We start from the raw sequence: 55002 nt of genomic DNA on the forward strand, positions 1-55002 counted from the left end.
CATCTACCACCACTTCGCCAGCAAGCACGACCTCCTCGCCACCGCCGTGCACCGCGGCGTCGAACGGCTGTGGGTCGACCTCGCCGAGGTGCTTGCCTCGGCGAGGGACCACGCGGGGGCGCTGCGGCGCCTGGTGTGGCGCTACACCCGCAACGCGCTGGTCTCCCGCCACCTCGTGACGGTGATCGCCACCGAGGCCGAGCACCTCCAGGAGGCGGACCGGCTGCGCGCCCGGCAGTTCCAGCGCGACTACATCGCCGAGTGGCTGCACCTGCTGGGCGCGGTCCACCCGGCCATGACCCCGGCCGAGGCCCGCGTCCGGGTGCAGAGCGTCCTCACCGTCGTCAACGACGTGGCCCGCACCCCCCGGCTCGCCACCCGGCCGGGGATAGACCGCGCCCTGCACCAACTGGGCTGCGAACTGCTGGAGTTGGACACCGAACCACTGCCGGGGTGACGGCTCCGGGCAGGGGGAAGGGGCGGCGCGCGAGTGCTCGTACGGGCGGACGGGTGGCCGTACGGCCGCAGCCGGCCTACCGAGAACCCGCCGCCACCGGCTGCGGGGCCGCCGCGATGACCGCGTCCAGCAGCCCGCGCGACGCCTGGAGATCGTCGATCGCGCGGCTGATCCGCTCCCGCTCCTGGCGCAGCCCCGCGACCAGCTCCGGACAGACCGGCACCAGCCGCTCACCCTCGTCGCGGACACACGGCAGCACCCTCGCGATGGTGTCCGTGGTGAGCCCGGCGGCGAGCAGGGTGCGGACATGGCGGACCGTCTCGACGTCCTTCTCCTCGTAGACGCGGTACCCGCTGGGCAGGCGCTCCGGTGCCAGCAGGCCCTGCTCCTCGTAGTAGCGCAGCAGCCGCTCGCTGACGCCCGTGCGCCGCACCATCTCACCGATCCGCATCGCGGCCCTCCCCGGCTTGACTCTCACATCGGTGTCAGACTTTAGCGTGAGTCCGACGCGGGACCACGACGGTCACCGCGCGGCCGTAACCCGGCCTAGAAAATGAGGAGTTAATTGCCATGCGCGCTGTCCGGATCGACGCCCACGGCGGGCCCGAGGTGCTCACCGTACGAGAGATCGCCGCACCGGAGCCGGAATCGGGGCTGGAGTCGAAGTCGGAACCGGAGTCGGGGCCGGGTGCCGGTGAGGTGCTGGTGCGGACCGTCGCGAGCAGTCTGAACCCGGTGGACTGGAAGACCCGCGCCTGGGGCGTGGGCCCTGCCCTGCCGGCCACGCTGGGCTGGGACCTGGCGGGCATCGTCGTGGCGAGTTCCGCGCCCCGGTTCGCGGTCGGCGACCGGGTGATCGCGATGTCCGCGCAGCTGGCCACCGGCCTGGGCACCTGGGCCGAACTGGTGCGCCTGCCCGCCCGGTTGCTCGCCCATGCCCCCACGACGCTCACCCTCGCGGAGGCCGCGACGCTGCCGCTCGCCGGGACCACCGCGGTACAGGCCCTCGCGGCGCTGCGCCTGGAGAGCCGCACCCGGCTCCTGGTCACCGGGGCCGCGGGTGCCGTGGGCGGCCTGGCGGTCCAACTGGCCCGGCAGGCGGGCGTGTCGGTCGACGGCCTGGTCTCCCGCCCCGAACACGTGGAGGTGGTGCGGGAGTTCGGCGCCTCGACCGTGACGCGCTCCGCCGCGGAGCTTCCGCCGGGGGCGTACGACGCCGTGCTCGACACGGCGGGCGTCGACGTCTCCCGCGCGCTCGCGGACGGAGGGTCGTACATCTCGGTCGCCGACGCGCCCCTGCCGGACGTGCCGGGCGCCGCGAAGAACTACGTCCAGGAGAGCGCCGAGGACCTCACGGAACTGGCCGGCCTGGTCGACGCGGGGCGGCTGAAGGTACGGGTGGCCGCGCACTACCCCTTCACGGAGGTGCGCGCGGCCCACGAACGTTTCGAGGCGGGCGGCCTGCCGGGCAAGGTCGTACTGCTGTTCTGAGCCCGCCGGTGCCAAAGCCGCTGGCACCCGGATGGCAGAGCCGGCCCGGCGGCGGACGCGGACCTGAAGGCGGCCGACCTGGCCAGCCCGCTGCCCTACGCCGATGACACGCACTACCCGCTCCGAACCGCGCCCCGTCCACCGCCCGTTCGGGCAACCGCTCTGCCCTCGCGTACCTGGCGCCCGCCGCCGCGGGCCTGTATCCAGAGGGCCGGAGCCTAGTGAAGGAGCCCCCTATGCACGCCCGAGACACCGCGGAGGCGGCCGAGCGCACCGGCACCCGCAAGGCGTCGGCTCCGAGCGCCCCGGCGCGGCAGGCTCCGGGCGCGCTGGCGCCGCTCCAGCGCAGCGTCGGCAACGCGGCCGTGGTGCGGATGCTGCGCCGGGACCAAGAGGCGGCCGGACACGGCGCCGAAGAGGAGACGGTCCAACGGTCCGCCGTACACGGGGTGTTGCGCGCCCCGGGACGGCCGCTGGCGGAGCCGGTCCGGCAGGAGATGGAGGCGCGGTTCGGGGCGGACTTCTCCGATGTGCGCGTCCATGACGACGCGGCCGCCCAGTCCTCCGCCGCCGGTCTCGGCGCCCGCGCCTACACCTCCGGCAGCCATGTGGTTCTCGGACCCGGCGGCGCCGACCGGCACACGCTCGCCCACGAGTTGACCCATGTCCTCCAGCAGCGGCAGGGCCCGGTCGCGGGCACACCGACCGGCGACGGACTGCGGGTCAGCGATCCCGCCGACCGCTTCGAGCGGGCCGCCGAGGCCAACGCCCACCGGGTGCTCGCCGGCCCGGTGCCTTCCGCGCGGCAGGGGCGGGAGGAGAGCGCCGACCGGTCGGTCGCCCAGGCCGGAGGGTCCGTGCAGCGCTTCACGGACCAGGACGTGGAGGGCATGGGGGAACTGCGGGTCTCGGCCGGCGGCGCCTTCGCCATCGTCGACGGCGCGCACTACCTGTGGGTACGGGCCGACGCCCTCGGCACGATCTCCCCCGCCCTCCAGTCGGACAACCGGCAGGCCGATTTCCTGGGCGCGACCTACCACCGCTACTCGTTGGGCGGCGATGTGCTGAACCAGTGCCTGCACGTGGCCGAGGAGATCATCAACAACCGCGTCAACCAGCTGCCGCACGGCCAGTACGCCAGCACGATCGATACGTTCAGCAACAAGAAGGGCGCGCGCACCGAGTTCTTCGGCCAGCCCAGCGACGGGACCAACCGCCGCATGGCCAGGGAGTTCACCGGCGCCCGTGACGAGGCCGCGAACCCCCAGGTGGGCCAGGCGTTCGTGATCGTCGCGCTGAAACCCGGAGACAGGGAGATGAGCCAGTTCCACGCGGCCGCGGTGGTGGCCAGGGATGGCAACGACTGCGTCACCCTGGAGGCCTTCGCCGGTGACGAGGAGCAGCTCGAGCCCGCCGCCGCCCGGATGTACACCGTCAACGGGGGAGAGCTGTCGTTCCACGGCTACTGGTCGGGCGAGGAGATGTACTACCACGGCGTCAGCGCCACCACGGTGATCATCAACCCGAACCCGGCTCTCTGACCGCCCGGCAGGTCCGGGGCCGCCGCGCCGGTCTCACACCCGTCCGAACAGCTCCGCCGCGTTGTGGTGGCACACGGCCCGCAGCCACTCCTCCCCGAGGTCCAGCCGCTCCAGGGCGTGCAGTTGGTGGGGGTAGAGGTAGGGGATGTTGGGGAAGTCGGTGCCGAGCAGGACGCGGTCACCGAATTCCGCGAGCCGGGGCAGGGCCCGGCGGGGCAACGGCATGAACGCCTCGGTGAAGCCGGTGAACGCCATCGTCGTGTCCAGCCTTACCTCCCGGTACCGCTCGGCGAGGCCGAGGAACTCCTCGTACTCGGGCATCCCCAGGTGCGCGACGATCAGCCGCAGCTCCGGGTGGCGCGCCAGCACCCGCGCGATCGGTCCGGGGCCGGTGTGTTTGCCGGGCGCGGGCCCGGAGCCGCAGTGGATCACCACGGGGATCCGGGCCTCGGCCAGTACCCCCCAGGCCGGCTGGAGCAGCTCGTCGGCCGGGTCGTACGCCCCCACCTGCACATGCGCCTTGAACACCCGCGCGCCCGCCTCGATCGCCTCGCGGACGTACGTCTCGACGCCCGGCTCGGGAAACAGGGTCGCCGTGTGCAGGCAGTCGGTGGTCCGCCGGGCGAAGTCGGCCGCCCAGCCGTTCAGTCAGCGGGCCATGCCGGGTTTGTGCGGGTAGAGCATGGCGGTGAAGGCACGGACGCCGAACCGCCGCAGCCGCCGCGCGTTCGGCCTCCTGCTGCCGGTGCTGATCGGCCAGGCGAGCCCGCCGGTCAGCGGACCCCGCGCGTCGAAGTACTCCCAGACCTTGTGCAGGACCCGCTCGGGCATGAAGTGCGTGTGCACGTCGATCAGACCGGGCAGCCCGAGCCGGCCCCAGAAGCGCCGCACCTGCCCGGCTTCCTCGTCAGAGCGGCTCGCCGAGGTGGCCGGGAGGGGGTCGCCGGGGCCCGGACGGTGATCATTCATGCCGCCCACGATCGTCCCGCGCCATCGGTCCCGTCAATCACGTCCTTTGGCGGAGCGAGTACGGCCGTCAACCGGCGCGCGGGGTGAGGACCGTACGGTCGAACGGGCCGCCGTGCGCCGCCGCGTACGCGATGGCGTCGTTGACGGAGTCGAGCGGGAACGTCCGGACCCGGTCGGGGGCGAGGTCGAGCGCGCCGGACGCGACGAGCCGGATCATGCCGGTGTTCGCCGGGCGCGGGCCCAGCCACTGCCCCCGCACGGTGACCGAATTGCGCATGAGCCATGGATAGGGGAGGGCGAGGTCCGCGCCGCCGAGCATGCCGACGCCGCCCATGAGGACGACGCGGCCGAACTCGCGGACGCTCATCGCCGCCGCCCGTGTCACCGAGCTGGGCGCGGAGGGCGGGAGCAGGTCGATCACCACGTCGACCGGGCCTTGTGCGGCCGTGGACAGGGCGGCTCGGTCCACGTCCTCCTCACCGGTCAGTACGACCGGCCGCACGCGCCGCCCGAACCGTTCGGCGAGCAGGGCGAGCGCGGCGCGGTTGCGGCCCGGCGCGATCACCCGGCCCGCCCCCATGGCGAGCGCCACGGCGACCGCGGCGCTGCCGAGATTCCCGGTGGACCCGCTGACCAGCACCGTCTCCCCGGCTTCGAGGCCGACCGCGAGCAGGCCGCCGTAGGGGACGAGGTAGACGCCGAGACAGGACCAGCGCGCCGGGTCGTCCCGTGCCTCGGCCGGCAGGGCATGGACGTTCTCCGTCGGCACCCGCATGAACTCCGCGAACGCCCCGTCGGGCAGGTGCCGGGCGAGCCTGGCGCCGCCTTCGCCGCGGGAGCTCAGGCCCTGGAGCATGATGTCGGGGGTCAGCGCGTCGTCGCGCGAACGCACCGTCGGATCGCACCACACCAGGTCGCCGACGCCCAGCCTGGTGGCGTCCGGGCCGATCCGCACGACCCGTCCCACACCGCCGAAGCCCGGTATCACCGGAGGTTCGAGCGGGTAGTTCCGCCGGCCAGCGAAGACCTCCCCGGCGTACGGCAGGACGCACGTGGCCAGGACCTCGACCAGGACTTCACCCCCGTCCACCCGGGGCTCGGGCATGGTTCGCACGGTGAGCGGGGCACCGAACCGGTCCAGAACTGCTGCTCGCATCCGCGGGCCTCCTTGATCGCCTGCTTCGAGGCTAGGGACACCCAGGGCATGCGCCAAGCGACGATCCTGCACAGGTGGTATGCATAGTGCGCATGGACTTCTCCAGCACCGCGCTCCGCGTTCTGCGTCAGGTCGCCGACTCCGGGAGCTTCACCGCGGCCGCCGCCCAGCTCGGCTACACCCAGTCGGCGATCTCCCGCCAGGCGGCGGCCCTCGAACGGAGCGCGGGCGCCGTCCTGTTCGAGCGCCGCTTCGACGGGGTGCGGCTCACCCCGGCCGGACTGACCCTGCTCCGGCACGCGCGGACGATCCTGGACTCCGTCGCGGCGGCCGAGCGGGAACTCACCGGCTCCGCCGCACCGACGGCCCTGGTGCGGCTGGGGCTGTTCCCCAGCGCGGGCGCGGTGATCCTGCCCGATGTGCTCACCCGGCTCGCGGCGACCGGCCCGCACATCACCGTCACCACCCGCGAGGGCACCACGCCCGCCCTGCTCCGGGCCCTGCGCGCGGGCTCCGTCGACCTCGCCGTCCTGACGTCTCGTCCGCCGCACCGGCCGTCGGACGGCGAGTCGCCCCGGCTGCACATCGAAACCGTCGAGGACACCGAACTCCTGCTCGGGGCCCCGACGACCGGCCTGTTCTCCGGCCGGACCGCGGTGCACATCGACGAACTTCTCGACGCTGCCTGGATCGCCGCCCCGTCCACGGGCACCGAACCCCTGCTCGGCGTCTGGCCCGGACTGCCCGGCCGGCCGCGGATCGTCCACACCACACGGGACTGGCTGACGAAACTGCGGCTGGTCGCGGGCGGTTTCGGCGTGACCACGATCCCGTCCCGCATGTCCCCGGTGCTGCCGCCGGGCGTGCGTCTGCTGCGCGTGGACGGAGTGCCCGCCGAGGTCCGCCGGATCCTCACGGCCCGGCTTCCCGGCCGACCGGGACCGGGAGTCACCGAGGCCCTGCGAGCGATCACCTCGGCGGTCTGATCCATCACGGTGGTCCCGGCCGTCCCTGCCGTGGCGGTGGCATCCCGACGACGGTACGAGCCCGGCGCCGGCTCTCAGCGCGGAGCCGTCGCCGGTATCCGCTCCAGCACCCCGCCCGCGAACACGTCGTACAGCGGCAGCGTCTCCAGGTGGACGTAGCCGATGTGGCAGTCGCACACCGCGAGCGGGCAGGCCCGTGGCCGCAGCGCCCGCCGGTACGAGCCGTCGTAGAGGTTTCCCAGCTCCGCGCGGACGAAGTGGCAGCGGCGCACCGTGCCCTCGCCGTCCACCGACACGACCGACTCCCCGGTACGGCAGGGCAGGCCCGCGCTGCGGTGGGGGTGGCGGCTGTAGCCGAACAGCGGATCCAGCGCCGTCCACTCGGCGGCCTCCGCGTCCGTGTAGGTGTGCCCCTCGGCGGCGTTGACCCACAGATACACCTGCTCCGGCAGGTCCGCGCGCAGCCGGCGGGCGTGCTCCAGGTGCTCGGGCAGACCGACCACACCGACACTGTGCCGGATCCCGCGGGCGGCCAGATCACGGCACTTGGTGAGAAAGCGGTCGTACGGCGTCTGCCCCGGATGGTACGTGCACCACAGCGCGAGCGTGTCCGGGTCGGCGGCCGACAGCCAGTCGGTGCGGCAGCTGAGGTTGGTCTGGATCGCCACCCTGCGGATGTGCGGCAGCCGGCTCAGCTCCACGAGCGCCCGCCGGTACCAGGACCGCACCAGGCCCTCGCCCCACGGCGTGAACAGCAGCGAGAGCCGGTCGCCCTCCTGAGCCGCCGCCCACCCGGCGAACCGCTCCAAGGCGGCCCGGTCGGCGACCAGTTGGGCATGGCTGTCGCGCCGCTTGGCGAACGGGCAGTACGGGCAGTCGTAGTCGCACGACGCCAGCGGGCCCCGGTAGAGAATCGTCAGGTCCATGCGGATGCCGTCACTTCACCTCGTACGCGGCCATGCGCGCCCGCACCGCGGCGGAGAACAGCTCCGGGCCCACCGCGTCCGAATGCGCGAGACCCTCGGGGCTCAGCCGCAGCAAGCCGGGGCCCGCCGTCCCGTCCAGCCAGCCCCGCTCGGCGAACCGGTCCAGCTCGGCGGCGAAATCGTCGCCGGGCGCGCTGCCGAACCGGGCCCGGTAGCCCGCCACCGGCATGCCCTCGGCCTGGAGCAGCGACTGGAGCAGATGCCGACGGCGCGCCTCGTCCCCCGTCATCTCCCAGCCGAAGTCCGCGTGCTGGAACCCCTCCACGGAACGAGCGGTGTACGCGTCGATGATCCCCCGTATGCGGTGCATGTCCACCGCGTAGTCGAACGAGTAGTGCAGCCGCGAGGTGTACGACCGCGCGCCGCAGCCGAGACCGACCATGCCGTCCGTCTGGCACGCGTAGTCGCCCGCGCCGGTGTCCGGGGCGTCCGCGCGGCGGAACATGCGCATCGACACCTGCTCGTAGCCCTGCCCGAGCAGGTGGTCCCGGCCGTGCCGGTACAGCCGCAGCCGCTGCTCGTCCCACTCGGCGTCGGCGGAGGCCGCCCGGTCCGCGCTGCCCGACACCGCCCGCTCGCGCTGCCGGCCGAGACCGGTGCGCGGGCGCACATAGAGGGGATACAGATACAGCTCCTCCGGCCGCCAGGCGAGGGCCGCGTCCAGGGACCGGGTGAAGGACGCCTCGGTCTGCCCGTCGATGCCGTAGATCAGATCGATGTTGAGGACGGGGATCTCCACCTCGCGGATCCGGGCGAGGGCCGCCTCCACGTCCGCCCGCCGCTGCGGCCGTACGGCGGTGCGCGCCTCGGCGTCGACGAAGCTCTGCACGCCCAGGCTCAGCCGGGTGGTGCCCCGCTCGGCCAGCACCGCCAGCCGGTCGGCGCTCGCCGTGGCGGGCGAGGCCTCCACCGACAGGGGGATCGCGGTGAGATCGGCGCCCAGCGTGTGCTCGGCCAGGTCGCACAGCCGCTCCAGCTCCGCCGCCTCCAGGTACGTCGGAGTGCCGCCGCCGAAGGCCGCGTTCGCGAACCGCGCCCCCGCGCCCAGCGCCTCGCGCACCGCCGACGCCTGCCGCTCCAGCGCGTCCAGATAGGCGCCGGCCAGGCCGTCCGGTGCGCCGATCCGGGTGAAGAGGTTGCAGAATCCGCAGCGCACCTCGCAGAACGGGATGTGGAAGTAGAGCGACAGGGCACCTTTCGGCTCGTCCGCCCACAGATCGCGCAACGACGCCTGCTCACGGGGCAGCGGGCGGTAGGCGGTCTTGTGCGGATAGGCGTAGACGTACTGCTGGTACGGGCTGACGGCGGTGGCCGTCGCGGTGGTGCTGGTCATCGGGCCTCGTCGAGGAAGAAGTGGGCGTAGGGGACGGTCCAGACGACGTCATGGCCGATGCGGTGGCCCGTGTAGCCGTCCTCGCCGTACGCGGTGCCGTGATCGGAACAGACGATCGCGAGGCACGGGCGGCGGGCGGAGGCCGCGGCCAGCAGCCGGCCCATGTGCCGGTCCACGTACTCCAGGGCCGCCGCGTGCGACTCCCGCGTGTCGCCCGCCTCCTTGGTGGCGCCGGGCAGATGGAACCAGTTGGGCTGGTGCAGCGCCGACACGTTCACGAAGAGGAACAGCCTCTGGTTCTCGGGGAGACCGGCGACGACCTTCTCGGCGCACGCCACCTGGGCCTCGAACGAGGTGGGGGAGGCCACCCCGAACTCCGGCTCCCAGTAACTCTCCTGGAACATCGCCGGCAGCACCGAGCCCAACGGGCCCTGCTTGTTGAAGAAGCCCACACCGCCGATGCACACCGTGCGGTAGCCCACCGCGGCGAGCCCCGAGACCAGATCCGGCGTGTCGTACACGAAGGTGCCCGCCGCGGTGCTCTCACTGCCCGCGAAACGGGCGGCGAACAGCCGCGGATGCGGACCGGGCGCGGCCGGCGTCGGCAGGAAACCCGCGAACATCGCCTGGTGGGAGGCGTAGGTGAAACTGCCCGGCGCGTGCCGCCGTTCCCAGGCGCCGCCCGGCAGATGCCGGGCCAGATTCGGGATGCGCCCGGCCGCCGCCAGCTCCTGCGCGACGTCGTGGCGCAGGGTGTCGAGCGTGACCAGCAGCAGATCGTGGCTGCCCACGATCTCGGTCATGTCAAGCGGGGATGTCATGGTGGTGCTCCTTGTGCTCCGGCCGCCGCAGGACGTGGTCCGGGAGTTCTCCGGCGTGGGCCGGGGGTGGTGCGGCGTGATCCGGGTGTTGCCCGGCGCCCGCCGTGGGCTGTCCGGCGTGCGCTGGGGGTGGTGCGGCCTGACCGGGCCGCCGTGGGATGTCTTCCGCCGGCTGTACGACGGCAGTGGCCGCGGCGACCTGCGCGGCGTAGGTGTCCAGGTGCTCGGCGCCGCTGCCGGGCAGGCCGGTCAGCCGGGGGAGCAGATCCCCGAAGGCGTTCACCTCGCCGACGGCGAAGCGGCGCCATCCGGTGGCCGGGAGGATGTCCACGCCGACGCAGAGCGTGCCCGGAAAACAGGCGGCCGCCCGCTCGGCCACGTCCAGGACCTCCGCGAAGTCACCGCCCGCGGCCCGGATCGCCGCGCGGGCCGCGTCCAGATCGCCGCGGGCGCCACCGAGATGCAGGTTGGTCATGGGGTGCCGGCTGGTCCGTACGACGGCATGCGTGGCGCGGCCCGCGACCACGACCACCCGCAGATCGGCCGCCCGGCCGCCCTGCGTGGCCTTCGGCAGCCAGCGCTCCACATGGATCCCGTCCGGTACCAGCGCGTCGACCAGGGCGGCGACCTCACGCTCCGAGGTGTAGTCGCGCACCCGCAGCGAGTTGTACAGCCGGCCGTCCTCGGTCCGCTCCACGGACGTCGTCGCCTTGACCCGGCCGGGGCCCGCCACCGTCAGTGCCATGACTCCGGAGGCCGACGAGCCATGGGCCGGCTTCACGAACGCCCGCGGGAAACGCGCCTCCTCCAGCTGCCGCCGGAGCCTGTCCCAGCCGTCGAACGGGCCGGTCAGCGCCGGGGGGACCGGGACGCCCGCGGCGGCGAGCCGGGCATGGCAGCGCCGCTTGTCGAACATCACGGCGACCTCCTCGGCATCCGCGCTCGGCACCGCGCCCGCCTCGCGCGCACCTCGCGTCAACTCCCTTAGCACGGAGGTGAAACAGCGGTGCCACAGTGCCGTGCCCTCGACCCTGGTGGGATCGTCGACACCCCGCAGGAGCCGGTCGACCTCGGCGTTCTCACCGGGGGAGTCGATCCGCACCCACTCGCCCGGCGCGAAGCGGTACCGGCCGCGCAGCACGTCCCGCCAGGGGAGCACGCGCGGCGCCGGATGCCCCGCGACGCGTACGGCGTCGGCGAACAGGGTCGTCCGCCGGTTCTCGGGGTTGCCGACGACGGCGAACCGGAGGCCCGCGGCGGGCGCCGCACTACTCGGAGACCGCGACATAACGCCACTCCTCGTCCTGCCACCGGTGCGGCACCTGACGCTCGGACAGGTCCACCTCGGTCCCGGCGGAGCCGAGGGCCGCCTCGATCCGCTCGGCCATGGAATCGCCGAGGAAGTGGTGGTGCAGGTCGAGCCGCTTGAGATGGGTGAGCGGCTGGCCGCGCAGCAGGGCCTCCGCGCCGGCGTCGGTGAGGATGCCCATGGACAGGTTCAGCGACTCCAGCTGGGCCACGACCGGTGCCGAAGCCACGGCGGCCGCGATCTCGTCCTGGATCTCGCTGTCCTGGAGGCCGAGATGGCGCAGCGCCGGAAAGCGGCCCCCGGCCAGGACGGGCGCGAGATCGGCCACCGTCGCGTCGCCGCCGTACGCCGTCACGCCGAGCCAGAGCTCCAGCCGCTCCAGGGCGGGCAGTTCGCAGGCGCCGACCGCCCGCACCACCTGGCCCGGCAGCCCGCCCGACTCGAACCGCAGCACACGCAGCGTCTCGTGCCGCACGGGCCGCAGCGACAGGGCCTCCTCGCCGAGCCCCTGCGAGCCGCCGCGCACGCCCAGCTCCTCCAGCAGCGGGAACGTCTCCAGGACCGGGGTGACATCGGTGAGCTGGATCCAGGAGATCTCGCACTCCTCGCTGGTGACGTCGGCGAGGAACAGGGCGCGCAGCGCGGGGAAGCGCCCGGCGTCGGCCAGCAGCAGCTCCAGCACCGGACGCAGTTCGCTGTACTCGTCCTCCCACCAGGGCCCGACGACGAGCGCCCGGACCTCCGCGCTCGGCACCCGCTCCGTGAAGCTCCGCCACACCTCGGGGAACGGAATCTCCCCGGCCGCGAAGCAGTCCAGCCGCCAGGCCACCTCGCCCGCGGCCGGCAGCGGCTCCTCGCCCGGCTCGGGCAGGGTGAAGACGGGCAGCCCGTGAAGGGTCTCGCAATGATCGGCGAAGGTCATGGAGGCCTCACTCCGCGACCGCGGTGTAGCGGTGCACGACGCCGTCGTGCTCCCAGGTGTCGCCGGGCTCGGACAGGTCGACCTCGACACCGGACGGCTCCAGCGCCGCCCTGATCCGCTCGGCGACCGGCTCGGTGACGTAGTTGTGGTGCAGGTCGAGCCGGGTGAGATGGGTGAGCGGCTGCCCGTCGAGCAGCGCGATCGCGCCCTCGTCGGTGAGCACGCCCATGGACAGGTCGAGCGAGGTCAGCTGGGCGACGACCGGGGCGCCCGCGACGGCGGCGGTGATCTCGTCCTGGACCTCGCTGTTGCGCAGGCCGAGGTGGCGCAGCGCGGGGAAGCCGCCCCCGGCCAGGACGGGCGCGAGGTCGGCCACCGTCGCGTCGCCGCCGTATGCGGAGACGCCGAGCCACATGTCGAGGTGTTCCAGCGCCGGCAGTTCGCTTCCGGCCACACCGCGCACGACCTCGCCGGGCAGCCCGCCGGCCTCGAACCGCAGCGTGCGCAGGTGCTCATGGCGCACCGCCGGGAAGCGCAGCCCGGTGCCGCCGCGGATCCCGAACTCCTCCAGCAGCGGATAGGCGGTGAGGACCGGAGTGACATCGGACTGCTCGATCCAGGAGATCTCCGCCTCCTCCATCTCCAGATCGCCGATGAACACGGCCCGCAGACCGGTCAGCCGCTCCCGGTCCTTCACCAGGCAGTTCACGACGAGCCCGGAGTCGTTGTCGTAGGCCTCGCCCCACGGGCCCACGATGATCGCGCGTATGCCGGCGGGATCGACGGTTTCCAGGAAGCGGTCCCACAGTTCCTCGAAGTCCTCGTCCGAGTCGCCGTAGGGATCGGCGGACACCCGCCACGCCACGGCACCCGCCTCCGGCAGCTCCCGCTTCGGCTCGGTCTCGAACTCGAACGCCAAAAGCCCGTGCAGTTCCTTCAGATGCTCGACGTTCGACATGACGCGCTGGCCTCCCGGGACCGTGATCGTGCGGTGGTGCCAAGAGTTCTACCAAGCCGCACTGACAACGCGGATGACGGGCTGTGGGAAGCACCCAGCTCACCGGGCGTTGTCAGACCCCCCGCGTAGCGTCGTGGTCATCGGTCGGCGAGGCGCCGACGAGGAAAGGGGACACCTGTGTACCGGCAAGGAGACGTCCTGATCGTGCCCGTGGCGGAGGAGGCCGTGCCGCGCGGCACCGAACGGCTGCCGCGTCAGCCGCGGGACGCCCGAGGCAGGCTGGTGCTGGCCCTCGGCGAGGTCACCGGCCATGCGCACGCCGTCGTCGGGCCGGGCACCCTGGTCCGCGAGACCGGCCCGTTCGGCACCGCCTACCTCCATCTCCCGGAGGGCGGACGGGTGGTCCACGAGGAGCACGCGGCGATACCGCTGCCCAGGGGCTGGTACCGCGTGGTGCGCCAGCGCGAGTACGTACCGGGCGCGGTCCGCGTGGTGGCGGACTGAGACGGGGGGCCGGTGACGGCGGGCAGTGAGGGGACCGGGGGAGCGATGGCGGTGCCCGGTCGGGGAGTTGCGGGATCCATGGCGGCGGTTGTCGGGGAAGCAGGGGGATCGATGGTTCTGGTTCGCGAGGGAGACGAGGGATCGATGGGTGAGGCCGGTGCGGGAGCCGGGGAAGTGGTGACGGCGGACAGCGGCGCGGTGACGGAGACGGTCCACGCATGGCGGGCGGTGGCCTCGGCGACCGGATCCGCGGATCGCGCGGCCGCCGAGGAGGGCGTGCGCCTGGCCTACCGGCTGGCGGGCCTGCCCGAGCCCGAGACCGTCGTCTGGGCGGACTCGCCCCGCGCGGGCGCGGCCCTGGCCGTCCGGCTGACGGCGGACGGCACGGCCGGCCGCGCGGTGCGCGACGCGGTACGCACCCGGCCGTGGGCGAACGCCCGCCGGCGCCTCCTCGACCGGCTGGGCCCGGCCGGCTGGGCCGGGCACTGGGCCCTGACCGGGGCCCAACTGTGGGACGGCATGGTGATGCTGACCGAGCGGATACGGACCGGGGTGGTGCCGGACGGGGCCGGTCCCGCTGCTGCCTCGGTAGTGACGACGCATACCCCCGCCGGAGACTCTGCGGGAGCTGCGGAGCCCTCGCCCACCGAGGAGGGCGCCCGCCTGGTGCTCCTCGACGCCGTCCTGGGCCAGCACGACGCCGCGTGGCTGGCGGCGTTCGACGGCCAGGAGGGCGGGGAGGCACTCGCCGGGATCGCCGCGGTGGCCCGCGCCGCGGGCTGGTGGTGGCCTTACGAGAAGGTGGCGGTCGTCTGCGAGCGCCCCGTGGAACTCCACCTGGACGAGGCGGGCCGACTCGACCGCGGCGACGGCCCCGCACTCGCCTACCCCGACGGCTTCGCCCTGTACGCCTGGCGCGGCATGCCGGTCCCCGCCGAATTCCTCGACGAACTGACCGAGTTGACACCCCGGCGCATACGCGAGGAGGAGAACGCCGAACTGCGCCGGGTGATGCTGGAGCACTACGGATACGACCGCTACCTGAAGGAGTCCGGCGCCGCACCGGTCCAGCGGGACGAGACGGGCGTGCTCTGGCGCCTCGAACTGGACGGCGACGAGCCGCAGGTGATGGTCGAGGTCGTCAACTCCACCCCGGAGCCCGACGGCACCCACCGCACCTACTGGCTCCGCGTCCCGCCCCGCACCCGCACCGCACGGGAGGGCGTCGCCTGGACCTTCGGCCTGGAGGAGACGGAGTACGCACCGCTGCGCCAGACCTGAGCCGTCCGCACCACCCCGCGGCCCTGGCCGCTCAGGCCGCGGCGTGCAGCGTGTGTCCCCACGCCTCGACCGTGGTGACCTCGCCGCGCCGGGCGAGGACCGCGTTGACGAGGGTGTCGTGCAGGGCGGGATCGGGGTCGGCGCAGGCGTCGGAGAGAACGGTGACCCGGTAGTCCAGGTCGGCGGCCTGAAGGGCGGTGGACAGGACGATCCCGCCGGTGGCTATGCCGGCCAGGACGAGGTGGTCGATGCCCTGCGCGGCCAGGATCTGCTGGAGGTTGTTCCCGGCGAACGCGCTGACCCGGTTCTTGTACACGACGATCTCGCCGTCCGCCGGGGCCACGTCCGGGTGGATCGCGGCACCGGGATCGTCCGGCGTGAACAGGTGCAGCGGCAGGGCGCCGAAGGTCTTGTTCCGGGGGTGGGCGTCGACATGACCAGGACGCAGCTGAAGCGCCACATGGACGACCGGGACGCCGGCGGCGCGGGCGGTGCGCAGGGCGCGGGCGGCACGCGGGAGGTAGTCGTCGGCCACGTGCGAGAGGTGGCGGTTCTGGAGGTCCATGAGCAGCAGCGCGGTGCGGGGCATGGCGTGCCTTTCGTGCGGTCTTACGGGGGTGCGGCCTTGAGGACGTGCGGGTCGTACGGGAATGCCGTCTTCGATTGAGGGGACTGGCGGGCTACTTCGCCGTCCGGATGTCCGGCGCCGGCGCCCGGCCGAGCGTGCGGTCGAGGACGGTCAGCAGCAGGTAGAGCACGCCCGCGCCGAGCATGATCCAGGCGAGCTGGTGCATGCCGCCGGTGTTGATGTGCTGCCCGAAGGACGCGGCGGCCGCGGAGGAGGCGACCATCGAGCCGATGTAGGCGAAGGTGCGCAGCAGGCCGGCCGAGGACGCGATCCGCTCGGGATCGGCCTGGACGTAGACGGAGTTCTGGAGGGCCAGATTGTTCAGCCCCTGCGGGATGCCGAAGACCAGGGTGACCAGGAACAGCGTCCACAGCGCGCTGCCGCCGCCGAGCGTGAGCATCAGCAGGCACGCGACGATCTGCCCCGCCGCGCCGACCAGCAGCTTCCCGCGCACGCCCGGCCGCCGCCCGGAGACGATCGAGACACCGATCGCCACCAGGAACGTGGGGATCTGCACCAGCCCGGCGTGGAAGGGGGACAGCCCGTAGCCCTCTTCGGTCCACTGGCTGAAGCCGTAGAGGAAGGCGTAGGCGACGACGTACGCGACGAGCGCGCGCAGGTACGTGGTCAGAAGCGGTGTGTTGCCGCCGAAGACCCGCAGGTCGATGAAGGGGGTCGCGGCCCGCAGCTCCCGCACCGCGAACCCGGCTCCGAGAGCCGCGGCGATCACCGGCAGGTACCAGTTGCGCGGATGCGGGTTCATCAGGAACAGGAGCAGAGCGGTGAGCGTCGCGGCGAACAGGGCCATGCCGGGCAGGTCGAGCTGGGCGGCCAGGCCGCCGCGCCGGTCCGGTGAATCGCCTGGAGCGGCGGCCGGCCTGGGCAGCCAGAGCAGGCCCAGCGCCACGGAGGCGACGGACAGCGGCACGTTCAGCGCGAAGGTGGCCCGCCAGCCGCCCACCGCGATCAAGAGGCCGCCGAGCAGCGGTCCGATGACCGCGATGGTCTGGTTGGCGACGGCCAGCGCGGTCAGCACGCCACCGGGACTGTCCCGCCCGGTGCGCTCGGCCTCGCTGCGCACCAGGGCCATCGCGGCGGGATAACCCGAGCAGGTGCCGAATCCGAGCAGGACACGGGCGACGATCAGCACCGCCATGTTCGGGGCCAGGGTGCCGACGACACCGGCGACTCCGACGAGGCTGGTGCCGGCCAGGAAGAGCCTGCGCGGCCCGAAGAGGTCGATGAGCCGGCCCACGACCGGCTGACCGAGCGAGGTGGCCAGATAGAGGGCGGAGACCAGCCACGCGGTCTGCGAGGCCGGCGCGCCCAGGGCCTTGCCGATGGGGACGAGCGCGACGGAGATGATGGTGGAGTTGATCGGGTTCAGGATCGAGCCCAGCATCATCGGCGGCAGCAACCGCCGGTCGAAACCGGGCTGGTCCGTCTCCCGTATCGACCCCGGCTCCGTGTCAGTCATGGGTCAGCCGTTCCAGTACGGCCATGGCGGCGATCACAGTGCGGCGTTCCTCTTCCGTGCACCGGTCCTGCAACCGGCCGGCCAGCCACTCCGTGCGGGCCTGCCGCCCCTGCTCGACCCGGCGCCGGCCGGCCGCGGTCAGCTCGATCAGCAGGCGCCGCCCGTCGTCCGGGTCGTGGGCGCGCTCCACCAGCCCCAGCGCGACGAGCGAGGCGACCATCGCCGTCATCGACTGGTGCCGCATCCCCTCGGCTGCGGCCAGCTCACTCGCCGTGACCCCGCCCTTGCCGGCGAGCCGCGCCAGCACGGACGCCTGCCCCAGCGTGATGTCCTCGGCCTCGGAAGCCTTCAGGATGCGCCGTCGTAACCGGCTGATCACCGCGCGGACCTCACGCGACGCCTCGACCGCCGACGGCGACAGGCTCGGGTTCTCACTCATACCCCGCACCCTAACCTGTACAGCTTCACCTGTACAGTTTCATCTGCATGGCCACCGCGGAAAGCACGGCTACGGGGAGAGCATGGCTCTCGGTGAAAGGGAGACCTAGGACTTCCTGGCCAGCCCCGCCGCGATGAGCTGCTCCCAGACTGTCGGTACCCGTGACTCCTCGCCGGGGTCGGGGCGCCACTGGACGGCGGGGACGATGCCCGGCTCCTGGAGGCTCAACGCGCCGAAGAGGGCCTGCAGTTCGGCGTCCGTGCGCCAGTGGCCGCGGCCGAAGGTGCCGATGAGTTTGGCCTGGGCGGCCTCGGTCTCGCCGTTGCGGCCGCAGCGGAAGTGGGAGATGAAGACGTGACTGCCGGGTGCGATCCGGTCGGCCCAGTAGCGGACGATCCCGGCCGGGTCCTCGTCGTCGTTGAGATGGTGCAGGACGGCGCTGAGGATGACGCCGACCGGTTGCCCGAAGTCGATCAGCCGCTCGGTTTCCGGGTGGTGGAAGATGGCGCCGGGGGTGCGGACGTCGCCCTGGACGACGGTGGTCGACTCGTTCTCCGCCAGCAGCGTCCGGCCGTGCGCGAGGACGGTCGGGTCCGTGTCGACGTAGACGACGGCCGCTCCGGGCTGGTGGCGCTGGGCGACCTGATGCACGTTGTCGGCCGTCGGCAGCCCACTGCCCAGATCGATGAACTGCCGGATGCCGGTGCGCGCGAGGGCGCGGACCGCGCGGATCAGCGCCCCTCGGTTGGTGTGGGCGATGGCGACCGACCCCGGCAGGTTCACCTTGAAGTGGTCGCCGATCTCCCTGTCGACGGGGTAGTTGTCCTGACCGCCGAGCAGATAGTCGTACACCCGAGCGATGCTCGGTGTCCGCCCGACCTCGTCCGCCGCCATGCCAACGTCCTTTCTCCGGACCGATGTTGGCGTCATCGTAGGGAGCGGCCGAAGCGGATGTGCGCCCTTCGCCCCGGTGTGCCCGGCAGTGGGTGGACGTAGGCGGACGCGGGCGGGGGCCGGTCCACTCGTCGGGGCTCACCCGCGTCCGGGAGCGGGGGACAGCCGCCGTATCGTTGCCTCGCATGTGGCCAGGAGAGCAGCCACCGGGGGGCGGACAGAACCCGCAGCAGCCCCCGGTCGAACATCAGCCGAACCCGTATCAGCGGCCCGGCTACCACCAGCCGAACCCCTACCAGCAGCCCCAGCCCTGGAACGCGCCCACCCAGCAGGCCGGCGCGCCCGTGCCCCCGCCGACGGGAGGTGGCGGCCGGGACCGTACCAAGGTCGTCGCCGTCATCGCCGCCGCGGCCGTCGTCGTGGCCGCGGGTGTCACCGGCTTCCTGCTCCTCGGCGGCGACAAGCACGACCAGGTGGATCCGGGCCCCACGGCCACCGCGGCGCCGCACCGGAGCACCGCCAACCCGCGTAGCCCCGACGGCCGTACCGCCACGGTCAAGGGCTGGAAAGTCGTCACCAACCCGGCCCAGGGCATCGCCTTCGACGTCCCCCCGCAGTGGAAGCTCCAGACCCCCGACTGGGTCACCTACGTCTCCAGGAACGACGACCCCGACGACAAGCCGCTCATCGGGGTCCAGGTTCCCGCCTCCCTCCAGCCCACGTGGTGTTCCGCGGACACGGACAGGAACGGCACCGTGGACGACACCGCCCTGGCCACCGCGGGCAGCAGACGGAACAACGGGGCCCGCAGCACCAGGGAGATAGCCGGCACCGACCCGAGGACCTGGGTCTACGGCGCCTACACCCAGCCCGACGAGACCGAGGTGAAGTCCGGCACCGTCGAACCCTTCACCACCGCCTCGGGACTCAAGGGCGACCTCGGCAGCGCCTGGTCCCAGGGGGTGAAGAAGTCGCAGAAGTGCGTGACGGACGGCAAGGCCTGGACCTTCGCCTTCCAGAACGCCCAGGGCGACCTGCTCTCCTGGTCCTTCTTCGGCGCCAAGGGCGTCCCCGGCGAGGTGACGGACGCGACGGTACGAAAGATCGCCGCCACGGTGCGTCTCTACAAGCCGCCGTCCGACTCCTGACACTTCGCGCTGCGGCACCGCACTAGAGCGGCCCACCACCACGCCGTGCACCACCACGCCTCGCACCACGCCGCAGCGCATCCCCCGCACCGCACCCCCGCACCGCACCGCCCCGGCGCGGGCCGCCTTTGCGAACGGCCGCTCCGGGGTGGTAGTCCCCCTGTCCTGACCGGGGGACAGCCCCCGGAAGGTCCGGTGGCTGGCAGGCTGTCTGGGGCGGGCGGCCGTCGGGAGACTCGATGGCATGACGATTTCCACCGACGCATCCGTGGTCACGGGACCACCTGCCGCCCGTTCCCGCACCTCACCGCCCAGGCCCGGCAGCGACTTCGCCGGGCTCTCCCAGCGCATCACCGAGGCGGGTCTGCTGAAGCGGCGCCCTGGTTACTACACGGTACGCCTCGGCCTGGTGATCGCGCTGCTGGTGGCCGGCTGGGGGACGTTCGTCGCGCTCGGCGACACCTGGTGGCAGCTCGCGGTCGCCGCCTTCCTCGCCCTGACCTTCGGCCAAGTCGCCCTGGTGGCCCACGACCTGGCCCACCGGCAGGTCTTCCGACGCCGCCGGCCGAGCGAGTTCTGGGGCCGGCTCTTCGGCAACCTCGGCATCGGCATGAGCTACGGCTGGTGGATGAACAAGCACACCCGCCACCACGCCAACCCCAACCACGAGGAGCTCGACCCCGACGTCGCCCCGGACATCCTGGTGTGGTCCACCGGCCAAGCCCGCGAAAGCCGGGGCGTGGCCCGCATCATCGGCGGCCACCAGGCGTTCCTGTTCTTCCCGCTGCTGACACTGGAGGGCTTCAACCTGCATGTCGCCAGCGCCCGCGCGCTGCGCTCGCCATGGATGAAGAACCGCCTGCTGGAGGGCTCCCTGCTCCTTCTGCACATAGCGGCCTACCTGTCGGCCCTGTTCCTGGTGCTCTCACCCGGAAAGGCGATCGCGTTCCTCGCCGTGCACCAGTGCCTGTTCGGGGTCTACCTCGGCTGCACCTTCGCACCGAACCACAAGGGCATGCCGACCCTCACCGGGGACGAACGGCCCGACTTCCTGCGCCGCCAGGTGCTCACCTCCCGCAATGTGCGCGGCGGCCTGCTCACCGACGTGATGCTCGGCGGCCTCAACTACCAGATCGAGCACCACCTCTTCCCGAGCATGCCCACGCCCCATCTGCGCCGGGCCCAGGCCGTCGTGCGGGCCTACTGCGCGGAGATAGGCGTGCCGTACCACGAGACCGGACTGATCCGGTCCTACCGCGAGGCGCTCACCCATATGCACCGGGTGGGGGAACCGATCAGGCGGCAGCGCAGGACGGCGTCCTGACGTACGGCCCCCCTGGGCCACCCGCAGCCGGAGCGCGGCCAGGCAGCCGGCCTCCCTGAAGTGGTTGACGCTGCCCGGTCGAGCTGATGTACGGTCCACTCGTTCCACCGCTGGTGAGGGACGTGCCGTGTCCGGTTCGCCCGACCTGCCGTACCACCGTCGAGGAGACCCGCATGTTCATCCAGCCCTGGGACGCCGGTCTGGACGACGCCGAATGGCAGACCTGGATCGCCGACGGCCACGACTTCGGACACCTCTGCGTCAACGGTCTGCCCGGTGAGGCACCCGTCGTCGTCCCCACCCACTTCGTCACCGACGGCAACCGGCTGCTGATCCACCTCGCCCGGCCCAACCCGGTCTGGAAGGCGATCGAGCACGATCCGAAGGTCACCTTCGGCGTCAGCGGCGACTACGCGTTCATACCCGGCCCCTGGCGCGCCGCACCCGGCATCCCGCCCACCGACGGCGTGCCGACCAGCTACTACGCGGCCGTCCAGTTCACCTGCCGCGCCCACATCATCGACGACCCCGAGGCCAAGGCCGAGCTGCTCCGCCGCCAGCTGGCGCACTTCCAGCCCGACGGCGACCACGCCGGCGTCGAGGTCGACCAGCCGCCCTACGGCCGGATGCTGCCGGGCATCCGCGGCCTGATACTGGACGTGGTCGAAGCGCGGGCCAAGTTCAAGTACGACAACCAGAAGCCCGTGGAACTGCGCACCACGGTCGCCGACCGCCTCACCGAACGCGGCGAGGGCCTCGACGTACCCACGGCCCGCCAGCAACTGCGCCGCGTGGACCGGATCGGCACCTGGACGCCCTGACACCCCTCCCCGCGGACCACGGTACGGCTCCCCACTCGCACCGGGCCGGCCGCCGGGGTGAGCTCGCCCGATCGCCGTCGTCTCCGCAGAATGGTGCTTTATCCGACCTGCCACGCGGGCCTCACCGCCGTACGGGCCGCGGCCCGGTCTCCGCGAGGCGAGCGGCCCCGCATCCGGGAGGCGACATGCACCACCGCACGGTCGAGAAACTCATGACCCGCGACGTCGTCCGGGCGCGCGTGACACCTCGTTCAAGGAACTCGCGAGGTTGCTGGAGGACAACGACATCTCCGCCGTACCCGTGGTGGACGAGATGGACCGTCCGCTGGGTGTGGTGTCCGAGGCCGACCTGCTGCGCAAGAGCGCCGACCAGGCCGACCCCTCGGGCCTGACTCCCGTCCCGAACCTGGAGGCATGGGAGCGGGCCAAGGCCGAGGGGGCCCGTGCCGAGGACTTGATGTCCGCGCACGCGGTGTGCGCACGGCCCGAGTGGACCGTGGTCGAGGCCGCGCGCCTCATGGAGATCCAGCACGTCAAACGCCTGCCCGTGGTGGACGAGGCGGACCGGCTCGTGGGCATCGTCAGCCGTCCCGACCTGCTGCGTATCTTCCTGCGCCGCGACGAGGCCATCCGCGAGGAGATCAACCGGGACCTTCTGCGGAACACGCTGCTTCTGGACCCCCGCGATGTGACGGCGGACGTGCGCGACGGCCGGGTCACCCTCGCCGGCATCGTGGAGTTCAAGAGCCAGATCCCCGTCGTCGAGCAGCTGTGCCGCGGGGTCGACGGCGTGGTCTCGGTGTCCGGTGACCTCACCTATCGGACGGACGACGCTCGGGAGGCGCCCGGCACATGAGCGCACGGGGCGGATTCCTCGCGGGCGGCCATGGGTCCCTCCGCGCCCTGCATCCGCGCCCGGAACTTTGTCCGGGCACCCCGTCCGGCGCTGGAATACTGCCGCCATGACAGCCACTCCCGACGACCCGACGGGCCCCTTCTCTCGCATCAAGGTGCGCACGGGAGCCCTCGTCTTCTGTGGCGACGAGGTCGCCCTCATCCGCCGCGACCGCGCCGACTCCGTCCACTACACCCCGCCCGGCGGCAACGTCGAGCACGGCGAGGACCTCCGCGAGGCGCTGCGCCGGGAACTCGCCGAGGAACTCGCCCTGGACATCGACCTGGCCGAGGGCGGCGATCTGATGTGGGTCGTCGACCAGCGGGTCACCCGTCCGGGCCCGACCCCGCCACCGCGCAAGCTGCACCTGATCTACCGCCTGCACATCACCCCAGAACTCAGGGGCACCCTCGCCGAGCGCGAACTGGACGAGCTGCCCGACGGCGGTCACGAGGTCGGCGTCATCGAATGGGTCGACTACCGCACCACCGCCGGTCTGCCCCTCTTCCCGCCCATCGGCCCCGCCCTCGCGGCGCTCGGCGACCCCCGTGCCGCCGTCGGTGCCGCCGCCCTGGACGCCGTCACCGACGAGAACTACACCTGGGTGTGAGCGAGGGCCCGGCAGGCCTCCGGTCCCGCGCCCTGGGGGGCCCGTCAGGGCAGCTCGATCGAACGGCCCTCGTCCAGGACGCGGTACCCCGCGCTGGTGTAGAGGTTCATGGCCACGTCGTTCCCGCCCCACACCGAGAACATCAGGACGGATTCGCCGGCCTCGAACGTGGCCCGTTCGCCGACGGCCATCGCCGCCCGCCCGTACCCCTTGCCGCGGTGCTCCTCCCGGATGTTCAGGGAGTACCCGTAGGTGACCCCCGGCAGGTAGCTGTGCCGCAGCCACGCCGTGCCGACCGGCTCGCCCGCCGCCTCCAGCACCAGGAGCGCGCTGTCGGGCGTCTCCAGACCCTCGGGCAGCAGCGTGGCGAAGTCCTCGTCCGACTTGCGTCGGGCCTCCTCGCGGCTCAGGGACCCTGACCGCACGATGTCGCCGACGTACGACGCCTTCTCGGCGGCGAGCCACTCGGTGTACTCGGCCCGCGCCATCGGCCGCGCGGTGACACCGCCGACCGGCTCCGGCGCAGCGGTCACCTGGCGCGCCCGGACCTGTCCGTTGACGCGGTAACCGGCGAACACCTCACCCAGGGCGGGCTCGACCACCCGGACACTCACCCGGCGCGCGCCCCGCGCCGCGCACCACTCCTGCGCCCACTCACGGGCGGCCGCCTCGTGCCCCCGGCCGGCATGGCCCGCCGCCGCGTGCAGATCCCCGATCCGCCCCGAGAGCCCCCCGTCCTTCTCGGTCATCGTCACGGCCACGAAGCCCACCCGGACCCCGCCGTCCATGATCTGGGCGACCGTCCAGTCCCCGTCGGTGGCGCGCCCCTTCGTCACGAACGCCGCCGCCGCGTCCCTGCTCAGCCCGGCCGCGGAATACGCGGCGACGAGCCGTCGCTCGAAGTCCTTCAGCCATATCGTGTCGTCATCGAGAACGCTGAATTCTGTCACCCGGTCACATTAGTCACGTCGCGATAAATCACTTGCACGGTTTTCCGTTACCCCGAGGAGTGGCGTGCAACTGGGGCCCCCTTCTACCGGTGGTTCCCGGACGGGATGATCGACACCTGCTTCAACGCGCTCGACCGGCATGTCGACGCCGGCCACGGGGGCCGCGCCCGGCTCACCGCACAGTTCGCGGGCGTGCTGCGCGGCCCCGGCGCCGTCCACTCCGTCGTCTTCGGCGGCTTCGCACCGCGCGAACTCGCCCTGCGCAGCGACGACGCCCGCCCGAAGGCCGTGGTGTCCGCCTCCTGCGGCATCGAGGGCAGCCGCGTCATCCCCTACAAGCCGCTCTCGACCCTCCATGCGCTCGCTGGCCAACTGGCACACGCCCCGGTGCCCGCCACCCTCGACGACCTCGCCGTACCGGAATCGCTGCGCCTCGCGCTGCGCAAGGAGAGCTGACATCCGGCGGCCGGAGACCCGGCCCCGGACGACACCGGTGAATTCCAGATGAGGACCCGCAAAATGTACCCAACCGGGTCATCGGGGATAGAATATCGGTTATGGTCTGGGAAATGCTGGGCCTGGGTTTTGTACTCAGTCTCGACAATTTCCGGGTATCGATCGCGCTGGGCACCGTCCCCTTCGGTCTGAGACGCGCGGTGCAGGTCGCGGGGACGTTCGGGCTGTGGGACGCGGTCATGCCCCTGATCGGGCTGTTGATCGGCCACGAGATCGGGGAGTCCATCGAGGGCTACGCCGATGTGGTGGGCGCCACCGCGCTCGGCGCGTACGGCCTCTACCTCGTCGTCTCCGCCCTGCGCCACCCCGAGCCGGACGAACTCGACCACCCCTGGGCCCTGTTCGGCATCCCGCTGACACTGAGCCTGGACAACCTGATCGCCGGGGCGAGCCTCGGCATCCTGGGCCTGTCGCCCTGGGTGTCCGCCGCCACCTTCGGCCTCATCACCGCGGCCATGTCCCTCATCGGCCTGCGCCTCGGCCGCGCCGCCGCCCGCCTCATCCGGCTCCGCTCGGACCTGCTCAGCGGCGTCACCCTGATCATCGCGGCGGCGGCACTGCCCCTGGTGTTCGGCGGCTGACCCGCTGCGACTCAGCGAGACGGGCGGGAGTTCACCGAGCCGTGCGAGCGGAACGCCTGCGGCAGTGCGGGGGTTGTCCGGAGACGAACAGAGATGCCGTCACCGAGCATGGTCCAGGCCCGCCGCCCCCCGAGGCGGAAGACGCCGAGCGGGGCCAGCAGGCCGAGCGTGGCGATCGCGACGAAGACCGCCAGCGCCGCGATCTGCTGCCCGACGGGCACCCCGGCCGAGCCGAGCCGATGGCGGGCGCCCGCGGCGATGGTCAGCGGGGCGTTCTTGGGGTTGAGCGCGGCGAAGGCCGTGCCGAGCCCGAAGACCCTGACCGGGGTGAGGCGATCGATCGTGCCCGTCCACTTCGGCAGTTCCGCCTGCGAGGGATCCTGCGGCCGCCGACGCCACCGCCGGGCACCGAGGACAACGAGGAACACGCCCAGAGCGAGCTTGAGGGCTCCCGTTCGGACCGTACCGGGCTCGCGGGATCCGGCACCGCGCCTCGCGGCGTTGCCGACGGTTACCGTGGCTCCGCCATGTCGCCGTCCTCCGCGGCGCGATGCACGGCACCGGACTCCGCTCCCGACCCGGCCTGAGCCGGACGGGAGACCCTAGCCCGCGTGCCGGGCCGGATGGCGGGGTCCGTGCGGGCGGGGGACCAGGGGCGGGGCGTCGGGCCGTGGCGCGGTGTTGGCGGTCTCGACGGCACGGGCGACCAGGTCGTGGTCGGGGGACAGGTGGCAGACCGGGTCGGTGCGCGCGGCGTCGCCGGTGAGCTGGAAGGCCTGGCAGCGGCAGCCGCCGAAGTCCACCTCCCGCCGGGGACAGCTGCGGCAGGGCTCCGGCATCCAGTCGGTCCCCCGGAACGCCGTCATCACCGGCGCCTCGGCCCAGATCCGCGCCAGCGAGTCCTCCCGCACACTGGCCCGCGGCAACGGCAGCGACTGGGCGGCCGGGCAGGGCAGCACATCGCCGTTCGGCGTGATCGTCAGCTGCCGGGCGGCCCAACCGCCCATACAGGGCTTCGGATAGCGGCTGTAGTAGTCGGGGAGCACGTAGATGATGGCCATCCGGTCCCGCAGCCGCTCGGTCGCGGCCCGTACGACGCCCTCGGCCGCCGCCAGCTGCGCCCGGCTCGGCAGCAGCGCGGCGCGGTTGCGCCAGGCCCAGCCGTAGTACTGGGTGTTGGCCAGCTCCACCCGGTCGGCGCCCATCTCCTCGGCCAGGGCGAGCACCTCGGCGACGCGGTCGATGTTGTACCGGTGCAGCACCACGTTCACGGTCAGCGGCCAGCCCAGCTCCTTGACCAGTCCCATCGCCTCGACCTTGCGCCGGAAGGACGGAATTCCGGCGATCCGGTCGGACAGCGCCGGCTCGTCGGCCTGGACGCTGATCTGCACATGGTCAAGGCCGGCGGTCCGCAACTGACGCGCCCGCGCCCGCGAGAACCCCAGGGCGCTGGTGATCAGGTTGGTGTACAGGCCCAGATCGTTGGCGCCCGCGACCAGTTCCACCAGGTCGCGCCGCAACAGCGGCTCACCGCCGGACAGATGGCACTGCAACACCCCGAGATCGGCGGCCTGCGTCAGCACCCGCAGCCATTCACCGGTGGTCAACTCGTCCCCGTACTCGGCCAGGTTCAGCGGGTTCGAGCAGTACGGACACGCCAGCGGGCAGCGGTACGTCAGCTCGGCGAGCAGTCCGAACGGACTATCCATCGCCACCACCATCGCCGTCATCGGTGCCGGTGCCGACGAGTTCCAGATAGCGCCGGACGACCAGCCTGCTCAGGAACCGCCGCACCTCGTCGTCGGGGACGCGCTGGTAGCGCGCGGACAGTTCGCTCACGATCCCGGCCACGGTGTGTCGGCCGTCGCACAGGTCGAGGATGGCCGCACCGCTGTCGTTGAGCACCACGACCGCCTCGGGATGCAGCAGGATCCGGCGCTGCCGGGTCCGGTCGAAGCCCAGCCGGACATGGCGCGCCAGCCGGGGCCGGTCCGGGCCGGTCACCTCGGCGGTGCGCGTCCGGTTCGTCGCGGCGGGGGTCGCGTCCATGGTCGTCACTCCGGATAGGCCTGGTCGACGGCGTCCATCAGGCTCCACAGGACGTCGCACTTGAACGACAGCGCGTCCACCGCGCGTGCCCGCGACTCGGCGGTCCGGCAGTGCGCGGTGACCACCTCCAGGGCGTGCTCGCAGTCACGGGGAGCCTGTTCGAGGCGGGCCCGGAAGTAGGCGAGGCCCTCGGGGGCGATCCACGGGTACCAGCGCTCGAACCCCGCGAGCCGCGCCGCCATCAGATCGGGCGCGAACATCTCGGTGAGCGAGGACGCCACCGCCTCCACCCACGGCCGGGTCCGGGCGAAGGTGACGTAGGCGTCGACGGCGAACCGCACACCCGGCACCAGATGCCGGTGGTCCAGGATCTCCTCACGGCTCAGCCCGGCCGCCTCCCCGAGGCGCAGCCACGCCTCGATGCCGCCTTCCCCGGCGGCGGTGCCGTCATGGTCGAGGATGCGCCGGACCCAGCGGCGGCGGACCTCCGGGTCGGGGCAGTTGGACAGGATCGCGGCGTCCTTGCGCGGGATGTTCTCCTGGTAGTAGAAGCGGTTCGCGACCCAGCCGCGGATCTGCGCGGGGCTCAGCAGACCGGCGTTCATCCGCACATGGAACGGGTGCTGGTCGTGGTAGCGGCGCGAGTGCGCCCGCAGCGCCTCGACGAAACCGTCCGCGCTCGTCACCGTGTCGGTCGTCGCCACGGCACTACACCTGGATCTCCAGGCCGTCCATGGCGACCTCCATGCCGTACTCCTCGACGGTACGCCGCTCGGGCGTGCCCTCCAGCAGCACCGGGTTGGTGTTGTTCATGTGCACGAGGACGGTCCGCCGCACGCCCAGCGAAGCGAGCTGCGCCAGGCTCCCGTCCGGGCCGTCGAGGGGCAGATGCCCCATCTCCCGTGCGGTCTTGCCGGCCAGTCCGAGCCGTATCAGCTCGTCGTCGCGCCAGCACGTCCCGTCGATCAGCAGGCAGGGGCAGCCCTCGATCTCCCTGCGCAGCGCGCGCGTCAGCGTCTGCACCGCGGGCAGGTAGACCAGCGTTCCGCCGTGCTCGTCGGTCAGCCGGTAGCCCACGACGCGGTCGGGGTCCGGACCGCCGCCGAACCGGGGGTGTTTGGTGCTCGGCACGTCGAACGCCCGGCAGAACAGCCCGTCCGCCAGCGGGAAATCGGTGCCGGGGATCACCGCGCGCCACTCGACCAGGCAGTAGTGCTCCAGCGTGCGCAGGATGCCCGAGCCGTCCAGCAGGGTCTTGTGCACGGCCGGGGTCGCGTACAGCAGCAGGGTGCCCGCCTCCCGCAGCAGCAGCAGGCCCATCGTGTGATCCAGCTCCGCGTCGGTGAGCAGCACCGCCTCCAGCGGCGTCGTACGGTCCGCGCGCGGATGCAGCGCCGGAAAGGACTCGAACTGGGCGCGCAGGTCGGGCGAGGCGTTGACGAGGAACCAGCGGCGGCGGTCGGCGCTGACCGCCACCGACGACTGGGTGCGCGCGACTCCGGCGCCCGAGCGGACCGCGGCACACACCGGGCAGCCGCAGTTCCACTGCGGGGACCCGCCACCGGCCGCCGAGCCCAGCACACGCAGCAACACGACGACACCTCCGTTCGCCGGACCGGGGTCGGGGGCGCCGGATCGTCTCCGGCGCCACCCCGGTCGGCCACTCCTCCCGGTCTCTTCCCTACTCGTCGTCCATCCTGGCGAGGTACATGGTCACCTCGGCCGCGACCACGATCTCGTCGAAGTCCGGTGTCTCCCACACGGCCAGCTCGCACTCCATGGATCCACCTCCTCTCTCGCCCGTTCGGCGGCAACTCCGGTCACGCGCTAGGACGGTTCCGGAAGGGCGAAGGCGAACAGGGCGCTGCCGTGCCCCGCGCCGAGCATGCCGGGCAGGAACCCCTCGGCCCAGCCGCCCCAGCCGACCGGCACGGCGACGTACTGCCTGCCGTCGACCATGTAGGTGGTCGGGCTGCTGTGGTGGCCGCTGCCGCACTGGAACTGCCACAGCTGCTCTCCGGTGCGGGCGTCGAGCGCGTCGAACTCGCCGGAGGGCTCCCCGGCGAACACCAGGTCGCCGCCGGTCGCCAGCGTCGAGGCGCACATCGGCAGTTCATTGCGCCAGCGCCACTTCTCCTCGCCGCTCGCGTCGAACGCGCTGACCGACCCGGCCATGTCCTCGATGTCCACCTGAACGCCCGCACCCCAGTAGGGGATGCTCTCCTTGAACTCCCGGCGCCGCCGTGTCGCCGTGGCACCGGTGTCCTGGACCGGGACGTAGAACAGCTCGGTCCGCGGGCTGTACGACGCGTGCGTCCACTCCTTGGCGCCGGCCGGGCCGGGGTAGAAGTGGACCGGAATGCCCTCCTGGTCCGGATAGACCTTGGCCGTCACCTGGCCGTCCCGCGTGATCGCGCCCCAGGTGATGCGGTCCACGAACGGAGTGATCGAGACCCGCTCGCCGTTCGTGCGGTCGAGGACGAAGAAGTAGCCGTTCTTGTCGAAGTGGCCCAGCAGTCTGCGCCCGCCCTGCTCGAACAGGATGCACTCGCCGATGCTGTCGTAGTCCCACAGGTCGTGCGGGGTGCACTGGTAGTGCCAGCGGATCTGGCCGCTGTCCACGTCGACGGCGATGATGCTGTCCGTGAACAGGTTGTCGCCCTCGCGGACGGCCCCGTCGAAGTCGGGCGCCGGGTTGCCGGTGCCGACGTACAGAAGGTTGGTCTCCGGGTCGAAGGTGCCGGTGAGCCAGCAGTTCGCGCCGCCCCGCGCCCAGGCCTCGCCGTCGGCCGGCCAGGTCTCCGCGCCCGGCTCGCCGGGCTTCGGCACGGTGTAGCAGCGCCACTGGTGCTCGCCGGACTCCAGGTCGAACGCGTCGAGGTGGCCACGGACGCCGAACTCGCCGCCCGAACTGCCCACGATGACCAGGTTCTTCACGACCAGCGGGGCGACGGTGGCGCTCTCGCCGGCCCGGACGTCGCCGTAGGTGCGGTCCCAGACCCGTTTGCCGTTGGTGGCGTCGAGCGCGAGCAGCCGCGCGTTCGCCGTGACGAAGAAGACCTTGCCCTGGGCGACGGCGACGCCGCGGTTCACGTTCCCGCAGCACAAGGACACGTCGAAGGGGACGGCGTGCTTGTACCGCCAGATCTCCGTGCCCGTCCGCGCGTCGAGGGCCCAGACCCAGCCGTCCCAGCCGGACAGGAACATCACCCCGTCCACGACGATCGGGGCGGCCTCGAAGGAGTAGGTCGAGGCGCCGGCGATCAGACCGGTGGTGCCGGCCTGAAAGACCCACGCGGGGACCATGTGCCTGACGGTCTCGGTGTTGATCTGGTCCAGCGTGCTGAAGCGCTGCCCGTCGTAGGCGCCGTAGTAGGTCAGCCAGTTGTGCGGTTCCTCGCGGGCCCGCAGGATGCGTTCGTAGTCGACGCCCGCCACCACCGGCGGTGCGACCTCTCCGCCCGCGATCTTGCCGCTGAGGTTGCCCTGGTCGACGGCCTCGCCCGCGTCCACGTAGTCGACGGTCATGTGCTCCGCCTCCTTCCCTTCACGGTCGCGGCTGAGCCGGACGGTCCAGGCGGGCCTCCGGCGGCGCGTCCCCGAGGACGACGATGGACCCGGTCAGTCCCCGGCCCTCGTCATTGCCCGTGGGCGAGCCGAACCAGTAGTAGCCCGGTCCGTCGAGATTGAGGTGCGCCCGTCCGCGCGAATGGTTCACCAGCCAGATGAATTTCCGGTCGCCATTGCTCGGCAGCAGCGCGCAGTGCGTGTTCTCGTCGTCGTTGACGAGTTCCAGCTCGATATCGCCTCCATGGGGCATGACCAGAATGGACGGATCCCAGGAAAGCTCATCGGGGTTGATGCGAATGGTCGCCCGCATGCGGCCGTCCGGATCCTCGCTGGCCCGGCCGATGTTCCCGGTGCCGAGAACCTGGCCCAGTGCCGCTTTGTTCTGTGCGTTCAGCCCGATCTGGTCCAGCAGGTCGGTGCGCTCCCGCGTGGTCGTCATCGGGGCTTCACCCTTTTCCGTATTTCTTTCCTGCCTTTTCGAAGAATAAATAATTTATCGCTTGATAAACACGCTACGCCGGGCGGATCACCCGGACAAGGGCGGCCCCGAGTCCGGCCCCGCGCACGCCGTTCAACCGTTTTCCGCTACCGCTCGTCCGCGATGTCGTACCGGTCGAGGTTCATGACCTTGACCCACGCGGCGACGAAGTCCCGGACGAACTTCTCCTTCGCGTCGTCGCTCGCGTAGACCTCGGCGAGGGCGCGCAGCCCCGAGTCGGAGCCGAAGGCGAGGTCGACGCGGCCGGCGGTCCACTTGAGCGCCCCCGTGGCGCGGTCGCGCCCCTCGAAGGTCCCGGCGGACGCCGCCTCCCACCGGGTGTCGCTGTCGAGGAGGTTCACGAAGAAGTCGTTGGTGAGCGATCCGGGCGCCGGGGTGAGGACGCCGAGCGGCGACTGCCGGTAGGTGGCGCCCAGCACCCGCAGACCGCCCACCAGGACCGTCATCTCGGGCGCGGTGAGGCCCAGCAGGTTCGCCCGGTCGACCAGCAGCTGCTCCGGGGGTAGCCGGTGGCAGCCGTTGCCCGGGTAGTTGCGGAACCCGTCGGCGGCCGGCTCCAGCGGGGCGAAGGACGCCACGTCGGTCCACTCCTGCGGGGCGTCGGTGCGTCCCGGCGCGAAGGGGACCCGCACCCCGTACCCGGCGGCCTCGGCGGCCCGCTCGACGGCGGCGGTCCCGCCCAGTACGACGAGGTCGGCCAGCGAGACCCGCTTGCCCCCGCCCTGCTCGCTGTCGAACGACTCCCGGATCCCCTCCAGCACGCTCAGCACCCGCGCCAGCTCCTCGGGTTCGTTGACCTCCCAGTCCCGCTGGGGTGCGAGGCGGATACGGCCGCCGTTCGCGCCGCCCCGCCGGTCGCTGACGCGGAAGGTCGAGGCCGACGCCCACGCGGTCGAGACGAGCCGGCCGACCGGCAGCCCGGAGGCGAGGATCCGCTCCTCGAGCGCGGCGACGTCCGCCGCGTCGACGAGCGGGTGGTCCACGGCGGGGACCGGGTCCTGCCAGGGCAGCCGCTCCCGGGGGACCAGTGGTCCGAGGTAGCGCTGGATCGGACCCATGTCGAGGTGCGTCAGCTTGAACCACGCGCGGGCGAAGGCGTCCGCGAGCTGGTCCGGGTGGTCCAGGAAGCGCCGCGCGATCGGCTCGTAGACCGGGTCGACGCGCAGCGCGAGGTCCGTCGTCAGGACCGTCGGCGCGTGCCGTACGGCCGGATCGTGGGCGTCCGGCACGGTACCGGCCCCGGCGCCGCCCCTGGGGATCCACTGCCACAGGCCGCCGGGGCTCAGCTCCAGCTCCCATTCGTACCCGAACAGCGTCTCGAAGAAGCTGTTGTCCCAGCGGGTCGGGGTGGGCGTCCACGTGCCCTCCAGGCCGCTGGAGATGGTGTCCGGGCCCTTGCCGGTGCCGTAGCCGCCGCGCCAGCCCAGGCCCTGCTGTTCGAGCGGGGCGCCCTCGGGCTCGGGGCCGAGCCATGCCTCCGGGTCGGCCGCGCCGTGGGTCTTGCCGAAGGTGTGCCCGCCCGCGATCAGCGCGACGGTCTCCGCGTCGTCCATCCCCATCCGCCGGAACGTGTCACGGATGTCCCGCGCCGAGGCCAGCGGGTCCGGAACGGTGTTCGGGCCCTCCGGGTTGACGTAGATGAGGCCGAGCTGCGCTGCGGCCAGCGGCTGCTCCAGCTCCCGCACGCCGCCGTGGCGTTCGTCGCCGAGCCAGGCCCGCTCCGGGCCCCAGTACACGTCCTCGTCGGACTCCCAGACCTCCGCCCGGCCGCCCGCGAAGCCGAACGTCCTCAGACCCATCGTCTCCAGGGCGCGATTGCCCGCGAAGACCATCAGGTCGGGCCAGGAGATCTTCCGGCCGTACTTCTTCTTCACCGGCCACAGCAGACGGCGCGCCTTGTCGAGGTTGCGGTTGTCGGGCCAGCTGTTCACGGGCGCGAAGCGCTGCATGCCGCCGCTCGCGCCGCCGCGGCCGTCACCGACGCGGTACGTCCCGGCGCAGTGCCACACCATCCGCAGCACGAGCGGCCCGTAGTGCCCGTAGTCGGCGGGCCACCAGGGCTGGGAGGTGGTCAGGACCGCGTCGACGTCCCGCGCCAGGGCGTCCAGGTCGAGGGTGCGGAAGGCGGCGGCGTAGTCGAAGTCCGCGCCCAGCGGGTCGGCCGTGGCCGGGTGCTCGCGCAGGACCGACAGGTCGAGCCGGTGCGGCCACCAGTCCCGGTTGCGCATGCCGCCGGCCGGGCCGGTGGGGGGTCCGGCCGGGGCGGACAGGCCCAGGCCGCCACCCGCGCTTCGCCTGTTCGCCGTGGTGAACCGAGTGTCGGACACGGGAGCCTCCTTCCCGGAACGCTTGCCGGTGCTCGAACGAAGAACGAGCCGGTGCTCGAAGGAACTCGCGGACGTCAGATGCCCAGCGCGCGGCGCAGGGCAGCCGCGTTGCGCCGGGACACCGGCACCATCTCCTTCGTCCCGTCGTCCATGACGAGGGACAGCTCACCCTTCGGCCCCCGCTCGACCTCCCGGACCCGGCCGAGGTTGACCACGTACCGCCGGTGCACCCGCAGGAAACCGGCGCCCGTCAGCTCGCCGTCGAGCTTGTCCAGGCTCGCGCAGGCGGCGCGCAGGCAGCCCTGGTCGGTGCGGAGCCACACGTCGTTGCCGCGCGACTCGGCGAAGGAGACCTCCTGCGGCCGCAGCAGCGTCATCCGGTTGTCGTGCACCGCGACCAGCCGGCGCGGCCGCTCCGCGGGAGGCGCGGCCCGCTCCACCGGTGGCAGCCGCGCACCGTCACCGGCCCCGAACGAGACCAGGTTCCCGATCAGATGACCGGACGAGAAGACCGGCCGGATGCTGATCGACGTCGGCTCGTCGCAGGGGTGCGCGAGGATCTGCGTCGCACCGACCCAGGCGGGATCGTGCGCCGCCTGTCCGGTGGCCTGCCGGGAGGCCGCGATCAGGTCCGGCAGGCCGGGGTTCCAGCGCAGTGTCGGATCGACCGCCGGAGTGGCCGCCGGAACTCCCAGGAGCGCGCCCGCCGGCTCGTCGGCGATCACCACCCGGCCCGCGGCGTCCAGCGCGGCCAGCGGCGCCCCGGAGTGCCGCCTCGCCCTGGTGTAGGCGGCGACCAGTTCGGCGCCGCTGTCGCGGGCGCGCCTCTTGAGCGGGTACTGGGCCATGGTCACCGCGTGCGCCAGCCAACTCGCGGCGGACGCGGGAAGCCGGTTGCGCCAGCAGCAGATGCCGAGGACCGCGATCGGCTCCCGCGTCACCACGTCCCGTACCGCGATGCCCGCGCAGCCCCAGTGGTGGAACGCCTGGCACCAGTGCTCCGGACCGCTGATCGGCACCGGTCCGTGCACCTCCAGCGCGGTGCCCAGGCCGTTCGTGCCGGCCGCGGACTCGGACCAGCAGAACCAGGGCGCGAGGTGGGAGTCGTACGCCTTCGCCAGCGTGGCCTGGTCGCCCCACTCGGCCAGCACCCGGCCCGAGGCGTCGGTGACCGTGACGACTCCGCCGACCCCATCCACCTCATGAGCCACAGAGGCCGCACGGAACCCCAGCTCGGCGAAGACGACGTCGTGCTCCGGCGGGTGCGCGGGCTGTGCGACGGCCACGGGGGCCTTGGCGAGATGAGGATCGACCTGGTACCGCTCCCGGCAGCGGTGCCAGGAGACCGCGACCAGCGGCCGCACCCCGGACACCCGGTCGTCCCCCTGCACGAACCGCTCCCACGCCGCCAGCACGGTGCCGTCCCCGAGATCCGCCGACATCGGCTCGGCGAGCCGCGATACATCCCTCATGGTTCAGAACCACCCTCGGTCCATCCCCGGCGAAGATTCTTCCCGTATGCCGGAAAACCAGTGCATTACACACCCTAGGTACCGCGACGCCCCGCGCACACCCCCCTTCGGGCCGGGGCGCCCCGCGCCGGGATACCTCGGCCGCATTCCCCGAGCGACGCGCTCGGTACGATCATGAGGACCAGCCGCTCGGAGGAGTCCAGCTCAGTGACCGTCGCCCCACCGCCCCGCGCCGCGACCGGCGTCCTCGAGCTGCGGACACTGACCCGCTTCGAGGACGACGAGCGGCTGTCGGCCCTGCTGTGGCGGGCGGGACCCGGCTGGCGGATGATCAGCAGCGCGGTCCTCGGCGGAGGCATCGGCGAACGCTCCTGGGTCCTCAACGCCCAGGTCTCGCACGGCTACGGCCGCACCGACCCCGACACCCACCTCGCACGCCTCGCCCGGAACGCCGGGGTGCGGGGGCCGGGCGTCGGACTGATGACGGCCGCCGACGTCCTCTGCCACGGCCGCGCGCACGACGACGGCGTCGAGGCGGTGGTCACCGCCGGCCTCGGCGTCCACGGCTGGGCCGCCACCCCCGCGCCGGGCACCTCCTTGCCGCCCTCCCCCGGCACCATCAACATCATCGCCGCCCTGCCCACCGCCCTGACCGACGCCGCCCTGGTCAACGCCGTCGCCACCGCCACCGAGGCCAAGGTGCAGGCTCTCCTCGACTCCGGCTACGACTGCTCCGGCACCCCCACGGACGCGGTGTGCGTCGCCGCCCGCGTCCCCCGGCCCGGCGAGCGGCCGGTGGCGTTCGCGGGCCCCCGCTCCCTGTGGGGTGCCCGGCTGGCGCGCGCGGTGCACTCCGCGGTGCGCGCCGCCGTGGAACCCGTGCGCGGCGGAGCCGCGGCACCGGCGAGGACACGGGCGGGTTCATGAACACGGATCCGGTGAGGAACCGTCAGTAAGGACAACTCGCCGCGCCCGCCCCGGGTTCCCGCTCCCGCTGTGAGATTCCGCCCTCGCTCCAGACCTTCCCGCCGCCCCGTCCACCTGCGCATACTCCGGGTCCGCCGCCCCTCGAACCGTTCGGGGGGCGGCGAATGAACGGAGTTGATGGGCGAGATGAAGCCGGGCACGGACTCCGCGGCAGGGACGGCCGCAGCGGCGGGCACCTGGACGCTGGGGGACATCGAGGTCAACCGGATGGGCTTCGGAGCGATGCGCCTCACCGGCAGCGCCCCCTTTTACCAGGGCGTCCCCAGCGACCGCGCGCAGGCGATCCGGGTGGTACGCCGCGCGGTCGAACTCGGGGTCAACCACTTCGACACCGCGGCGTTCTACTTCTCCCGGCTGCGGTCCGCCAACGAAATCCTCAACGCGGCCCTCGCCCCCTGCCCCGCCGACATCGTCATCGCCACCAAGGTCGGCCCGGCCCGCGACGCCTCGGGGGAGTGGACCACCCCGGCCCGGCCCGACCAACTGCGCGGCCAGGTCGAGGAGAACCTGCGCCAACTCGGCCGTGACCACCTCGACGTGGTCAACCTGCGCATCATGGGCCAGGACTCCGTCAGCGAGCACTTCGGCGCCCTCGCCGAACTGCGGGACGCGGGACTCGTCCGGCACCTCGGGATCTCCGGCGCCCGCCCCGAGCACCTCGCCCAGGCCCTGTCCATCGCACCGGTGGTGTGCGTCCAGAACCGCCACGGCATCGACGACCCCGCGGGCGGACCGATGCTCCGGGCGTGCGCCGACCACGGCATCGCGTTCGTGCCCTTCTTCGCCATCTCCGGAAAGGGCCGGGAAGCCGGACCCGCCCGCGCCGAGCACGACCCGGTCCGCGCCGTCGCCCGCGCACACGGCGTCTCACCGGCACGGGTACGGCTGGCCTGGACCCTGTACCAGGGCGAGCACGTGCTGGCCATACCGGGCACCGGCAACCCCGACCACCTCGCCGACAACGTGGCCGCGGCCGCGCTGCGCCTGACGGAGGAGGAACTACGGCTCCTCGACTCGGTCGGCCGCCCGCTCTGACGGCGCCCGCGCTGCGTCCCGCACCGCTGCGACGTGCCGCGCCCCCGCAGCGTGTCGCGTCTCCGCCGAGCGCCGCGCCCCGCCCCGGGTCAGTCGCGCGCCAGCAGCAGCCGGGAGAGCGCGGCGGTGACGAGGAGCAGCGCCGCGACGGCCAGCAGCCCGAGGCGCATGCCCGGAAGCGAGAAGCCACCGCCGGCACCGGCGAGCAGGCCGCCGAAGAGGGCGACGGCAAGCGCCCCGCCCAGCTGGCGAAGGGAGTTGAGCAGCCCCGACACGGTTCCCGCGCGCTCCGCCGGGACCGCGTCGATCAGCAGCGCGGTCAGCGCGGGCACCGCGACCGCCCCGCCCATGCTCAGCGGCAGCAGCAGGACCAGCACCAGCCACACCGGGGTGTCCGCGGCCAGCGGCAGCATGGCCAGCATCGCGACGGTGAAGACCAGTTGGCCGACGACGATCACCGACCGCCGCCCGAACCGCTCCGCGAGCCGCGGCGAGACCAGGTTGGTCGCCGTCACCACCGCGGACATCGGCACGAACATCAGCCCGGCCGTCGTCGCCGACATCCCCCGCAACTGCTGGTAGTACAGCCCGAGCAGGAAGATCCCGCCGTAGAAGGCCGCGTTGACGGCGAAACCGACCGCGAGCGGAACGCTCACCCGGCGGTCCCGCAGCAGCGCCAGCGGAATCATCGGCTGCCGGTGCCGGGACTCCACGGCACGGAACAGGAACCCGGAGCCGACGGCGAGCACCGCGGCGCCCAGCACGGGCAGGCTGGTCCAGCCCAGATGGCCGCCCTCGATCACCGCGACGGCCAGCCCGGCCAGGGCGAGTACGGCGGTCAGCTGCCCCATCCCGTCCAGCGCGGCGGGCCGGCGCGGCGAGCGCGGCACCCGTACCAGCAGACCCAGAATCACCGCGCCCACCGGGAGGTTGAGCAGGAACACCGCCCGCCAGCCGGCCGTCTCGGTGAGCAGCCCGCCCAGCACCGGGCCCGCGGCCATCGCCACCGAACCGCCCACGGTCCACAGCGCGATGGCCCGCGCACGCTCCCTGCTGTCCTCGTGGGCCTGGCGGATCAGCGCCAGCGAGGCCGGCAGCACGACCGCGGCGGCCCCGCCCTGTGCCACCCGCGCGGCGACAAGCACCCCGATGCCGGGCGCCAGCGCACAGCCGAGGGAGGCCAGGGTGAACAGGGCGACTCCCCAGGCGTAGGCGCGCCGGGCGCCCGCGCGGTCGGCGATGGCACCGGCGGAGAGCATCAGGGCGGCGAACATCAGCGTGTACGCGTCCACCACCCACTGCTGGCCCGCCATGCCGCCGCGGAGGGACTCCCGGATCGCGGGCAGCGCGATGTTCACGGCCGACACGTCGATGGTGATCACACTGAACCCGAGCAGCGAGGCGACCAGCGCGGCCCCGGCCCGCCGCGGCGCGGCGGCGGCCCCGGCGTCCGGCCCGGCTGGTCGGGCCCGGTCCGGCTCTCGTCGCCGTACCTCGGGCACCGGTGACTTCGGCGCGGGCTCCCGGCAGGGGACGGCCGGCGAGGTGGGAAGGGAGCTGGACATGGTGGCCTCCTGACCTCACGGACGGTCGACGGGGGGTCCGTCGGGGAACCGTCGGGGACGAGTCGGCGGGCGGCCACGAACGCCGGGACCGCGGTCCGGTGTCACGCACCCCCTGGGTCCGCGCCGCCGGGCCGCCCGCTCCGGGATCAACTCTGCGGCCCGGCCCGGCGGTCGGGCAGACCGGGCCGAACCCGGGGTGCGGCGTTCCAGGCCCTCGCACACCCCCTCAACACCCCGGCGGAGCTGGCACAATTGAGCGAATGGGAGCAGCGACAGAGACGCGGGGCACGGAACTCGGCAGATACCTGAAGGCCCGCAGGGCGCAGGTACGCCCGGAGGACGTCGGTCTGCCGGCCGGCGCGGGCCTGCGCCGCACGCCGGGACTGCGCCGGGAGGAACTGGCCGCGCTGGCCGGCGTGAGCGTGGACTACTACATCCGCCTCGAACGCGGCCGCGAGACCAACCCCTCGCCCGCCGTCGTCGACGCCCTCGGCCGCGCCCTGCGCCTGCGCGGCGACGGCTACGAACGCCTCCACGAACTCGCGGAGCTGGCCTCCGGCCGGACCTCCGAGCCACCGGTCTCGGCGGACCACACCGTGCGCGACTCGGTGCTGCGCATGCTGGAGTCGGTACGCCCGCTGCCCGCCTACGTCGTGAGCCGCTACAACCGCGTCCTGGCCGCGAACCCGCCGGGCCGGCGCCTGCTGCCCGGCCTGTGGGACTGGTCGGACCACCAGCGGAACCTGACCCGCTACCTCTTCCTGCACCCGGTGGGCAGGACCCTCTACCAGCCCTGGGAGGACACCGTCGCCCACTCGGTGGCGCATCTGCGGGCGGTCGCCGGCGCCGACCCGGACGACCCCGAGCTGACCACCCTCGTCGGCGAACTGGTCCTGAAGTCCCCGGAGTTCGCGCGCCTGTGGGAACGGTACGACGTCTGCGAGCGCGGCGGCGGCCAGAAGCACTTCCGGCACCCCGAGGTCGGAACCATGACCCTGACCTACGAGGTGATGCGACTGGCCCGGACGGGCGGCCAGCGGATGGTCGTCTACCAGGCGGCCCCCGGCACCGCCGACGAGGCGGCCATGCTCGGGCTGGATTCCCCGGTGCGGCCTGGGACGACCGGCGCACCGGACGCCGGACGGGACCAGCACGTGACCGCCTCTCCCTGAACAGGCGGCCGTCACCTCGCGCGGACCGGCGCCGGGCGGGGTGTTCAGTGCCCGCCGTGCCGCAACCACCGCGCCCAGCGCTGGTAGCGGCTGACCGGTGGGGCGGCGGGAGCGGGTTCTTCCGGGCGCGACCGCGCGGGCGGCGGCGGTGGCGCCACGTCGCCAGGCGGCCGGAACCCTTCGGCCGGGGGCGGTGGCGGGACGTCGCCAGGCGGCCGGAACCCTTCGGCCGGGGGCGGTGGCGGGACGTCGGCGGGCGGGGGGCGGAGGCCCTCGGTCGGGTACCGCGTGGCCGCGATGCTGTCGACGATCTGCTGTTCGGTGAAGTTGTCCGAACCGGGCACATGCGGCACGAAACCGATGAGCACCCCGTCGCTGAGGACCTCCGCGTCCAGCCCCGACACCCCGTCGGTGTCCCACAGCGCCTCGATGCCCTCGTCCAGGACGACCCTGATCCCGAACTCGTAGACACCGGCCTCGACGAGATGGGCCATGATCCCCCGGTCCCGCAACGCCGCCACCACGCGCTTCGCGCGCTCCGCGTCCATATCGGCCGCATCCCTTCGCGATCGGTGACCACCCTCGACGCGTTCCTCGGGCGCAAAGGGTCCTGTGACGTTCGTACCCATACTGAGACATTCCGTTCAGCAAAAGGCATACGTTCGCCCTGCCGTCCGGCAACCACACGGCCACGATCAAGGCGGCGCCCGCCAACTCGGGACACAGCCACTACCGCGTGACCCGCACCGCACCGCGCGGCTACGCGTCGGGCGAGCCGGCCGGTTCGCCCACCGACGTACGGTTCTCGGACCACGGCAAGCGGACCGGTGCCGCCGCCGGGCACTACGGCGACCAGAGGACGAAGGTGACCTTCTGTCCCGGTCACCCGGTGCACTGCGACCTCCAGGTGCCGAACCCGCACCGCGGCACGCCCTCGAACGAGGCGTCGTTCACGCTGCGGGCGCCGGGCGGCGAGATTTCCGGCAAGAGTGGCAGGCGCCGCTGACGGTGGACTGACGCGCGGGTCCGCGGGCGGGGCGGGTCAGCCCACCCGGCGGGGGATGCCCAGCGGGTTGGCGTCCTGGAGTTCCGGCGGGAGGAGGTCGTCCGGCCAGTCCTGGTAGGCGATCGGGACCAGCCAGCGGTCGATCGCGGTGGCGCCGACCGAGGTGTGCAGCGGGGCCGTCGTGGACGGCCAGGGGCCGCCGTGGTGCATGGCCCAGCAGACGGCGACGCCGGTCGGCCAGCCGTTGTGCACGAGGCGGCCCACGCGGTGCCGCAGCGCCGCCGCCACCCGCGCGGCCGCCGCCGCGTCGCCGGCCGTGGCGTGCACCGAGCCGGTCAGGCTGCCCGGCAGGGCCGCCAGGACCTCGGTGAGCGCGTCCACGTCCGGGTACGTCACCACCAGCCCGGCCGGGCCGAAGCACTCCTCGGCCAGGGCGTCCAGCCGGTCCGCGAAGGACTTCAAGGAGAGCCGCCACACCCGCGGCGCCACCGCGAAGGAGCCGTCGCCCGCGCTGCCGGAGGCCAGCGGCACGAGGTCCGCGGCCTCGTCCAGCTCCGCCACCCTGGCCTCGTACCCGTCCCGGATCCGGGACGTCAGCATCGGCCCGGTCGTCGCCGCGCCGACCGCGGCCGCGACGGCGTCCGCCAGCGCGCCGTCCTCGGGGACGAACAGCAGGCCGGGGTTGGTGCAGAACTGGCCGGTGCCCAGGGTGAGCGACTGCGCGTACCCCTCGGCGATCGCGCCGGTGCGTTCGGCCGTGGCGCCCGGCAGGACCACCACCGGGTTGACGCTGCCGAGTTCGCCGTAGAACGGGATCGGCTCGGGGCGGGCGGCAGCCAGGTCGTACAGGGCACGGCCGCCGGTCTGCGAGCCGGTGAAGCCGGCGGCCTTGACGGCGGGATGCCGCACCAGCGCAGCGCCGGCCTCGAAACCGGTGACGAGGCCGAGGACGCCCTCGGGCGCACCGGCGTCGCGCAGCGCTCCGGCGACGACGCGCGCGACCGCGGCCGAGGTCGCCGGGTGACCCTCGTGCGCCTTGACGACGACCGGGCAGCCGGCCGCCAGGGCCGAGGCGGTGTCGCCGCCCGCCACGGAGAAGGCGAACGGGAAGTTGGAGGCGCTGAACACCGCCACCGGTCCGATCGCCTGCCGCATCCGGCGGATGTCGGGGCGCCCGGCGGCCGGGTCGGCCGGGGTGAGGACGGCCTGCACATGGCCTCCGTCCCGCAACACCTGGGCGAACAGGCGAAGTTGACCGCTGGTTCGCCCCACCTCGCCGGTCAGCCGGGCCGCGCCGAGCGCGGTCTCCGCGTCGGCGACGGGGACCAGTGAGTCACGGGCCGCGTCCAGCGCGTCGGCGGCGGCATCGAGGGCCCGCGCCCGGTCGGCGGCGGGCAGCGCGGACCAGACGGGGAAGGCGCGGGCGGCGGCGCGGGCGGCCGTGTCGACGTCCTGCGCGGTGGACACGGCGACCGGGTCGCCGACGGGGTCACCGGTACGCGGGCTGACGGCCCGCAGCGGGGCGGACGTGGGGTCGGTCATCGGTCGGACCTCCGGGTCGGACGGTGCGGACGAACTCGCGGGCAAGGAGCGGATGAACTCACAGGGAAAGGAGAGGAGTCGTGCGCGGCACCGGTCAACCCCGCGCGCCCGAACCGTCGGTGTCGTCCGCGTCGAGTTCCGGTGAACAGAAGGCGCCGCCCAGGTAGATCTCGTCCAACGGGTTGTGACGGCCTTCGAGTTCCCCGGCGAAGCGCTCGGCGTCGTCCTGGGGCGCGTAGCCCAGGGCGCGTGCCTCGTCCAGCGAGAACCAGCGGCGGGTGTTGTCGGAGACGCCCCACACCACACGGAATCCGGGCGAGGGGGCCGCGATGAGCGCCTCCATCAGGCGGGCGCAGTCGCCGGGGGAGAGCCAGGTGGCCAACTGGCGTGTGACGATGGGGCGTTCGTAGCAGCCGCCGAGGCGGACGCAGACCACGTCCAGGCCGTAGCGGTCGTGGTAGAGGCTGCCCAGGGCCTCGGCGGCCACCTTGCTCACGCCGTAGTAGGTGTCGGGGCGCGGGAAGAGATAGTCGGGCGCCTCGCCCTCGCGCGGGTGGAAGCCCACCGCGTGGCTGCTGCTGGCGATGATCACTCGGGGCACGCCGGCCCGGCGGGCCGCTTCGAGGACCGTGCGGGTGCCGTTGATGTTGATGTCCAGGATCTCCTCCCACGGCCCCTCGACGCTCAGTCCGCCGAGGTGGATCACCGCGTCGGCGCCGGTGAGGGCCTCGCGCATCGCCGGGAGATCGGTCACCGACGACCGGAGGATCTCCACGTCCTCGCCTCTCGCCGCCGGGGGCACCGGCGCCACGTCGAGCAGCCGCAGCGTCCGGCCGGGGCGGGCCAGCCGGGGCCGGAGCAGACCGCCGATCCCTCCCGCGGCTCCGGTGATCACGATGCGCTGACGCACTCGCCTCATCTCCTCCGTGGCGGCTCGGTGGCGGCCGGGCGTGTCCGTGGCCGTCTTGACCATACTCCGGAGCGAGTCTTACAGTTCGAAGGCAAGTTCGCAAATGTGGAGCCTGTCTGCATATGTAGACAGCAGGGGTGGACGACCGAGGAGTGCCGAGTGCCCATGTTCGACGGCGTGCTGTTCTTTCCGGTGACGCCCTTCACTGCATCCGGGCAGGTCGACCGGGAGGTGCTGGCCGAGCATCTGCGGCGCGGACTGGCCGCCGGCCCCGGCGGGGTCTTCGCCGCCTGCGGCACGGGCGAGTTCCACGCGCTGGGCCCCGAGGAGTACGGCGAGGCGGTGCGCACCGCCGTCGAGACCGTGGCCGGCCGCGTCCCGGTGTACGCCGGCACCGGCGGCCCACTGCCACTTGCCCGCCGGTACGCGCGCATCGCGCGGGACGCGGGTGCCGACGGTCTGCTCCTGCTGCCGCCCTACCTGGTCCAGGCCCCGGCGGCCGGACTCGCCGCCTACGCGCGCGAGGTCGCGGACGCGGGGGAGCTGCCGCTCATCGTCTACAACCGCGCCAACGCCCGCTTCGACCCCGCCACCGCGGCCGAACTGGCCCGTCACGACAGGGTCGTCGGCTTCAAGGACGGCGTCGGCGACCTCGACCTGCTCTCCCGCGTGGTGACCGCCGTGCGGCACGAACTCGCGGGTACCGGCAAGGAGTTCCAGTTCTTCAACGGCATGCCCACCGCCGAGGTGACCGTCCCGGCGTACCGGGGCATCGGCGTCACCCTGTACTCCTCCGCCGTCTTCTGCTTCGCGCCCGAGATCTCCAACGCCTTCTACCAGGCGGTCGAGAAGAGCGACGCGGCACAAGTGGAGGCGTTCCAGCGGGAGTTCTTCCACCCGCTGGTGGCGCTGCGCGACCTGGTGCCCGGCTACGCGGTCGCACTGGTCAAGGCCGGCGTGCGGCAGCGGGGCCTGGACGTCGGCGGGGTGCGGCCCCCGCTGCTCGACCCCGCCCCCGAACACCTCGACGCCCTGCGCCGGATCACCGACGCGGGCCTGGCCCTGGTGGAGGACATCACCCGATGAGCGACGCGATCCGCATCACCGGCGTCACCATCACCCCCGTCGCCTTCCGCGACCCGGCGCTGCTCAACGCGGTCGGCGTGCACGAGCCGTACGCGCTGCGCGCCATCCTGGAGGTGCACACCGATCAGGGGATCACCGGCCTCGGCGAGACCTACGCCGACGAGGACCATCTGCGCCGGCTGCGGCAGGCCGCCGACGCGCTGACCGGCCTGGACGTGCACCAGCTGGGCCGGATGCACACCGCGGTCGCGGCGGCGCTCGGCGGGGTCACCGGCAGCGACGGCCACGGCCTCACCGGCATGATCACCACCAGCGGCACGGTGGACCGGGTCTTCTCGCCGTTCGAGGTCGCCTGCCTGGACATCCAGGGCAAGGCGGCCGGACGCCCGGTCTGCGACCTGCTCGGCGGCGCCGTGCGGGACCATGTGCCGTTCAGTGCCTACCTGTTCTACAAATGGGCCGCGCACCCCGGCGCCGAGGCCGACCCCTGGGGCGAGGCGCTCGACCCCGAGGGCATCGTCGCGCAGGCCCGCCGCATGATCGACGAGTACGGCTTCACGGCGATCAAGCTCAAGGGCGGCGTGTTCCGCCCCGAGGAGGAGATGGCGTCGGTCCGTGCCCTGCGCGAGGCGTTCCCCGGCCGGCCGCTGCGGCTCGACCCGAACGCCGCCTGGACGGTGAAGACTTCGCTGATGGTCGCCCGCGAGCTCGACGGCGTCCTCGAATACCTGGAGGACCCCACGCCGGGGCAGGAAGGCATGGCCCGCGTAGCCCGCGAGGCGCCGATGCCGCTCGCCACCAACATGTGCGTGGTCGCCTTCGACGAACTCAAGCCCGCCGTGGCCCGGGACGCGGTCCAGGTCGTCCTCTCCGACCACCACTACTGGGGCGGCCTCCAGCGCTCGAAGGTGCTCGCCGGGATCTGCGACACATTCGAGCTGGGCCTGTCCATGCACTCCAACTCGCACCTCGGCGTCAGCCTCGCCGCGATGACCCATCTGGCGGCGGCCACACCGAACCTGACGTACGCCTGCGACACCCACTGGCCGTGGAAGACCGAGGAGGTGATCGCGCCGGGCGCCCTGGAGTTCCGGGACGGCTCCGTCGCCGTACCCACCGGGCCCGGCCTCGGCGTCGAACTCGACCGCGACGCCCTGGCCCGGCTGCACGAACAGTACGTCTCGTGCGGACTGCGCAACCGCGACGACACCGGCTACATGCGGCGGATCGACCCGTCGTACGAGAAGAAGGTCCCCCGCTGGTGAGGTCTCCCGGCGCTTGACAGCGGTGGTGCCCCGCCGGCGGGACCGGCGGGGCAGCGCTCACGCGCAGGCGACTCCCGGGTGACGGACCTCAGCGGATGCCGTTCCGGCGCAGGGTCGCGGCCAGTTCCGCGGCGTGCCGGGTGACCGCCTCCGCGACCCGTTCGGTCTCCTGGTCCGTCGCGTGGTCCAGCGGGATCGAGCAGCTGATCGCGTCGGTCGCCGGGATGCGGTACGACACGGTCGCGGCGACGCAGCACAGTCCGGGCGTGTTCTGCTCGCTCTCCAGCGCCCAGCCGCGGGTCCGCGTCTGCTCCAGCTCCTCGCGCAGGGCCGGACGGCGGGTGACCGTGTGCGGGGTGAGCGCCTGAAGAGGGTGCTCGGGCAGCAGCGCGTCCACCTCCCGCGCGGTCAGCTCGGCGAGCAGCGCCTTGCCCAGGGCCGTCGCGTGCGCCGGGAGCTGCCGGCCCACGCGGGAGGTCAGCCGACGGGAGTCCGTGGCCTCGCGGGTGGCCAGGTAAATGACGTTGGCGCCGTCCAGGCGGGCGTAGTGGGTGGTGTAGCCGACGTCCGCGCGCAACTGCTCGATCCGGCGCACCGCGTGCGGCAGCGCCGGGTCCCGGTCCAGGTACGCGGTGCCGCACAGCAGGGCGCGCGGGCCGATCCCGAAGCCGGCCGCCTCGCCGCCCTCCTCGACCTCGATCCACTTCAGCGCCACCAGGGTGCGCAGCAGCGCGTACAGGCTGGAGCGCGGGTATCCGGTCAGCTCCTGGAGCTGGCCCAGGGTGAGCCGCTCCGGCGAGGCCGAGAGCACCTCCATGATCTGGACGGTGCGCTCCGCCGACTTCACCGGCCCGCGACCGGCCTCACCCGTCCCGGTCATGCGTGCCACTCCCTTCGGACTTCTCGCCCGGCAACTCGGGGCTCCCCGACCGCGGCAGGCGCCCAGGCTAACGCGCGCGCTGAAAAGCATACATGAGAACTGAGTTTACATACGTAGACGTTGCTTGGTCGTCCCCGGCCCGCCGGCCCCCGGACGGCGGGCCGGGGGCGGCCATGACCCCTGTCCGACTGCTCCCAGCAGGCCGAGCAGCTTCTTCAGTCGAGAGCCGGCGCCCGCCCCGCCTACGACCGCTCCCGCAGGCCGTCGAGCAGTGCCCGCTCCCGCGGTGTGAACTGCGGGCCGTCCAACTGCGGTCGCAGCGGCCCCACCAGAGCGGAGAGCAGCACACCGGGCCGCACCAGGGACGCGGGCGGAGCCTGGAGCGCCAGCACGTCGGTCAGCGCCGTGGCCGTACGGAAGGAACCGGTCGCCGTGCGGGAGAGACGGTTGACGTACCGGTGGAGCAGCCGGTCGGCGAAGTGCGGGCTCTTCCCGGTGGTCGTGGAGAAATGGATGTCCTGCCCGACGGTCAGCGCCCACGCCGCCTCGACCGGCCGCGCGATCGCCCGCTGGGCGCGCCGCGACAACTGCGGGTCCAGTCCGCCGCGGGCCAGATCGCGCAGCGCCAGGGCGCCGCGCGCGATCACCGACAGGCCCTGGCCGTACATCGGGTTGAAGGCCGCGACGGTGTCCCCCAGCGCCACCAGCCCCGCGGGCCAGGGCTTGAGCCGCTCGTAGTAGTAGCGCCGGTTGGCCGTGCTGTGCGTGACGCTGACGTCGGTCAGCGGCTCCGCGCGTTCGAGGAGGTCGGCGATGACCGGGTGCCGCAGGGACCGTGCGAAGGGCTCGAAGGCGTCCGCGTCCCGGCTGGGCTGCCCACCGGGGGCGCCCATCAGACTGACGTGCCAGCGGTCGTCCTCGATCGGCAGGATGCCGCCGGCACGGGCGGGCTCGGGCCGGCGCGGGTCGGCGTTCACACTGACCACGGGCCAGCCGCGGGTGGGGACGGGAGCGCGGTACATACGGCTGGCGTAGACCAGCCCGGAGTCGACACGGTCCTCGGCGAGGCCGCGAACCCCCAGCTCGGCGAGCCACTGGGGCAGTCGGGAGGCCCGGCCAGACGCGTCGATCACCAGGTCGGCGCGCAGCTCGCTCTCGCCCCCGTCCGGGGTGCGGACGCGCACGCCCGTGACCCGGCGCCCGTCGCCGAGCAGCCCGATCGCCCTGCACCGGGTACGGACCTCGATGCGCGGTTCCGCGAGCACCCGTTCCCGGATCACGTGATCCGCCAGGTCCCGGCTCGCGGTCATCAGCCGATGGGTGGCGCGCTGCCAGCGCCGGTACCAGCCCTCGGGCGAGTAGACGATCATGTTGGTGGTCACCGGTATGCGATGCGCCCCCGCGGCCGCCAACTGGTCGATCACACCGGGCAGCAGTTCCTCCAGCGCGTCCACGCCGCCGGACTGGAGGAGATGGATATGGACGGCCTGGGGCACGCCGACGCGCGGCTCGGGCCCCTCGGGCAGCTCGTGGGTCTCGATGATCTCCACCGATTCCGCCCGGTCCTTGACGGCGATCGCGGCGAGCATGCCGGCCATGCTGCCTCCGATCACGACGACGCGGGCGGGGCGGTGCCGGGTGGCTTGACTCATGGTCGGCTGCTTTCTGCGGGGAAACGGTGGTGTGCGCGGAACTCTTGGACGAGGGGCGAGGCGAGCGCGAGGGACAGTGGGACCAGATCTCCGGGGCGCCAGGCCGAAGAACCGCCGCCGGCCGGCAGCCGCTCGGGGTCGGCGTGTTGCCGCTCCAGGGCGACCACGATCATGGCCGCGTCCGCGCTCGCCGCGGCGGGTTCCTCGTCCGGGCAGCGGCTCAGCGCCGTACGGTAGGCCGCGTCGCGGACGGCGGGATCACAGTGGGGAGCCAGCGCGAGGATGGCGTCGTACAGCGCCGTCTTGCGGCTCATCAGCAGCATGGCCGGGGGAGTGCGCCACCAGGGCAGCGCGGACCGGATCGCGCCGGGAGTGGCCACATCACGCAACAGCCGCCACAGCGGGGCGAGTTGACGAAGCTGCCGGACGACGCGGGCGGTGCGCGCCGCGCGGGGGCCCATCAGCGGCAGCGCGTATCCGACCGCGCCGATGACCGCGGACAGGGCGGCGAACCGCGGGGACACCTGGGAGATGAGGAAGTCCAGATCGTGACCGGTCCAGCGGGCGCCCACGGCGATCAGGCGCGTGACGTCGTAACCCACATGGAGCAGGTAGGCGGCCACGAGCAGATACAGGCCCGCCCGGAGCCAGCCGTGCACCTCCTTGGCCCAGCGCCGGCACATGACGACGTTGGCGACGGCCGCCACGCCGTGCGCCAGGAGATACGTGAGGATCATCTCCCGGATCCAGGGTGTGCGGGCGTAGTACGAGTCGAAGAGGGTGACCTGCTCCACCGGGGTGTTCCCGACCCGGAAGAGGACCACGATGGTGAGTACGGCGAGGGCGTACGCCGTCACGCACCAGCGCGCGGCGCGCCGGGTCTGCGCCGGGGGCGCCGGGCGCCAGTGGATGATCATCAGGAGGCTGGCGCCGGAGTACGAGGTGAGCGCCGCGTAGACGACCACGGCCGCGCAGTTGGTGATGCCGGTGGCCCGGTTGAGCTCGACGATGGACTGCGGGGCGGCGAGCAGCATGATGCAACCACCCGCGAACAACTGGCTGAACGCCGACCACAGCAGCGGGTCGCGCCGCCGGTGCGCGAGCGGGGGCAGCTTCAGGGCACAGACCAGGAACAGCGCGGCGCCGCCCGCGTAGTAGACGAGGTTGCCGGGTCCTGAGGCCACTGTCCTGCTTTCTCTCCTGGTCGCGCCGTGCCGGGCGGTGTGCCGGGGCGCCGCGACCGCCGGCCGCGTCGTACCGGTCGGTGTCGTACGGGTCAGCTCCGCCGGAACCGATGGGCCATCGAGGCCCCGATGCGTCCGCTGACATGGTGGGGATCGACGGGGGAGTCCGTCAGCCGCAGGGTGGCCTGAAGATCCGTGGCGAGCCGCAGGCCGAAGTGCTCGGCCTCGATCTCCTCGTCCACCCCGCGGCGGTCCGAGCGCGCGGCGTGATGCAGCGCCGCGTCCGTACGGTCGGTGAGCGGCGTGTCCGCGTCGGCGGCGGCGGATACGACGGCCAGGAGCGCGGAGAGGTGTGCGGCCCCTTCGTTCCCCGAGGCGCGGGCGGCGTGGTCCCGCGCGTCGCCCCCGCCGCGATGCCCGTGGAACATGTGCCACGCCTCGTGGCCGATGATCACCAACTGGTGCTCGGGGTCGGTGTTCTCCTCGTAGACGATCAGATCGTGGCTCGAACGGTCCACCCACAGCCCGCTGGCCGTCACCGGCGGGAAGGCCGCCTCGCGCAACCGCACCGTCCGGCCCCGTACCGCGGTCAGGGCCTGGCCGAGAAGCGGGATCACGTCCTCGCCTCCGGCGGGCGGCGGCAGACTGCCGATGAGCCGTGCGCTGAGCCGGCGCATCGCCCGTGCCGCCGCGCTCACCGGTCCCCCTCCTGGTCGTCGAGTTCCAGCAGGGCCTTCAGGGTCGCGTTGAGCACGTTCCAGCGCTCCTCCGGCAGCTCCCGCGCCTGCCGCAGCGCGAAGCCGCGCACGTCGTCGCGGCCCGGTGCGGCAGCCGGCAGGGCCGCCCGTCCCCCGGGCGCGGACCGTGCGGCGAGCATGGACCGCAACTCCCGGTTGAGGGCCTCGTCGGCCGGCGCGGTGAAGAACGCCTCGCCGCCCTCGATCCCGAAGAAGTCGACCAGGCCGTGGAGCAGTTCGACGCTGGGCACCTTGTCGCCCGCGCAGACCTGCCGGGCCCAGAACGCGGAGACCCCCAACTGCCGGGAGATGGAACCCGCGAGGTCCGACATGCGCCGGCCCGCGCGCGCCAGCCGGTCGTCCGCGAGCGCCTTGATCCGTGACCGGACCCGCTCGTTGACCGTCTCCACGGGCGGCTGCCCACCGCGCAGCAGTGTGCCGACGACGTGCTCGGGCAACGCGGTCCTGAGCGCCAGCCGTCTGGCGTCGAGGAACTCCGACCGTTCGAGGCCCTCCTGCCGGATCAGCGCGTCAAGACGCCGAAGGGTCTCGGGCAGCGGCGTCGACTCCACCGATGTGCTCCCAGAGCTCGCGGGACTGCGGCCATGCTCATGGAACCCTATGCGCAACGGGCGTGAGTTCAAGATCGTTTCTCGGCCAAAGAGCGATCGCCGGGGCACCGGACCGGCATGACCCGTGAGGTAATCGCGCCGCCGGACCGGGCGCGGCACAGTGGGGCCATCGGGTTCCGGGCCGGCGCACTCCGGTCCGGAACCCGATCCGATGTGTACGGGCGGCTCCGGCCGGCGCCTGCCGACAGGCCACGGCGGCGCCTGATGACGGGCCCCCGTGGCAGCGGCGGAGAGGGCAGGCCGCTCCGGGCACCCCTCCACGTTCCCGGCGGCCGACGCCGGTGAGGCCGGATGGCGGAGTCCGATCCGGGGTGAGCGACCCCCGCGGGGGAACCTGCTCGTGGACGTGTTCTCGGCGTACTCGAGAGCGGGAGGGCAGGCGGACGATGGCCACCACGATGGGCGAGTCCCGTGTCGGCACGGCACGGCCGAGCAGTATCCGGTTACCGGGCATCGTGCTCGGCGTGGGGCTGGGCGGCTTCGTCGACGGCATCCTGCTGCACCAGCTCCTCCAGTGGCATCACATGCTCAGCAGCACCAACCACGACCACATCGGAGTGAAGTACTACGACCCCCGCACCGTCTCCGGGCTGGAGATGAACACGGTGTGGGACGGCGTCTTCCACGCCGTGTGCTGGATCGCCGTACTGCTGGGCCTGGCCATCCTCTACTCGCGGGTCACGCACAACCGGCGGGCGGTGTGGACCTCGCGCGTCCTGTGGGGCTGGGTGCTTGTCGGCTGGGGCCTGTTCAACCTGGTCGAGGGCATCCTGGACCACCAGATCCTGGGTATCCACCATGTGCGCGGCGGCCCCTACCAGGCATGGTGGGACGCCGGGTTCCTGGTCGTGGGCGGACTGCTCCTGGTCGCCGGCTATCTGCTCCAGCGCGGCGGCCGGCCCGTCGACCCGGACGCCCGCACCGGCCGGAAGGACCCGCGCGCCTGATGGATCACGACATGCCCGCCGGGGCGCACGACGCGGGCGGCGGTCTCCTCGGATGGCTGCCGTCCGCGCTTGCCTTGCTGTCCGCCGCCGGCGCCTACCTCCTGCTGGTCCGCCGGGCGCGCCGCCGCAATCCGGCCCTGGGCTGGAGCCGGTGGCGCACGGTCAGCTTCCAGACCGGTATCACGCTGCTCGGCGCCGCCCTGCTGCCGCCCGTGGCCCCCTTCGCCCACCACGACTTCCGGGGCCACATGGCCCAGCACATGCTGATCGGCATGTACGCGCCGCTCGCGCTCGTCCTGGCCGCGCCCGTCACCCTCCTGCTGCGGACCCTGCCCGCGTCCCGCGGCCGACAACTGACCGCCGTACTGCACAGCCCGCCCGCCCGGATCGTCGCCCATCCGGTGCCCGCGCTGCTGCTGTCCACGGGCAGCCTGGCCGCCCTCTACTTCACCCCCCTCTACGACATGGTCACGGGCGACCCGGCGGCCCACTGGCTCCTGCACGCCCACTTCCTGCTGTCCGGCTGCCTGTTCGCCTACGTCATCGCCGGTCCCGACCCCGCCCCCTCCCGGCCGGGCGTACGCGCACGGCTGGTCCTTCTCGGTGTCGCGATCGCCGCGCACGCGGTGATCTCCCAGCTGATCTACGGCGGGTTCTGGGTGGACATCCACGCGCCCATCGATCAGGTCCAGGCGGGCGCGGAGATCATGTACTACGGCGGAGACATCGCCGAACTCCTGTTGGCCGCCGCCCTGGTCGCGACCTGGCGTCCCGACCGACCCCGCCGCCCGGCCCCCGTACCGGGCGACAGCGCCGGCACGGCGTTCGCCCCGGCCGTCGACCGGGGGCGGCGCAGCGGTCAGCCGTGTCCGAGGGTGCTCTCGCGGCGCACCAGGGTGTAACCGGCGTGGACCCGGCGGGCCTGCTGCCCTGGGGCGCCGTCGAGTTGGGAGAGCACCGACTGCACGGCCATCCTGGCGATGGACGCCTTGTCGGGGGAGACAGAGGTGAGGGTGACGGCGCCGAAGCGGCCCTCCACCACATCGTCGAACCCGGCGACCGCGACGTCCTCGGGGACACGCAGCCCGCGTTCGGACAGCACCCGCATCGCGCCGATGGCGATGAGGTCGTTGTAGGCGAACACCGCGTCCGGCCGGTGGCCCGCGTCCAGCAGGCGCGCCATGGCCGCCGCCCCGTCGGCGTGCCCCCAGCCGTCGGTGGCCGCCACCAGCCGGTCGTCGGCGACGAGTCCCGCCGCGTCCAGTTCCTCGCGCCAGCCGCGCAGCCGAAGATGGGCGGGCTGGCTGCGGCCGCGCCGGGCGCCCAGGAAGGCGATGTCCCGCCGTCCGAGGGAGACCAGATGGCGCACGGCCTCGCGGGCGGCGGCGACATTGTCGATGGAGATGTGGTCGTAGGGCAGGTCGTACTCGCGCTCGCCGAGCAGGACGAGCGGGACCGGCGCCCGCTCGCGCAGGTCGTCCGCCTCCAGTTCGATGGGGCTGAGGATCAGCCCGTCGATCACCCGGCTGCGGAAGCCCTGGCAGACCAGGGTCTCCTGGTCGCGGCGGCCGCCCGTGTGGTCGAGCAGCACGGTGTAGTCGTGCTCCGCGGCGGCGTCGACCACTTCGGCGGCCAGCTCGGCGAAGTAGGGATTGCCCAGCTCGGGCAGGGCCAGGGCGACGATCCCGGTCCGGCCCTTGCGCAGGTGCCGGGCGGTGAGGTTGGGCCGGTAGCCGAGCTCGTCGATGGACTTCTGCACCCGCGCCCGCATCGCGGGGGTGACATGCGGCTGGTCGTTGACCACGTTGGACACGGTCTTGATGGAGACACCCGCGTGCGACGCGACGTCCTTGAGGCTCACCCGCACGATGTTCCTCCCCGTCCGCCAAGAGGGACGCCGCCCGTTTTCCCACGTTATACGGGGCCGCGCTCCGCCCTGGCAAGCGCGCTCAGCGGCGGGCAGCGGGGAATGGGTGCGGGAGCCGCGCAGGATTCCCGCCCCCTTTCAACTCGACGACACGACTCAGCACCCAATGTGACGGTAAATCAGATAAGGGGGAACTTCTGCGCGGTGGAGCCGTTGCAGTCCCAGATCTGGAGGCGGGTGCCGTTGGCGGTGGCGCCGCTGGGGGAGTCGAGGCAGCGGCCTGACTGGGGGTTGAGGAGTGAGCCGTCGGCCTGCTGTACCCATTTCTGTCCGCCGACGCCGTTGCAGTCCCACAGCTCGACCTTGGTGCCGTCGGCCGTGCCGTTGCCGTTGATGTCCAGGCAGCGGCCGAGGGTGCGCAGCGAGGCGTCGACGTTGTGGTACCAGTGCTGGTCCACGGCCCAGGACTGGCAGTCCCACAGCTGTACGGCCGCCCCGTCGCTACCGCTGTCGTCGGCGGCCACGTCGAGGCACTTCGACCCCGTGCCCACGACCGGTGCGCCGCCGTTGACGGAGAACTTCTGCGCGGTGGAGCCGTTGCAGTCCCAGATCTGGAGGCGGGTGCCGTTGGCGGTGGCGCCGCTGGGGGAGTCGAGGCAGCGGCCTGACTGGGGGTTGAGGAGTGAGCCGTCGGCCTGCTGTACCCATTTCTGTCCGCCGACGCCGTTGCAGTCCCACAGCTCGACCTTGGCGCCATTGGCCGTGCCGTCGCCCTCGATGTCCAGGCAGCGGCCGATCGTGCTGAGGGAACCGTCGGCGTTGTGCTGCCAGTGCTGGTCCTCGGCCCACGTCTGGCAGCTCCACAGCTGTACGGCCGTGCCGTTGCCGCCGGTGTCGTCCGCGGCGACGTCCACGCACGCGCCGCCCGGCCCGGTGATCGTGCCCTGCGGCCCGTTGGGCACGTCCGTCTCACCGGAGTAGCCGACCGAGACCACGTTCGCCTGGACCGCGTTCTCCGCGGCGTCGGTCGGGTAGCCGGCGACCATCACGCCCTCGAAGAAGGTCCCCCGGTTCCAGTTGCTGTTGTCACCGCCCGTGCCCAGGATGATGCCGCCCTCCTGGTGCATGGGCCGGTAGCCGCCGCGGGTGGGCAGACCGCCGTTCCACCACGTACTCAGCGCCCCCGACTGGGAGTTGCCGCCCTTGAGCGCGTATGTCGTCTGCCCGTCGTTCTTCAGCATGGCGGTGACGAAGGGGCTGTTGTTGCCCCGGTTGGCGGTGTTGGAGCCGTTGTCGCCCTGGAACATGCCGTTCTCCATGTCGGCCTCGACCCACGGCCCCGAACCGGTGCACGGCGCGAAGTAGCACGTGGTGGCGATGGACACGGCGTCCATGTGGCCGTTGCCGGTGTCGGCCGGGGTGCTCTCCGCGTTGCCGTAGTCGAAACAGCAGTCCGAGCCGACATGCGTGCCGCTGGCCACCATGTAGGCGCCCTCCGGCTGTCCGTTGACCGCGACACCGGAGGCCACCCCGGTGTAGCGGTAGCCGACGCCCGGCGAGATCCAGATGCCGTACACCTTGTGCCCGCCCGCCGTCACCGCGATCTCGCTCGCGTCCGCGC

52 protein-coding genes and 4 pseudogenes (2 of these 56 only partly in view) are annotated in these 55002 nt (G+C 72.8%); 21 read left to right on the forward strand and 35 right to left on the reverse strand.

Annotation, left to right across the window (positions count from 1 at the left end; translation table 11 throughout):
- Window positions 1-457, forward strand: partial view of a TetR/AcrR family transcriptional regulator gene (locus ACE4Q9_RS32200; protein WP_397988038.1) — the 3' portion only. 887 nt of this gene lie to the left of the window's left edge; 457 of the gene's 1344 nt are visible here — the last part of the coding sequence; its start codon lies off the left edge, out of view; the stop codon is at window positions 455-457.
- Between the two features lie 76 nt (window positions 458-533).
- On the opposite strand, the gene ACE4Q9_RS32205 is transcribed toward ACE4Q9_RS32200, so the two are convergent.
- A complete protein-coding gene (locus ACE4Q9_RS32205) occupies window positions 534-908 on the reverse strand; it encodes a MerR family transcriptional regulator (RefSeq protein ID WP_397988039.1) in 375 nt (124 codons plus the stop codon).
- A 119-nt stretch (window positions 909-1027) separates the two neighbouring features.
- Between ACE4Q9_RS32205 and ACE4Q9_RS32210 the strand changes: the two genes are divergently transcribed.
- Both ACE4Q9_RS32210 and ACE4Q9_RS32215 read left to right on the forward strand, forming a co-directional pair.
- Window positions 1028-1948, forward strand: a complete 921-nt coding sequence (locus tag ACE4Q9_RS32210) for an NADP-dependent oxidoreductase (protein WP_397988040.1) — start codon at window positions 1028-1030, stop codon at window positions 1946-1948.
- A gap of 236 nt (window positions 1949-2184) precedes the next feature.
- A complete protein-coding gene (locus ACE4Q9_RS32215; RefSeq protein ID WP_397988041.1) occupies window positions 2185-3489 on the forward strand; it encodes a DUF4157 domain-containing protein in 1305 nt (434 codons plus the stop codon).
- 33 nt (window positions 3490-3522) lie between these two features.
- On the opposite strand, the pseudogene ACE4Q9_RS32220 reads toward ACE4Q9_RS32215, so the two are convergent.
- Both ACE4Q9_RS32220 and ACE4Q9_RS32225 read right to left on the reverse strand, forming a co-directional pair.
- Window positions 3523-4458 (reverse strand): annotated as a pseudogene (locus tag ACE4Q9_RS32220) (amidohydrolase family protein).
- Between the two features lie 67 nt (window positions 4459-4525).
- On the reverse strand, window positions 4526-5614 hold the full coding sequence (locus ACE4Q9_RS32225) for an alcohol dehydrogenase catalytic domain-containing protein (protein ID WP_397988042.1): 1089 nt from the start codon (window positions 5612-5614) through the stop codon (window positions 4526-4528).
- A 92-nt stretch (window positions 5615-5706) separates the two neighbouring features.
- Here ACE4Q9_RS32225 and ACE4Q9_RS32230 point away from each other — a divergent pair, with 92 nt between their 5' ends.
- Complete coding sequence (locus ACE4Q9_RS32230; protein ID WP_397988043.1) at window positions 5707-6600, forward strand: LysR family transcriptional regulator; 894 nt, start codon at window positions 5707-5709, stop codon at window positions 6598-6600.
- 74 nt (window positions 6601-6674) lie between these two features.
- Here ACE4Q9_RS32230 and ACE4Q9_RS32235 read toward each other — a convergent pair whose 3' ends face one another.
- Genes ACE4Q9_RS32235 through ACE4Q9_RS32260 form a run of 6 tightly spaced genes read right to left on the reverse strand, consistent with a single transcriptional unit; the run spans window position 6675 to window position 12929 of the window.
- Window positions 6675-7526 carry an STM4011 family radical SAM protein gene (locus ACE4Q9_RS32235; RefSeq protein WP_397988044.1) on the reverse strand — a complete coding sequence of 284 codons (852 nt, stop codon included), beginning with the start codon at window positions 7524-7526 and terminating at the stop codon, window positions 6675-6677.
- 10 nt (window positions 7527-7536) lie between these two features.
- Window positions 7537-8919 carry an STM4012 family radical SAM protein gene (locus tag ACE4Q9_RS32240; protein ID WP_397988045.1) on the reverse strand — a complete coding sequence of 461 codons (1383 nt, stop codon included), beginning with the start codon at window positions 8917-8919 and terminating at the stop codon, window positions 7537-7539.
- Window positions 8916-9722: an STM4013/SEN3800 family hydrolase gene (locus ACE4Q9_RS32245; RefSeq protein WP_397988291.1), complete on the reverse strand. Its 807-nt coding sequence runs from the start codon at window positions 9720-9722 to the stop codon at window positions 8916-8918. The genes ACE4Q9_RS32240 and ACE4Q9_RS32245 overlap by 4 nt, the downstream gene beginning before the upstream one ends.
- 1 nt (window position 9723) lies before the next feature.
- On the reverse strand, window positions 9724-11028 hold the full coding sequence (locus ACE4Q9_RS32250; RefSeq protein WP_397988046.1) for an STM4014 family protein: 1305 nt from the start codon (window positions 11026-11028) through the stop codon (window positions 9724-9726).
- A complete protein-coding gene (locus ACE4Q9_RS32255) occupies window positions 11009-11971 on the reverse strand; it encodes an STM4015 family protein (RefSeq protein WP_397988047.1) in 963 nt (320 codons plus the stop codon). The genes ACE4Q9_RS32250 and ACE4Q9_RS32255 overlap by 20 nt, the downstream gene beginning before the upstream one ends.
- A gap of 7 nt (window positions 11972-11978) precedes the next feature.
- The gene (locus ACE4Q9_RS32260; protein ID WP_397988048.1) at window positions 11979-12929 is read right to left on the reverse strand and encodes an STM4015 family protein; all 951 of its coding nucleotides are present in this window, start codon (window positions 12927-12929) and stop codon (window positions 11979-11981) included.
- A gap of 177 nt (window positions 12930-13106) precedes the next feature.
- Here ACE4Q9_RS32260 and ACE4Q9_RS32265 point away from each other — a divergent pair, with 177 nt between their 5' ends.
- Both ACE4Q9_RS32265 and ACE4Q9_RS32270 read left to right on the forward strand, forming a co-directional pair.
- Complete coding sequence (locus ACE4Q9_RS32265; protein WP_397988049.1) at window positions 13107-13433, forward strand: hypothetical protein; 327 nt, start codon at window positions 13107-13109, stop codon at window positions 13431-13433.
- Between the two features lie 144 nt (window positions 13434-13577).
- The gene (locus ACE4Q9_RS32270; protein ID WP_397988050.1) at window positions 13578-14714 is read left to right on the forward strand and encodes a DUF6745 domain-containing protein; all 1137 of its coding nucleotides are present in this window, start codon (window positions 13578-13580) and stop codon (window positions 14712-14714) included.
- 31 nt (window positions 14715-14745) lie between these two features.
- On the opposite strand, the gene ACE4Q9_RS32275 is transcribed toward ACE4Q9_RS32270, so the two are convergent.
- The 4 genes from ACE4Q9_RS32275 to ACE4Q9_RS32290 form a co-directional block, all read right to left on the reverse strand.
- Window positions 14746-15303, reverse strand: coding sequence for a cysteine hydrolase family protein (locus ACE4Q9_RS32275; RefSeq protein ID WP_397988051.1), 558 nt, complete (start codon window positions 15301-15303; stop codon window positions 14746-14748).
- Window positions 15304-15394: 91 nt separating this feature from the next.
- Window positions 15395-16819, reverse strand: coding sequence for an MFS transporter (locus tag ACE4Q9_RS32280; RefSeq protein ID WP_397988052.1), 1425 nt, complete (start codon window positions 16817-16819; stop codon window positions 15395-15397).
- Entirely contained in the window at window positions 16812-17258 is a 447-nt protein-coding gene (locus ACE4Q9_RS32285; protein WP_397988053.1) for a MarR family winged helix-turn-helix transcriptional regulator, read from the reverse strand. Before ACE4Q9_RS32285 ends, ACE4Q9_RS32280 begins: the two co-directional genes overlap by 8 nt.
- Window positions 17259-17363: 105 nt before the next feature.
- Window positions 17364-18152: an SAM-dependent methyltransferase gene (locus tag ACE4Q9_RS32290; protein WP_397988054.1), complete on the reverse strand. Its 789-nt coding sequence runs from the start codon at window positions 18150-18152 to the stop codon at window positions 17364-17366.
- A 185-nt stretch (window positions 18153-18337) separates the two neighbouring features.
- On the opposite strand from ACE4Q9_RS32290, the gene ACE4Q9_RS32295 reads away from it, so the two are divergent.
- From ACE4Q9_RS32295 to ACE4Q9_RS32315, 5 genes and pseudogenes are all read left to right on the forward strand, one after another.
- Window positions 18338-19300: a hypothetical protein gene (locus ACE4Q9_RS32295; RefSeq protein ID WP_397988055.1), complete on the forward strand. Its 963-nt coding sequence runs from the start codon at window positions 18338-18340 to the stop codon at window positions 19298-19300.
- A 244-nt stretch (window positions 19301-19544) separates the two neighbouring features.
- On the forward strand, window positions 19545-20624 hold the full coding sequence (locus ACE4Q9_RS32300) for a fatty acid desaturase family protein (RefSeq protein ID WP_397988056.1): 1080 nt from the start codon (window positions 19545-19547) through the stop codon (window positions 20622-20624).
- Window positions 20625-20797: 173 nt separating this feature from the next.
- Window positions 20798-21445 carry an FMN-binding negative transcriptional regulator gene (locus ACE4Q9_RS32305; RefSeq protein ID WP_397988057.1) on the forward strand — a complete coding sequence of 216 codons (648 nt, stop codon included), beginning with the start codon at window positions 20798-20800 and terminating at the stop codon, window positions 21443-21445.
- Window positions 21446-21630: 185 nt separating this feature from the next.
- Window positions 21631-22301 (forward strand): annotated as a pseudogene (locus ACE4Q9_RS32310) (CBS domain-containing protein).
- A 106-nt stretch (window positions 22302-22407) separates the two neighbouring features.
- A complete protein-coding gene (locus tag ACE4Q9_RS32315; protein WP_397988058.1) occupies window positions 22408-22950 on the forward strand; it encodes an NUDIX domain-containing protein in 543 nt (180 codons plus the stop codon).
- A gap of 44 nt (window positions 22951-22994) precedes the next feature.
- Here the strand turns inward: ACE4Q9_RS32315 and ACE4Q9_RS32320 are convergent, their stop codons facing one another.
- Entirely contained in the window at window positions 22995-23900 is a 906-nt protein-coding gene (locus ACE4Q9_RS32320; RefSeq protein WP_397988059.1) for a GNAT family N-acetyltransferase, read from the reverse strand.
- 66 nt (window positions 23901-23966) lie between these two features.
- On the opposite strand from ACE4Q9_RS32320, the pseudogene prpE reads away from it, so the two are divergent.
- Window positions 23967-24287, forward strand: a pseudogene (gene prpE / locus ACE4Q9_RS32325) (propionyl-CoA synthetase); the annotation flags it as partial.
- Window positions 24288-24457: 170 nt separating this feature from the next.
- Window positions 24458-24997, forward strand: coding sequence for a manganese efflux pump MntP family protein (locus ACE4Q9_RS32330; protein ID WP_397988060.1), 540 nt, complete (start codon window positions 24458-24460; stop codon window positions 24995-24997).
- A gap of 11 nt (window positions 24998-25008) precedes the next feature.
- On the opposite strand, the pseudogene ACE4Q9_RS32335 reads toward ACE4Q9_RS32330, so the two are convergent.
- The 10 genes and pseudogenes from ACE4Q9_RS32335 to ACE4Q9_RS32380 form a co-directional block, all read right to left on the reverse strand.
- Window positions 25009-25455 (reverse strand): annotated as a pseudogene (locus tag ACE4Q9_RS32335) (GAP family protein); the annotation flags it as partial.
- Window positions 25456-25599: 144 nt separating this feature from the next.
- Entirely contained in the window at window positions 25600-26706 is a 1107-nt protein-coding gene (pqqE, locus tag ACE4Q9_RS32340; RefSeq protein ID WP_397988061.1) for a pyrroloquinoline quinone biosynthesis protein PqqE, read from the reverse strand.
- Entirely contained in the window at window positions 26699-27046 is a 348-nt protein-coding gene (gene pqqD / locus ACE4Q9_RS32345; RefSeq protein ID WP_397988062.1) for a pyrroloquinoline quinone biosynthesis peptide chaperone PqqD, read from the reverse strand. The genes pqqE and pqqD overlap by 8 nt, the downstream gene beginning before the upstream one ends.
- Before the next feature lie 5 nt (window positions 27047-27051).
- Entirely contained in the window at window positions 27052-27750 is a 699-nt protein-coding gene (gene pqqC, locus ACE4Q9_RS32350; protein ID WP_397988063.1) for a pyrroloquinoline-quinone synthase PqqC, read from the reverse strand.
- Window positions 27751-27754: 4 nt separating this feature from the next.
- Window positions 27755-28639, reverse strand: a complete 885-nt coding sequence (gene pqqB, locus ACE4Q9_RS32355; protein WP_397988064.1) for a pyrroloquinoline quinone biosynthesis protein PqqB — start codon at window positions 28637-28639, stop codon at window positions 27755-27757.
- 88 nt (window positions 28640-28727) lie between these two features.
- The gene (pqqA, locus tag ACE4Q9_RS32360; RefSeq protein WP_397988065.1) at window positions 28728-28826 is read right to left on the reverse strand and encodes a pyrroloquinoline quinone precursor peptide PqqA; all 99 of its coding nucleotides are present in this window, start codon (window positions 28824-28826) and stop codon (window positions 28728-28730) included.
- 47 nt (window positions 28827-28873) lie between these two features.
- Window positions 28874-30574 (reverse strand): PQQ-dependent dehydrogenase, methanol/ethanol family, encoded by a 1701-nt coding sequence (locus ACE4Q9_RS32365; RefSeq protein ID WP_397988066.1) that lies wholly within the window; start codon window positions 30572-30574, stop codon window positions 28874-28876.
- A gap of 19 nt (window positions 30575-30593) precedes the next feature.
- Complete coding sequence (locus tag ACE4Q9_RS32370) at window positions 30594-31055, reverse strand: MSMEG_3727 family PQQ-associated protein (protein WP_397988067.1); 462 nt, start codon at window positions 31053-31055, stop codon at window positions 30594-30596.
- A 146-nt stretch (window positions 31056-31201) separates the two neighbouring features.
- Window positions 31202-33343: a catalase/peroxidase HPI gene (gene katG / locus ACE4Q9_RS32375; RefSeq protein ID WP_397988292.1), complete on the reverse strand. Its 2142-nt coding sequence runs from the start codon at window positions 33341-33343 to the stop codon at window positions 31202-31204.
- A gap of 173 nt (window positions 33344-33516) precedes the next feature.
- On the reverse strand, window positions 33517-34914 hold the full coding sequence (locus ACE4Q9_RS32380; RefSeq protein ID WP_397988068.1) for a LytTR family transcriptional regulator DNA-binding domain-containing protein: 1398 nt from the start codon (window positions 34912-34914) through the stop codon (window positions 33517-33519).
- Window positions 34915-35088: 174 nt separating this feature from the next.
- Here ACE4Q9_RS32380 and ACE4Q9_RS32385 point away from each other — a divergent pair, with 174 nt between their 5' ends.
- Both ACE4Q9_RS32385 and ACE4Q9_RS32390 read left to right on the forward strand, forming a co-directional pair.
- Window positions 35089-35841: an adenosylcobinamide amidohydrolase gene (locus ACE4Q9_RS32385; protein ID WP_397988069.1), complete on the forward strand. Its 753-nt coding sequence runs from the start codon at window positions 35089-35091 to the stop codon at window positions 35839-35841.
- Window positions 35842-36018: 177 nt separating this feature from the next.
- Window positions 36019-36936 (forward strand): aldo/keto reductase, encoded by a 918-nt coding sequence (locus ACE4Q9_RS32390; RefSeq protein WP_397988070.1) that lies wholly within the window; start codon window positions 36019-36021, stop codon window positions 36934-36936.
- A gap of 89 nt (window positions 36937-37025) precedes the next feature.
- Here ACE4Q9_RS32390 and ACE4Q9_RS32395 read toward each other — a convergent pair whose 3' ends face one another.
- Entirely contained in the window at window positions 37026-38501 is a 1476-nt protein-coding gene (locus tag ACE4Q9_RS32395; RefSeq protein WP_397988071.1) for an MFS transporter, read from the reverse strand.
- Window positions 38502-38761: 260 nt separating this feature from the next.
- Here ACE4Q9_RS32395 and ACE4Q9_RS32400 point away from each other — a divergent pair, with 260 nt between their 5' ends.
- Window positions 38762-39673: a helix-turn-helix domain-containing protein gene (locus ACE4Q9_RS32400; RefSeq protein WP_397988072.1), complete on the forward strand. Its 912-nt coding sequence runs from the start codon at window positions 38762-38764 to the stop codon at window positions 39671-39673.
- A 44-nt stretch (window positions 39674-39717) separates the two neighbouring features.
- Here ACE4Q9_RS32400 and ACE4Q9_RS32405 read toward each other — a convergent pair whose 3' ends face one another.
- Entirely contained in the window at window positions 39718-40221 is a 504-nt protein-coding gene (locus tag ACE4Q9_RS32405) for a hypothetical protein (protein ID WP_397988073.1), read from the reverse strand.
- 188 nt (window positions 40222-40409) lie between these two features.
- On the opposite strand from ACE4Q9_RS32405, the gene ACE4Q9_RS32410 reads away from it, so the two are divergent.
- Entirely contained in the window at window positions 40410-40679 is a 270-nt protein-coding gene (locus ACE4Q9_RS32410; RefSeq protein WP_397988074.1) for a hypothetical protein, read from the forward strand.
- Window positions 40680-40715: 36 nt separating this feature from the next.
- Here the strand turns inward: ACE4Q9_RS32410 and ACE4Q9_RS32415 are convergent, their stop codons facing one another.
- Both ACE4Q9_RS32415 and ACE4Q9_RS32420 read right to left on the reverse strand, forming a co-directional pair.
- Window positions 40716-42221 carry an aldehyde dehydrogenase (NADP(+)) gene (locus ACE4Q9_RS32415; protein ID WP_397988075.1) on the reverse strand — a complete coding sequence of 502 codons (1506 nt, stop codon included), beginning with the start codon at window positions 42219-42221 and terminating at the stop codon, window positions 40716-40718.
- Window positions 42222-42315: 94 nt separating this feature from the next.
- Window positions 42316-43131 (reverse strand): NAD-dependent epimerase/dehydratase family protein, encoded by an 816-nt coding sequence (locus tag ACE4Q9_RS32420; RefSeq protein WP_397988076.1) that lies wholly within the window; start codon window positions 43129-43131, stop codon window positions 42316-42318.
- Window positions 43132-43296: 165 nt separating this feature from the next.
- Here ACE4Q9_RS32420 and ACE4Q9_RS32425 point away from each other — a divergent pair, with 165 nt between their 5' ends.
- Together ACE4Q9_RS32425 and ACE4Q9_RS32430 are read left to right on the forward strand one after the other, a co-directional pair.
- Window positions 43297-44217, forward strand: a complete 921-nt coding sequence (locus ACE4Q9_RS32425; protein ID WP_397988293.1) for a 5-dehydro-4-deoxyglucarate dehydratase — start codon at window positions 43297-43299, stop codon at window positions 44215-44217.
- Window positions 44214-45482 carry a glucarate dehydratase family protein gene (locus ACE4Q9_RS32430; protein WP_397988077.1) on the forward strand — a complete coding sequence of 423 codons (1269 nt, stop codon included), beginning with the start codon at window positions 44214-44216 and terminating at the stop codon, window positions 45480-45482. Before ACE4Q9_RS32425 ends, ACE4Q9_RS32430 begins: the two co-directional genes overlap by 4 nt.
- 88 nt (window positions 45483-45570) lie before the next feature.
- On the opposite strand, the gene ACE4Q9_RS32435 is transcribed toward ACE4Q9_RS32430, so the two are convergent.
- The 5 genes from ACE4Q9_RS32435 to ACE4Q9_RS32455 form a co-directional block, all read right to left on the reverse strand.
- Entirely contained in the window at window positions 45571-46362 is a 792-nt protein-coding gene (locus ACE4Q9_RS32435) for an IclR family transcriptional regulator (protein WP_397988078.1), read from the reverse strand.
- A gap of 242 nt (window positions 46363-46604) precedes the next feature.
- On the reverse strand, window positions 46605-48014 hold the full coding sequence (locus ACE4Q9_RS32440; protein WP_397988079.1) for an FAD-dependent oxidoreductase: 1410 nt from the start codon (window positions 48012-48014) through the stop codon (window positions 46605-46607).
- Window positions 48011-49198: an MAB_1171c family putative transporter gene (locus ACE4Q9_RS32445; RefSeq protein ID WP_397988080.1), complete on the reverse strand. Its 1188-nt coding sequence runs from the start codon at window positions 49196-49198 to the stop codon at window positions 48011-48013. Before ACE4Q9_RS32445 ends, ACE4Q9_RS32440 begins: the two co-directional genes overlap by 4 nt.
- Window positions 49199-49290: 92 nt before the next feature.
- Window positions 49291-49896, reverse strand: a complete 606-nt coding sequence (locus ACE4Q9_RS32450; protein ID WP_397988081.1) for a toxin-antitoxin system, toxin component — start codon at window positions 49894-49896, stop codon at window positions 49291-49293.
- On the reverse strand, window positions 49893-50507 hold the full coding sequence (locus tag ACE4Q9_RS32455; RefSeq protein ID WP_397988082.1) for a hypothetical protein: 615 nt from the start codon (window positions 50505-50507) through the stop codon (window positions 49893-49895). The genes ACE4Q9_RS32450 and ACE4Q9_RS32455 overlap by 4 nt, the downstream gene beginning before the upstream one ends.
- A 446-nt stretch (window positions 50508-50953) precedes the next feature.
- On the opposite strand from ACE4Q9_RS32455, the gene ACE4Q9_RS32460 reads away from it, so the two are divergent.
- Window positions 50954-51514, forward strand: a complete 561-nt coding sequence (locus ACE4Q9_RS32460; RefSeq protein WP_397988083.1) for a DUF2243 domain-containing protein — start codon at window positions 50954-50956, stop codon at window positions 51512-51514.
- A complete protein-coding gene (locus ACE4Q9_RS32465; protein ID WP_397988084.1) occupies window positions 51514-52416 on the forward strand; it encodes a cytochrome c oxidase assembly protein in 903 nt (300 codons plus the stop codon). Before ACE4Q9_RS32460 ends, ACE4Q9_RS32465 begins: the two co-directional genes overlap by 1 nt.
- On the opposite strand, the gene ACE4Q9_RS32470 is transcribed toward ACE4Q9_RS32465, so the two are convergent.
- Both ACE4Q9_RS32470 and ACE4Q9_RS32475 read right to left on the reverse strand, forming a co-directional pair.
- Entirely contained in the window at window positions 52374-53381 is a 1008-nt protein-coding gene (locus ACE4Q9_RS32470) for a LacI family DNA-binding transcriptional regulator (RefSeq protein WP_397988085.1), read from the reverse strand. The genes ACE4Q9_RS32465 and ACE4Q9_RS32470 overlap by 43 nt on opposite strands.
- 179 nt (window positions 53382-53560) lie before the next feature.
- Window positions 53561-55002: the 3' portion of an arabinofuranosidase catalytic domain-containing protein gene (locus tag ACE4Q9_RS32475; RefSeq protein ID WP_397988086.1), read on the reverse strand. 451 nt of this gene lie beyond the right edge of the window; only the last 1442 of its 1893 coding nucleotides appear in the window; its start codon lies off the right edge, out of view; its stop codon occupies window positions 53561-53563.

Source organism: Streptomyces sp. AM6-12 (genome assembly GCF_044327085.1).
GTDB lineage: Bacteria > Actinomycetota > Actinomycetes > Streptomycetales > Streptomycetaceae > Streptomyces.

Bases quoted from the DNA above. Each gene is read 5' to 3' on its own strand.
- ACE4Q9_RS32370 (WP_397988067.1), bottom strand. From the start codon at position 31,055: ATGACGACCACGCGGGAGCGCACCGACCTGCTGGACCAGATCGGGCTG.
- ACE4Q9_RS32280 (WP_397988052.1), bottom strand. From the start codon at position 16,819: ATGACTGACACGGAGCCGGGGTCGATACGGGAGACGGACCAGCCCGGT.
- ACE4Q9_RS32230 (WP_397988043.1), top strand. From the start codon at position 5,707: ATGGACTTCTCCAGCACCGCGCTCCGCGTTCTGCGTCAGGTCGCCGAC.
- pqqA (WP_397988065.1), bottom strand. From the start codon at position 28,826: ATGGAGTGCGAGCTGGCCGTGTGGGAGACACCGGACTTCGACGAGATC.
- ACE4Q9_RS32260 (WP_397988048.1), bottom strand. From the start codon at position 12,929: ATGTCGAACGTCGAGCATCTGAAGGAACTGCACGGGCTTTTGGCGTTC.
- ACE4Q9_RS32215 (WP_397988041.1), top strand. From the start codon at position 2,185: ATGCACGCCCGAGACACCGCGGAGGCGGCCGAGCGCACCGGCACCCGC.
- ACE4Q9_RS32305 (WP_397988057.1), top strand. From the start codon at position 20,798: ATGTTCATCCAGCCCTGGGACGCCGGTCTGGACGACGCCGAATGGCAG.
- ACE4Q9_RS32275 (WP_397988051.1), bottom strand. From the start codon at position 15,303: ATGCCCCGCACCGCGCTGCTGCTCATGGACCTCCAGAACCGCCACCTC.
- ACE4Q9_RS32440 (WP_397988079.1), bottom strand. From the start codon at position 48,014: ATGAGTCAAGCCACCCGGCACCGCCCCGCCCGCGTCGTCGTGATCGGA.
- ACE4Q9_RS32395 (WP_397988071.1), bottom strand. From the start codon at position 38,501: ATGTCCAGCTCCCTTCCCACCTCGCCGGCCGTCCCCTGCCGGGAGCCC.
- ACE4Q9_RS32205 (WP_397988039.1), bottom strand. From the start codon at position 908: ATGCGGATCGGTGAGATGGTGCGGCGCACGGGCGTCAGCGAGCGGCTG.
- pqqE (WP_397988061.1), bottom strand. From the start codon at position 26,706: ATGGATAGTCCGTTCGGACTGCTCGCCGAGCTGACGTACCGCTGCCCG.
- ACE4Q9_RS32415 (WP_397988075.1), bottom strand. From the start codon at position 42,221: ATGACCGACCCCACGTCCGCCCCGCTGCGGGCCGTCAGCCCGCGTACC.
- ACE4Q9_RS32240 (WP_397988045.1), bottom strand. From the start codon at position 8,919: ATGACCAGCACCACCGCGACGGCCACCGCCGTCAGCCCGTACCAGCAG.
- ACE4Q9_RS32435 (WP_397988078.1), bottom strand. From the start codon at position 46,362: ATGACCGGGACGGGTGAGGCCGGTCGCGGGCCGGTGAAGTCGGCGGAG.
- ACE4Q9_RS32365 (WP_397988066.1), bottom strand. From the start codon at position 30,574: ATGACCGTCGACTACGTGGACGCGGGCGAGGCCGTCGACCAGGGCAAC.
- ACE4Q9_RS32425 (WP_397988293.1), top strand. From the start codon at position 43,297: ATGTTCGACGGCGTGCTGTTCTTTCCGGTGACGCCCTTCACTGCATCC.
- ACE4Q9_RS32460 (WP_397988083.1), top strand. From the start codon at position 50,954: ATGGCCACCACGATGGGCGAGTCCCGTGTCGGCACGGCACGGCCGAGC.
- ACE4Q9_RS32390 (WP_397988070.1), top strand. From the start codon at position 36,019: ATGGGCGAGATGAAGCCGGGCACGGACTCCGCGGCAGGGACGGCCGCA.
- ACE4Q9_RS32225 (WP_397988042.1), bottom strand. From the start codon at position 5,614: ATGCGAGCAGCAGTTCTGGACCGGTTCGGTGCCCCGCTCACCGTGCGA.
- ACE4Q9_RS32270 (WP_397988050.1), top strand. From the start codon at position 13,578: ATGGGTGAGGCCGGTGCGGGAGCCGGGGAAGTGGTGACGGCGGACAGC.
- ACE4Q9_RS32300 (WP_397988056.1), top strand. From the start codon at position 19,545: ATGACGATTTCCACCGACGCATCCGTGGTCACGGGACCACCTGCCGCC.
- ACE4Q9_RS32255 (WP_397988047.1), bottom strand. From the start codon at position 11,971: ATGACCTTCGCCGATCATTGCGAGACCCTTCACGGGCTGCCCGTCTTC.
- ACE4Q9_RS32380 (WP_397988068.1), bottom strand. From the start codon at position 34,914: ATGAGGGATGTATCGCGGCTCGCCGAGCCGATGTCGGCGGATCTCGGG.
- ACE4Q9_RS32430 (WP_397988077.1), top strand. From the start codon at position 44,214: ATGAGCGACGCGATCCGCATCACCGGCGTCACCATCACCCCCGTCGCC.
- ACE4Q9_RS32295 (WP_397988055.1), top strand. From the start codon at position 18,338: ATGTGGCCAGGAGAGCAGCCACCGGGGGGCGGACAGAACCCGCAGCAG.
- ACE4Q9_RS32245 (WP_397988291.1), bottom strand. From the start codon at position 9,722: ATGACCGAGATCGTGGGCAGCCACGATCTGCTGCTGGTCACGCTCGAC.
- ACE4Q9_RS32290 (WP_397988054.1), bottom strand. From the start codon at position 18,152: ATGGCGGCGGACGAGGTCGGGCGGACACCGAGCATCGCTCGGGTGTAC.
- ACE4Q9_RS32210 (WP_397988040.1), top strand. From the start codon at position 1,028: ATGCGCGCTGTCCGGATCGACGCCCACGGCGGGCCCGAGGTGCTCACC.
- ACE4Q9_RS32250 (WP_397988046.1), bottom strand. From the start codon at position 11,028: ATGTCGCGGTCTCCGAGTAGTGCGGCGCCCGCCGCGGGCCTCCGGTTC.
- pqqD (WP_397988062.1), bottom strand. From the start codon at position 27,046: ATGGACGCGACCCCCGCCGCGACGAACCGGACGCGCACCGCCGAGGTG.
- ACE4Q9_RS32330 (WP_397988060.1), top strand. From the start codon at position 24,458: ATGGTCTGGGAAATGCTGGGCCTGGGTTTTGTACTCAGTCTCGACAAT.
- ACE4Q9_RS32405 (WP_397988073.1), bottom strand. From the start codon at position 40,221: ATGGACGCGGAGCGCGCGAAGCGCGTGGTGGCGGCGTTGCGGGACCGG.
- ACE4Q9_RS32400 (WP_397988072.1), top strand. From the start codon at position 38,762: ATGGGAGCAGCGACAGAGACGCGGGGCACGGAACTCGGCAGATACCTG.
- ACE4Q9_RS32465 (WP_397988084.1), top strand. From the start codon at position 51,514: ATGGATCACGACATGCCCGCCGGGGCGCACGACGCGGGCGGCGGTCTC.
- katG (WP_397988292.1), bottom strand. From the start codon at position 33,343: ATGCGCAACCGGGACTGGTGGCCGCACCGGCTCGACCTGTCGGTCCTG.
- ACE4Q9_RS32285 (WP_397988053.1), bottom strand. From the start codon at position 17,258: ATGAGTGAGAACCCGAGCCTGTCGCCGTCGGCGGTCGAGGCGTCGCGT.
- ACE4Q9_RS32385 (WP_397988069.1), top strand. From the start codon at position 35,089: ATGAGGACCAGCCGCTCGGAGGAGTCCAGCTCAGTGACCGTCGCCCCA.
- ACE4Q9_RS32315 (WP_397988058.1), top strand. From the start codon at position 22,408: ATGACAGCCACTCCCGACGACCCGACGGGCCCCTTCTCTCGCATCAAG.
- ACE4Q9_RS32235 (WP_397988044.1), bottom strand. From the start codon at position 7,526: ATGGACCTGACGATTCTCTACCGGGGCCCGCTGGCGTCGTGCGACTAC.